Origin of the sequence: Flavobacterium sp. (assembly GCF_044348915.1) — a bacterium.
In the GTDB taxonomy this organism is placed as follows: domain Bacteria; phylum Bacteroidota; class Bacteroidia; order Flavobacteriales; family Flavobacteriaceae; genus Flavobacterium.
On sequence record NZ_JBIKRX010000008.1, the window covers coordinates 1 to 57,671 of the forward strand.

Annotated in this window: 55 protein-coding genes; 12 read left to right on the top strand and 43 right to left on the bottom strand. The window is 35.9% G+C overall.

The features are described from left to right. Positions 1 to 152: 152 nt before the first annotated feature. Positions 153 to 611: an Lrp/AsnC family transcriptional regulator gene (locus ACIQ1E_RS02475; protein ID WP_315148408.1), complete on the bottom strand. Its 459-nt coding sequence runs from the start codon at positions 609 to 611 to the stop codon at positions 153 to 155. Between the two features lie 200 nt (positions 612 to 811). Between ACIQ1E_RS02475 and ald the strand changes: the two genes are divergently transcribed. Further along, entirely contained in the window at positions 812 to 1,927 is a 1,116-nt protein-coding gene (gene ald, locus ACIQ1E_RS02480) for an alanine dehydrogenase (protein ID WP_396168399.1), read from the top strand. A gap of 220 nt (positions 1,928 to 2,147) precedes the next feature. Here ald and ACIQ1E_RS02485 read toward each other — a convergent pair whose 3' ends face one another. Next, positions 2,148 to 3,554, bottom strand: a complete 1,407-nt coding sequence (locus tag ACIQ1E_RS02485) for an APC family permease (RefSeq protein WP_396168464.1) — start codon at positions 3,552 to 3,554, stop codon at positions 2,148 to 2,150. A 341-nt stretch (positions 3,555 to 3,895) separates the two neighbouring features. On the opposite strand from ACIQ1E_RS02485, the gene ACIQ1E_RS02490 reads away from it, so the two are divergent. Beyond that, positions 3,896 to 4,222, top strand: a complete 327-nt coding sequence (locus ACIQ1E_RS02490) for a hypothetical protein (protein ID WP_396168401.1) — start codon at positions 3,896 to 3,898, stop codon at positions 4,220 to 4,222. A 478-nt stretch (positions 4,223 to 4,700) separates the two neighbouring features. On the opposite strand, the gene katG is transcribed toward ACIQ1E_RS02490, so the two are convergent. The 6 genes from katG to ACIQ1E_RS02520 all read right to left on the bottom strand — a co-directional run bounded on the left by katG (position 4,701) and on the right by ACIQ1E_RS02520 (position 16,845). Continuing rightward, complete coding sequence (gene katG / locus ACIQ1E_RS02495) at positions 4,701 to 6,911, bottom strand: catalase/peroxidase HPI (RefSeq protein ID WP_396168403.1); 2,211 nt, start codon at positions 6,909 to 6,911, stop codon at positions 4,701 to 4,703. A 208-nt stretch (positions 6,912 to 7,119) separates the two neighbouring features. Beyond that, positions 7,120 to 8,871, bottom strand: coding sequence for a LysM peptidoglycan-binding domain-containing protein (locus ACIQ1E_RS02500; protein ID WP_396168404.1), 1,752 nt, complete (start codon positions 8,869 to 8,871; stop codon positions 7,120 to 7,122). 212 nt (positions 8,872 to 9,083) lie between these two features. Next, positions 9,084 to 11,063, bottom strand: a complete 1,980-nt coding sequence (locus ACIQ1E_RS02505) for a S9 family peptidase (protein WP_396168406.1) — start codon at positions 11,061 to 11,063, stop codon at positions 9,084 to 9,086. A gap of 199 nt (positions 11,064 to 11,262) precedes the next feature. Beyond that, positions 11,263 to 14,034, bottom strand: coding sequence for a bifunctional aconitate hydratase 2/2-methylisocitrate dehydratase (locus tag ACIQ1E_RS02510; RefSeq protein WP_396168408.1), 2,772 nt, complete (start codon positions 14,032 to 14,034; stop codon positions 11,263 to 11,265). 322 nt (positions 14,035 to 14,356) lie between these two features. Continuing rightward, entirely contained in the window at positions 14,357 to 15,310 is a 954-nt protein-coding gene (locus ACIQ1E_RS02515) for an AAA family ATPase (RefSeq protein WP_396168410.1), read from the bottom strand. A gap of 77 nt (positions 15,311 to 15,387) precedes the next feature. After that, positions 15,388 to 16,845 carry a peptidylprolyl isomerase gene (locus ACIQ1E_RS02520; RefSeq protein ID WP_396168412.1) on the bottom strand — a complete coding sequence of 486 codons (1,458 nt, stop codon included), beginning with the start codon at positions 16,843 to 16,845 and terminating at the stop codon, positions 15,388 to 15,390. A 231-nt stretch (positions 16,846 to 17,076) separates the two neighbouring features. On the opposite strand from ACIQ1E_RS02520, the gene ACIQ1E_RS02525 reads away from it, so the two are divergent. Next, a complete protein-coding gene (locus ACIQ1E_RS02525; protein WP_396168413.1) occupies positions 17,077 to 17,790 on the top strand; it encodes a hypothetical protein in 714 nt (237 codons plus the stop codon). A 51-nt stretch (positions 17,791 to 17,841) separates the two neighbouring features. Here ACIQ1E_RS02525 and carA read toward each other — a convergent pair whose 3' ends face one another. From carA to rpsL, 33 genes are all read right to left on the bottom strand, one after another. Next, positions 17,842 to 18,942: a glutamine-hydrolyzing carbamoyl-phosphate synthase small subunit gene (gene carA / locus ACIQ1E_RS02530; protein WP_396168415.1), complete on the bottom strand. Its 1,101-nt coding sequence runs from the start codon at positions 18,940 to 18,942 to the stop codon at positions 17,842 to 17,844. Positions 18,943 to 19,201: 259 nt separating this feature from the next. Further along, positions 19,202 to 19,747, bottom strand: a complete 546-nt coding sequence (gene rplQ / locus ACIQ1E_RS02535; protein ID WP_396168417.1) for a 50S ribosomal protein L17 — start codon at positions 19,745 to 19,747, stop codon at positions 19,202 to 19,204. 38 nt (positions 19,748 to 19,785) lie between these two features. Next, positions 19,786 to 20,778, bottom strand: a complete 993-nt coding sequence (locus ACIQ1E_RS02540) for a DNA-directed RNA polymerase subunit alpha (protein ID WP_133277491.1) — start codon at positions 20,776 to 20,778, stop codon at positions 19,786 to 19,788. 21 nt (positions 20,779 to 20,799) lie between these two features. Beyond that, positions 20,800 to 21,405 (bottom strand): 30S ribosomal protein S4, encoded by a 606-nt coding sequence (gene rpsD / locus ACIQ1E_RS02545; RefSeq protein ID WP_024981528.1) that lies wholly within the window; start codon positions 21,403 to 21,405, stop codon positions 20,800 to 20,802. 92 nt (positions 21,406 to 21,497) lie between these two features. Continuing rightward, positions 21,498 to 21,881 (bottom strand): 30S ribosomal protein S11, encoded by a 384-nt coding sequence (gene rpsK / locus ACIQ1E_RS02550; protein WP_024981527.1) that lies wholly within the window; start codon positions 21,879 to 21,881, stop codon positions 21,498 to 21,500. Between the two features lie 8 nt (positions 21,882 to 21,889). Continuing rightward, the gene (gene rpsM / locus ACIQ1E_RS02555; RefSeq protein ID WP_194312428.1) at positions 21,890 to 22,264 is read right to left on the bottom strand and encodes a 30S ribosomal protein S13; all 375 of its coding nucleotides are present in this window, start codon (positions 22,262 to 22,264) and stop codon (positions 21,890 to 21,892) included. A 2-nt stretch (positions 22,265 to 22,266) separates the two neighbouring features. Then, on the bottom strand, positions 22,267 to 22,383 hold the full coding sequence (ykgO, locus tag ACIQ1E_RS02560) for a type B 50S ribosomal protein L36 (protein ID WP_073370549.1): 117 nt from the start codon (positions 22,381 to 22,383) through the stop codon (positions 22,267 to 22,269). 11 nt (positions 22,384 to 22,394) lie between these two features. Beyond that, positions 22,395 to 22,610: a translation initiation factor IF-1 gene (gene infA, locus ACIQ1E_RS02565; RefSeq protein WP_007136545.1), complete on the bottom strand. Its 216-nt coding sequence runs from the start codon at positions 22,608 to 22,610 to the stop codon at positions 22,395 to 22,397. 4 nt (positions 22,611 to 22,614) lie between these two features. After that, positions 22,615 to 23,961, bottom strand: coding sequence for a preprotein translocase subunit SecY (secY, locus tag ACIQ1E_RS02570; RefSeq protein ID WP_396168421.1), 1,347 nt, complete (start codon positions 23,959 to 23,961; stop codon positions 22,615 to 22,617). 13 nt (positions 23,962 to 23,974) lie between these two features. Continuing rightward, on the bottom strand, positions 23,975 to 24,427 hold the full coding sequence (rplO, locus tag ACIQ1E_RS02575) for a 50S ribosomal protein L15 (protein WP_133277488.1): 453 nt from the start codon (positions 24,425 to 24,427) through the stop codon (positions 23,975 to 23,977). 10 nt (positions 24,428 to 24,437) lie between these two features. Next, a complete protein-coding gene (rpmD, locus tag ACIQ1E_RS02580; protein WP_027310825.1) occupies positions 24,438 to 24,620 on the bottom strand; it encodes a 50S ribosomal protein L30 in 183 nt (60 codons plus the stop codon). A gap of 12 nt (positions 24,621 to 24,632) precedes the next feature. Next, positions 24,633 to 25,160 (bottom strand): 30S ribosomal protein S5, encoded by a 528-nt coding sequence (rpsE, locus tag ACIQ1E_RS02585; RefSeq protein ID WP_035668102.1) that lies wholly within the window; start codon positions 25,158 to 25,160, stop codon positions 24,633 to 24,635. A 6-nt stretch (positions 25,161 to 25,166) separates the two neighbouring features. Further along, complete coding sequence (gene rplR / locus ACIQ1E_RS02590; RefSeq protein WP_133277486.1) at positions 25,167 to 25,517, bottom strand: 50S ribosomal protein L18; 351 nt, start codon at positions 25,515 to 25,517, stop codon at positions 25,167 to 25,169. A gap of 11 nt (positions 25,518 to 25,528) precedes the next feature. Then, positions 25,529 to 26,071, bottom strand: coding sequence for a 50S ribosomal protein L6 (gene rplF / locus ACIQ1E_RS02595; RefSeq protein ID WP_396168424.1), 543 nt, complete (start codon positions 26,069 to 26,071; stop codon positions 25,529 to 25,531). An 18-nt stretch (positions 26,072 to 26,089) separates the two neighbouring features. Beyond that, positions 26,090 to 26,488, bottom strand: coding sequence for a 30S ribosomal protein S8 (gene rpsH / locus ACIQ1E_RS02600; protein WP_396168426.1), 399 nt, complete (start codon positions 26,486 to 26,488; stop codon positions 26,090 to 26,092). Positions 26,489 to 26,561: 73 nt separating this feature from the next. Beyond that, positions 26,562 to 26,831 (bottom strand): 30S ribosomal protein S14, encoded by a 270-nt coding sequence (gene rpsN / locus ACIQ1E_RS02605; RefSeq protein WP_073370557.1) that lies wholly within the window; start codon positions 26,829 to 26,831, stop codon positions 26,562 to 26,564. Positions 26,832 to 26,834: 3 nt separating this feature from the next. Further along, positions 26,835 to 27,386, bottom strand: a complete 552-nt coding sequence (gene rplE / locus ACIQ1E_RS02610) for a 50S ribosomal protein L5 (RefSeq protein ID WP_133277482.1) — start codon at positions 27,384 to 27,386, stop codon at positions 26,835 to 26,837. 2 nt (positions 27,387 to 27,388) lie between these two features. Continuing rightward, positions 27,389 to 27,703, bottom strand: coding sequence for a 50S ribosomal protein L24 (gene rplX, locus ACIQ1E_RS02615; RefSeq protein ID WP_396168428.1), 315 nt, complete (start codon positions 27,701 to 27,703; stop codon positions 27,389 to 27,391). A 10-nt stretch (positions 27,704 to 27,713) separates the two neighbouring features. Continuing rightward, on the bottom strand, positions 27,714 to 28,082 hold the full coding sequence (gene rplN / locus ACIQ1E_RS02620; protein ID WP_100843387.1) for a 50S ribosomal protein L14: 369 nt from the start codon (positions 28,080 to 28,082) through the stop codon (positions 27,714 to 27,716). A 2-nt stretch (positions 28,083 to 28,084) separates the two neighbouring features. After that, positions 28,085 to 28,345 carry a 30S ribosomal protein S17 gene (gene rpsQ, locus ACIQ1E_RS02625; RefSeq protein WP_396168430.1) on the bottom strand — a complete coding sequence of 87 codons (261 nt, stop codon included), beginning with the start codon at positions 28,343 to 28,345 and terminating at the stop codon, positions 28,085 to 28,087. 8 nt (positions 28,346 to 28,353) lie between these two features. Continuing rightward, positions 28,354 to 28,545, bottom strand: coding sequence for a 50S ribosomal protein L29 (gene rpmC, locus ACIQ1E_RS02630; protein ID WP_396168432.1), 192 nt, complete (start codon positions 28,543 to 28,545; stop codon positions 28,354 to 28,356). Between the two features lie 13 nt (positions 28,546 to 28,558). Continuing rightward, on the bottom strand, positions 28,559 to 28,984 hold the full coding sequence (gene rplP, locus ACIQ1E_RS02635; RefSeq protein WP_133277478.1) for a 50S ribosomal protein L16: 426 nt from the start codon (positions 28,982 to 28,984) through the stop codon (positions 28,559 to 28,561). A gap of 19 nt (positions 28,985 to 29,003) precedes the next feature. Further along, positions 29,004 to 29,765: a 30S ribosomal protein S3 gene (gene rpsC / locus ACIQ1E_RS02640; protein WP_103804349.1), complete on the bottom strand. Its 762-nt coding sequence runs from the start codon at positions 29,763 to 29,765 to the stop codon at positions 29,004 to 29,006. Positions 29,766 to 29,770: 5 nt separating this feature from the next. Continuing rightward, entirely contained in the window at positions 29,771 to 30,184 is a 414-nt protein-coding gene (gene rplV / locus ACIQ1E_RS02645) for a 50S ribosomal protein L22 (RefSeq protein WP_396168434.1), read from the bottom strand. 6 nt (positions 30,185 to 30,190) lie between these two features. Continuing rightward, positions 30,191 to 30,469: a 30S ribosomal protein S19 gene (gene rpsS / locus ACIQ1E_RS02650; protein WP_132006277.1), complete on the bottom strand. Its 279-nt coding sequence runs from the start codon at positions 30,467 to 30,469 to the stop codon at positions 30,191 to 30,193. A gap of 6 nt (positions 30,470 to 30,475) precedes the next feature. Continuing rightward, positions 30,476 to 31,300 (bottom strand): 50S ribosomal protein L2, encoded by an 825-nt coding sequence (gene rplB / locus ACIQ1E_RS02655; protein WP_143391051.1) that lies wholly within the window; start codon positions 31,298 to 31,300, stop codon positions 30,476 to 30,478. Between the two features lie 9 nt (positions 31,301 to 31,309). Further along, the gene (gene rplW, locus ACIQ1E_RS02660) at positions 31,310 to 31,600 is read right to left on the bottom strand and encodes a 50S ribosomal protein L23 (protein WP_133277475.1); all 291 of its coding nucleotides are present in this window, start codon (positions 31,598 to 31,600) and stop codon (positions 31,310 to 31,312) included. A 6-nt stretch (positions 31,601 to 31,606) separates the two neighbouring features. Further along, on the bottom strand, positions 31,607 to 32,236 hold the full coding sequence (gene rplD, locus ACIQ1E_RS02665; RefSeq protein ID WP_396168436.1) for a 50S ribosomal protein L4: 630 nt from the start codon (positions 32,234 to 32,236) through the stop codon (positions 31,607 to 31,609). After that, positions 32,236 to 32,853: a 50S ribosomal protein L3 gene (rplC, locus tag ACIQ1E_RS02670; RefSeq protein WP_396168438.1), complete on the bottom strand. Its 618-nt coding sequence runs from the start codon at positions 32,851 to 32,853 to the stop codon at positions 32,236 to 32,238. Before rplC ends, rplD begins: the two co-directional genes overlap by 1 nt. A 154-nt stretch (positions 32,854 to 33,007) precedes the next feature. After that, positions 33,008 to 33,313: a 30S ribosomal protein S10 gene (gene rpsJ / locus ACIQ1E_RS02675; RefSeq protein ID WP_040473603.1), complete on the bottom strand. Its 306-nt coding sequence runs from the start codon at positions 33,311 to 33,313 to the stop codon at positions 33,008 to 33,010. Positions 33,314 to 33,324: 11 nt separating this feature from the next. Further along, positions 33,325 to 35,481, bottom strand: a complete 2,157-nt coding sequence (gene fusA / locus ACIQ1E_RS02680) for an elongation factor G (RefSeq protein ID WP_396168440.1) — start codon at positions 35,479 to 35,481, stop codon at positions 33,325 to 33,327. A gap of 11 nt (positions 35,482 to 35,492) precedes the next feature. Continuing rightward, positions 35,493 to 35,969 carry a 30S ribosomal protein S7 gene (gene rpsG, locus ACIQ1E_RS02685; protein WP_133277471.1) on the bottom strand — a complete coding sequence of 159 codons (477 nt, stop codon included), beginning with the start codon at positions 35,967 to 35,969 and terminating at the stop codon, positions 35,493 to 35,495. Positions 35,970 to 35,994: 25 nt separating this feature from the next. Next, positions 35,995 to 36,378 (bottom strand): 30S ribosomal protein S12, encoded by a 384-nt coding sequence (gene rpsL / locus ACIQ1E_RS02690; protein ID WP_007136570.1) that lies wholly within the window; start codon positions 36,376 to 36,378, stop codon positions 35,995 to 35,997. A gap of 471 nt (positions 36,379 to 36,849) precedes the next feature. Here rpsL and ACIQ1E_RS02695 point away from each other — a divergent pair, with 471 nt between their 5' ends. The 8 genes from ACIQ1E_RS02695 (at position 36,850) to rlmB (ending at position 54,658) form a co-directional block, all read left to right on the top strand. Next, positions 36,850 to 38,547 (top strand): ShlB/FhaC/HecB family hemolysin secretion/activation protein, encoded by a 1,698-nt coding sequence (locus ACIQ1E_RS02695; RefSeq protein WP_396168443.1) that lies wholly within the window; start codon positions 36,850 to 36,852, stop codon positions 38,545 to 38,547. A gap of 135 nt (positions 38,548 to 38,682) precedes the next feature. After that, a complete protein-coding gene (locus tag ACIQ1E_RS02700; RefSeq protein WP_396168444.1) occupies positions 38,683 to 41,799 on the top strand; it encodes a SusC/RagA family TonB-linked outer membrane protein in 3,117 nt (1,038 codons plus the stop codon). A 12-nt stretch (positions 41,800 to 41,811) separates the two neighbouring features. Further along, positions 41,812 to 43,242, top strand: coding sequence for a RagB/SusD family nutrient uptake outer membrane protein (locus tag ACIQ1E_RS02705; protein ID WP_396168446.1), 1,431 nt, complete (start codon positions 41,812 to 41,814; stop codon positions 43,240 to 43,242). Positions 43,243 to 43,458: 216 nt separating this feature from the next. After that, positions 43,459 to 46,566 carry a SusC/RagA family TonB-linked outer membrane protein gene (locus ACIQ1E_RS02710; protein ID WP_396168448.1) on the top strand — a complete coding sequence of 1,036 codons (3,108 nt, stop codon included), beginning with the start codon at positions 43,459 to 43,461 and terminating at the stop codon, positions 46,564 to 46,566. A gap of 5 nt (positions 46,567 to 46,571) precedes the next feature. Further along, a complete protein-coding gene (locus tag ACIQ1E_RS02715) occupies positions 46,572 to 48,131 on the top strand; it encodes a RagB/SusD family nutrient uptake outer membrane protein (protein ID WP_396168450.1) in 1,560 nt (519 codons plus the stop codon). A 763-nt stretch (positions 48,132 to 48,894) separates the two neighbouring features. Further along, the gene (locus tag ACIQ1E_RS02720; RefSeq protein WP_396168452.1) at positions 48,895 to 52,083 is read left to right on the top strand and encodes a SusC/RagA family TonB-linked outer membrane protein; all 3,189 of its coding nucleotides are present in this window, start codon (positions 48,895 to 48,897) and stop codon (positions 52,081 to 52,083) included. A 21-nt stretch (positions 52,084 to 52,104) separates the two neighbouring features. Next, the gene (locus ACIQ1E_RS02725; RefSeq protein WP_396168454.1) at positions 52,105 to 53,664 is read left to right on the top strand and encodes a SusD/RagB family nutrient-binding outer membrane lipoprotein; all 1,560 of its coding nucleotides are present in this window, start codon (positions 52,105 to 52,107) and stop codon (positions 53,662 to 53,664) included. 259 nt (positions 53,665 to 53,923) lie between these two features. Continuing rightward, entirely contained in the window at positions 53,924 to 54,658 is a 735-nt protein-coding gene (gene rlmB, locus ACIQ1E_RS02730) for a 23S rRNA (guanosine(2251)-2'-O)-methyltransferase RlmB (protein ID WP_396168456.1), read from the top strand. A 30-nt stretch (positions 54,659 to 54,688) separates the two neighbouring features. Here rlmB and ACIQ1E_RS02735 read toward each other — a convergent pair whose 3' ends face one another. Together ACIQ1E_RS02735 and ACIQ1E_RS02740 are read right to left on the bottom strand one after the other, a co-directional pair. Further along, the gene (locus tag ACIQ1E_RS02735; protein ID WP_396168458.1) at positions 54,689 to 55,288 is read right to left on the bottom strand and encodes a Uma2 family endonuclease; all 600 of its coding nucleotides are present in this window, start codon (positions 55,286 to 55,288) and stop codon (positions 54,689 to 54,691) included. A 36-nt stretch (positions 55,289 to 55,324) separates the two neighbouring features. Next, positions 55,325 to 56,035 (bottom strand): rhomboid family intramembrane serine protease, encoded by a 711-nt coding sequence (locus ACIQ1E_RS02740; protein ID WP_396168460.1) that lies wholly within the window; start codon positions 56,033 to 56,035, stop codon positions 55,325 to 55,327. A gap of 241 nt (positions 56,036 to 56,276) precedes the next feature. Here ACIQ1E_RS02740 and ACIQ1E_RS02745 point away from each other — a divergent pair, with 241 nt between their 5' ends. Further along, positions 56,277 to 57,554, top strand: a complete 1,278-nt coding sequence (locus ACIQ1E_RS02745; protein ID WP_396168462.1) for a replication-associated recombination protein A — start codon at positions 56,277 to 56,279, stop codon at positions 57,552 to 57,554. Positions 57,555 to 57,671 lie beyond the last annotated feature (117 nt).

Below are 57,671 nucleotides of genomic sequence, written 5' to 3' on the forward strand. Positions count from 1 at the left end.
AGATACAATAGAAGGTCAAATATGGGGACAATCTTCGATGTGTTAATGAAAAAGATGGTGAAATTTGAATAAATATCAATAAAATCAATAGATAACAAGGGTGCTCTAAGCGCCTATACCTATAAAAAATCTTTGAATCTGCGGTTCTCTTTTTATATAGGCAAAACGGTCGTGCTCTTGACTTCGGATATAATAAAAAAACTGTTAATCAAAGAAACCTCGGGCAAAACCGATAATTTTTTTTGATGAAAATGATGGTAACTTTCCATATCGGGTAAGACTACTTTTAGTAAATAATCGAAATTTCCCGAAACAAAATTACATTCTAAAACCTCAGGCATATTCATAATCGACTGATTAAAACCTTCCGAAATATCGTGTGTTTGCTTGATAAGAGTCACTTGACAATAAATAATTAGGTTTTGCCCCAATTTTTTTTTGTTCAAAATCGTCACATACTTTTCGATAACGCCTTCTTTTTCCAAACGTTTCATTCTGTCGTGCACTGGCGTTAGCGAAAGATTAATTTTACCCGCAATATCTTTCAACGTCAAATGAGCATCTTCTTGAAGAAGTCTCAATATTTTTTTGTCGGTTTCGTCTAAAATCATACTATTTAATTGTTTTCAAACATTTTTAAAACTAGTTAATTTTTCGCTTTGGAAATAAAAAAAATACTCTATTAAGAAATATTTTATTCAAATATAGTAAATAAAATAAATATTTTCTAAGTTTGACTTGCACAACTGCGTGTATTTACTTTAATAGTAACTTTGCAACACTATTCACTAACATTTAAATCTTCACAATTATGATTATTGGAATCCCAAAAGAAATCAAGAACAACGAAAATCGTGTTGCACTGACACCAGCAGGTGTTGCTGAGTTCAAAAAACATGGACATACTGTTTACGTTCAAAAAGGAGCTGGAGAAAATAGCGGTCTTTCTGACGAAGAATATGTTGGAGCTGGAGCTGAAATACTACCTACCATAGAAGCCGTATACGAAATTGCCGAGATGATTATCAAGGTAAAAGAACCTATCGCATCTGAATATCCATTAATCAAAAAAGATCAATTACTTTTCACATACTTCCATTTTGCCTCTTGCGAACCATTGACTCACGCAATGATCGAACAAAAAGCAATTTGTTTGGCATACGAAACAGTAGAAAAATCAGACCGCAGTTTGCCTTTATTAGTACCAATGTCTGAAGTTGCAGGAAGAATGGCCATTCAAGAAGGAGCAAAATATCTTGAAAAACCAATGAAAGGAAAAGGAATCCTTCTCGGAGGTGTTCCCGGAGTTCCACCAGCAAAAGTTTTGGTATTAGGAGGAGGCATTGTAGGTACTCAAGCAGCAAAAATGGCTGCCGGTTTTGGAGCCAGAGTTGTGATTATGGATGTAAGCTTACCTCGTTTACGCCATTTGGCCGATATTATGCCTGCCAATGTAACTACTGTTATGTCTAATCATTATAATATTCGTGAAGCTATAGCCGAAGCTGATTTGATTGTTGGAGCTGTATTAATCCCAGGAGCCAAAGCACCGCATTTGATTACTCGCGATATGCTAAAATTAATGCATCCAGGAACTGTGGTAGTTGACGTTGCTGTTGACCAAGGTGGTTGCATCGAAACTTGCACACCTACAACTCACGAACATCCAACATTCATTATCGATGATATTGTACACTACTGTGTTGCCAATATGCCTGGAGCCGTTCCTTATACTTCTACTTTGGCGTTGACCAATGCCACTTTGCCTTACGCTTTGCAATTGGCCAACAAAGGATGGAAAAAAGCTTGTGCTGAAAATGAAGAATTGAAAAAAGGACTCAATGTAGCCAACGGAAAAGTTGTTTATGAAGGAGTTGCCCAAGCTTGGGGATTGCCATTCGAAAATGTAGAAACTGTCTTAAACTAGAACTAAAATTCAGCTTAAAAAAAGAGTATATTTATAATTCAGTTTACATAAATATCAAATCTGTCAAGTTATAAAACTTGACAGATTTTTTTATTTTGGAGCTATTCAGCTTCGCTGAATCTTCGATGTCCTGCTGTACGTTTTATATTTTGCGCCGAGCACCGGCACAAAATGATGCCACTTCCATCAGGGCTAAAAACCGATTACTGCAACCTGTACACTACTCCTTCTGTTTTGACCAATAATAAATCGGGATACCTATCAACATTATAAAAACGCCCCAACCACAAGTACTAGGTTTGGTGTACAACAAAGCAATTCCAATCGCGCTGGCAATAACAATATAAAGTGCTGGTAAAAACGGATAACCAAAAGCTTTATAAGGTCTTTCGGCATCAGGCATTTTTCTGCGAAGAATGAAAATTCCGTAAATCGTCAGGATATAAAATACCAAAACGATAATTACAACGAAGTCCAATAAATCGCCATATTTTCCCGTCAAACACAAAGCCGAAGCCCAAAAACATTGCGCCCACAATGCCCAAGCCGGAACACTTGCCTTATTCAAATGGGAAGCTTTTTTGAAAAACAAACCGTCTTGCGCCATCGTATAATACACTCTTGCACCTGCCATAATCAATCCATTATTGCAGGCAAAAGTCGAAATCATAATCATCAAGGCGATAATTAACGTTCCAATACTTCCAAAAATGTTTTGCGAAGCCACAACCGCTACTCTATCCGATTCTGCTGTAGCGATGTCTTGCAAAGGAACCACCGCCAAATACATCACATTGGCCAAAATATAAATACAACTTACAATCAAAGTGCCCAGAAACAAACTCAATCCTACATTTCGTTTTGGATTTTTGATTTCGCCAGCGATAAAAGTCACGCCTTCCCAAGCCACGCTCGAAAACAACGAACCAACCATTGCCGCGGACATAGCCGAAATCAAAGCCACACCGCTAATCGGAAGCCAAGAACCTGTATCAACATCCAAAGATTGCGAAGTCCAAGCATTCGCCCAGTTGGCATCCCAAACTTCGGCTTTGGCTTCAACGAATCCGAAAATAATCAATCCGAAAATAGAAGCCACTTTAATAACCGTCAAGACCGTTTGCAAAATCTTACTGTTTTTTACTCCTCGACTGTTGATATAACTCAATAAAATAATGGTGATTATCGAAACAATTTGAGCCGCATGCAATTGGAAATCGCCTAACTCAAAAATTATATTTTTCTCACTCACTGGTGGATATATATAAGCGGCGAATTTAGAAAAAGCCACGCCCACAGCGGCAATGGTACCCGTTTGAATGACGGCAAAAAAGCTCCAACCGTACAAAAAACCAATCAGTTTTCCGCAAGCTTCCTTGATATACACATATTGTCCGCCCGCTTTAGGAAACATCGCACTCAATTCGCCATAACTCACGGCGGCAATCACGGTAATAAATCCTGTGAGCACCCACATCGCAATGAGCCAGCCGGCAGAACCTAATTGGCGCACCATATCCGAGCTAACAATAAATATTCCAGAACCAATCATCGAGCCCACTACGAGCATGGTTCCGTCTAGTAATCCGAGTTCTCTTTTGAAATGTTCTTGGTCGTTGTCTTGCATCATATTTTGGTTGTTTTGGTTGGCTAAAGATATACTTTTTTTGGAAATTTTATAAAATAGATGAAAAAGTAGTTTTATTTTGGCGTGTCCCTACGGGTCGGGCTGTCCGCTGTATCTTTCATTCCGCTATCGCTTCATAAAAGGATGCCGCTTCCATCCCTCACGCGAATAAGAACGTCAATGACAACACAATATTTACAGAAAATTTGTAAGAAAAAATTAATCTATTTGAGGGAAATTTATTTAAAAACAAACTTTCGTTAACTTCTGCATTTGAGATGAATAGGTGTTATGGAAAAGCGATTATAAAGGATTTAACAGGAAGCTTAAAATAAACCTACATGGAAAAAAATAAGATTACAGATTCTATCAGAAATGAGAAACTTCAGTTAGAAATGTTCGAAAAATTTATATACTTGAAAGTTCCAGCTTTATGTTTTTTCATTAGTGTTATGTGCCTAACTAAAGGCTTTCAGAATTTTACTTTTTTAGATTATAATGAAACATCTTCAAAAATCGGTTTTTTATTTATAGGTTTAGGAACAATTTCATTAATAATAAAAATTATTCGTTTGAAATTAATTTCTGTAGATAACACAAATCTAAATGTCAAAGAAAATATTCTAAATGTAGCCGAAAAAAGAAAATGGAAAAACCGAACTGAATAGCGAAAAGACTATAATCTTTATAACTGTTCCTGTTAAAGGTTATGATGATTACATTGATTATAATAAGCATGCGGGAGAAAGAATTTATATTTTCTTTGACCATAAAAAAGTCTTATTACGTAGTATAGATAACTTCGATAGTTTTAGTTTTAAAATTCAGAATGGTGAAAATTCAGCAAATGAAAAAACTACAATTAATGCTATAAAGCTAGCTGCCAACAGCCATTTTGAGATAGCTGGAATTTAGTGGAATTATCGTTTTGCATCATTAAGTTAAGCTTTATTTGTCATTCTGACGAAGGAAGAATCTCATGTTAGTTGCTCTCGTTTGTTGAGATTCTTCCTTCGTCAGAATGACAAAATCATCAACAAAACCCTAACTCAATGTCATTGCGCTCGCTCTAGCTTAAAATGATAAAACACAACCAAAAAAACTCCCAAGTCGCCTTGAGAGTTTTTAGTTTTATAGAAGAAAGAATTACACCAAATCAAAACGATCTAGATTCATTACTTTGTTCCAAGCTTTCACAAAATCTTTTACAAATTGCTCTTGAGAATCGGCACATCCATAAACTTCTGCTAAAGCTCTAAGCTCTGAATTCGAACCAAAGATTAAATCGACACGAGTCGCTTTCCATTTCAAATCGCCAGTTTTGCGATTTCGACCTTCATAAACATCTTTAGATTCTGAAGCCGCTTTCCAAGTGGTGCCAAAATCCAGTAAATTCACAAAGAAATCATTCGTCAATGTTTCAGGACGACTGGTGAATACGCCATTTACAGCATAATCAAAATTGGTATTCAACACACGCAAACCACCAACCAAAACCGTCATTTCAGGCGCAGTCAAGGTGAGTAATTGTGCTTTGTCAAGCAACATTTCCTCAGCCGAAACGGTGTATTTTGTTTTCATATAATTGCGGAAACCATCGGCTTCTGGTTCAAGCACTGCAAAAGATTCCACATCGGTTTGTTCTTGTGAAGCATCGCCTCTTCCGGGTGTAAAAGGAACGGTAACCGCTTGACCTGCATTTTTGGCTGCTTTCTCAATTCCAACACATCCAGCCAAAACAATTAAATCGGCAATTGACACTTGTTTTCCGTTAGATTGACTAGTATTAAATGTTGATTGAATTCCTTCAAGTATTCCTAAAACTTTCGACAATTGCGAAGGATTATTCACTTCCCAATCCTTTTGTGGAGCCAGACGAACGCGTGCTCCATTCGCTCCACCTCGTTTATCCGAACCTCTAAAAGTCGATGCCGAAGCCCAAGCTGTAGCAACCAATTCAGACACAGGCAATCCTGAATCTAGTATTTTAGATTTTAAAGCAGCTATATCATTCTCATCAATCAATGGATGTTTTACAGCAGGAATTGGGTCTTGCCAAATTAGTTCTTCTTTCGGAACTTCTGGTCCAAGATATCGTGCAATAGGCCCCATATCGCGGTGGGTCAATTTGAACCACGCACGAGCGAAAGCATCTTCAAAAGCAGCTGGATTTTCGAGGAAATGTCTTGAAATTTTTTCATAAATACGATCAAATCTCAAAGCTAAGTCAGCCGTAAGCATTATTGGAGCGTGACTTTTTGATGGATTGTGTGCATCTGGAACGGTTCCTGCTCCTGCACCATTTTTGGGTTTCCATTGGTGGGCACCCGCTGGACTTTTGGTCAACTCCCATTCGAATCCGAAAAGATTTTCTAAATAATTGTGACTCCATTTTGCAGGTGTCGTTGTCCAAGCTCCTTCTAGACCGCTACTAATTGTGAATTCTCCAGTTCCAGTTCCAAAAGTATTATTCCAACCCAAACCTTGCTCTTCGATACTTGCAGCGGCAGGTTCTGGCCCAACATATTGATTTGGATCGGCAGCACCGTGAGTTTTTCCAAATGTGTGTCCGCCAGCAATAAGAGCTACCGTTTCTTCATCGTTCATTGCCATACGAGCAAACGTTTCCCGAATATCAATTGCTGACGCCAATGGATCAGGATTGCCGTTAGGTCCTTCTGGATTTACATAAATCAATCCCATTTGAACGGCAGCCAAAGGATTTTCTAATTCACGGTCGCCTGTATAACGTTGATCATCCAACCATTTTCCTTCGGAACCCCAATAAATATCTTCGGCAGGTTCCCAAACATCTTCACGTCCGCCAGCGAAACCAAAAGTTTTGAAACCCATCGATTCGAGTGCACAATTTCCTGTAAGAATCATCAAATCTGCCCAAGAAATTTTCTTGCCGTATTTTTGTTTGATAGGCCACAAAAGCAAACGAGCTTTGTCTAAATTCACATTGTCAGGCCAACTGTTTAGCGGAGCAAATCGTTGCGTTCCCATACCAGCGCCACCTCGACCATCAGCAATACGATACGTTCCCGCACTATGCCACGCCATTCTAATAAAAAACGGACCATAGTGACCATAATCGGCTGGCCACCAATCTTGAGAATCGGTCATAAGCTTAAAAATATCTTGCTTAATTGCATTCAAATCCAAGCTTTTGAAAGCTGCTGCATAATCAAACTCTTCGCCCATTGGATTGGATAAAGAAGAGTGTTGCCGGAGAATGTTTAAGTTTAATTGATTTGGCCACCAATCACTGTTACGAGTACCCATGCTTTGTTTTACGGCACTTCCTGAAAAAGGACATTTTCCTCCTTCATCAACTTTAGTCTTATTTTCCATAATGAATTGATTTTAAAAAACTTCCCTACGAATTTACCAAAAAAATATCTAATTTAAATCGTTTTCTAATAGATAAAAACTATACCACTAAATGAAAATTCTTCGTCCAAAAATCAAACTAAGTTCTTCGAAAAATATTAAAGCGACTATTATAAAAAAACTCCCAAGTTACCTTGAGAGTCTTTACAAAATATAATTACAAAAGTCTTTACAACACCCGATTCACTTGAACTAAATTCCTTTCGTAATAAGATTCTTTGGTCGAAGATATGATGACGCCTCCGTGCGTCGCAGAATGAATAAATTTTATTTCGCCATCCAATACTTCGACTACCATCCCAACATGATTGATTCTCTTGCTTCCTCGAGTACTAAAGAAAATCAAGTCGCCTTTTTGAGCATCTTGAGCTTCTATTCTTGAGCCATAAGCAGCCATCTCGGCAGAAGATCTTGGCAATTTAATATCCGTATTAGAAAAAGTATAACACATCAATCCCGAACAATCAAATCCTTCACTTGAGGTTCCACCAGAACGATAACGGGTACCTATGTTTTCTGAAGCTCTAGAAATCAATTGATCTACAAAAGCCTCGTCGTGAGCCATACTCACCACCTCTTTATTTTCAAACTTTTCTTTTACAAAAGCCCCCTCAAGAGCGATTGCCTTCTCAACCTCAAGAGCTTTCTCTACCACAACAGATGTGAAAATTTTCAACATTGAACCTACCAATAACTTTTTGACTACAGATGGATTCTGTTTTTCTAATTCAGCAACTGAAAGTCCGTATTTCTTGGCAATTCCATATTTGGTCTCCTTGGGTAAAACTTCATGTGTAATGACATTCTCGGCTTTATTTTCGGTTGATTCTTTTAGTTTCTCGACAACTATTGAATTTGCCTTTATCTCATTTTCCACTTTCTTTTCAGTAAGTTTCTCTTCAACTGGACTGGATTTTGCCGTGTCTTTTACAGGAATACTGATACTTTGTCCCGCTTTTAGAGACTTGTTTCCTAATTTTGGGTTGGCTTTTTGAATTTCTGCTACCGTTATACCGTATAGTTTAGCTATGGAATACAAGGATTCTTTTGGCAATACTACTCTATTTATAGTGTTTTCTGCACTGAGATTTTCAACAATCGGAACCTGTTGAGATGGAATAGCAACTTGTTTTGGCTGTGCAATTTTGGTTGGAATTTTTTCAGGTTTTACTTCTTTACTTTCTTCTGCAATCCCCTTTGGTTGTTCAGAAATAGTAACCGATTTTGAAGGTATGCTTATTTTTTGCCCCGCTTTTAAGGATGACTTTTCTAAATTTGGATTGGCTTTTTGTAAAGCAGTAACCGTAATTCCATACTTTTTTGAGATGGAATATAAAGACTCTTTAGGCAAAACTTCGTGAGTTATGTCACTATTTGAAGCCTCAGTTTTGTTATCTGCTTGAGAATTAATAACAACTTTATCTTTTGGCGCATTTTTTTCTAGCTCTTTTGGCGGCAAGTTTTCTGCGGCTTTAGGAGTTGATGGAACAGATACTAAATTATCAGCAGCAGTTTCAGGTATCTTGATGGTTTGTCCAATTTTAAGACCTTCTTTTTCTAAATCAGGATTAATAGCATATAATTCAGAAACACTAATATTGGACTGCTTTGCTATTCCATAAACCGTTTCCTTAGGCAGGACTTCGTGGTTTTTTAACGGCAGATCTTTAGCTACTTCAGCTTTGTTGTTTTTGGAGTTTTTATTTTTGGAAGAAGAGATCAACAAAACTGTCTTTGGTTTAATTCCATTAACAGCATCAGGATTCAGTTCATAAATAACTGAAGTTGAAACCTTGTATTTTTTTGCAATCTCACTAATAGTCTCTCCTTTAGTAACAGTGTGTCGAATGTATTTTTCTTGCGAAAAAACAGATAAACTGCTGACAAGCAATACAAATACAATCCACTTAAAACTCTTCATTCCAATTATTTAAATTACATCTAAAAGCTGACAATATCGTAAATTCGAGACGTAAAGAATCAATAATCACTAATCATCACACCAATAAACCTATGCTTTTTGAGGAATACAAAGATACCACTTTTGTTAGTTTTGAACACTAAAGAGCTCTTAAAAATGAATAAAATCAAAAATTTTTACTACAAATCATACCAAAAAATATAGTTTTATCATTATTTTTTCATCAAATAGGTATTAAACCAAGACAAATAACGTTCAAAACGGTCTTTTTGAAAACTAGGCTTCGTGATGCCATGAAACTGCCCAGGATAGATAATAAGTTCGGTTGGTATTCCAATAGATTTAAACGCCTGATACATTTGCTCGCTACCTACAGCAGGCACATTATAATCACTTTCGCCCACCATAAATTGAGTAGGTGTCTTTATTTTGTTCGCTTTCAAAAAAGGATAGGAAAGCGCAATATATTTATCAAAATTCTTCCAAGGTTGTCCAATTTCATTATCATATTGCAAGATATATTGATCTACTCCATACATTGATGACACCATTGCAACTCCTGCTCCACTTGCAGCCGCTTTGAAACGATTATCTGATGCGATAGTATAATCGGTCAAAATACCACCATAACTCCAACCTCCAATTCCCAATTTGTCGGGATCTGCAATGCCTTTTTTCACTACATAATCTGCGGCTCCTAATATATCTAAAACTTCCTTGTTACCCCAATCACCTGAAATCACTTTGCAAAAATCCAAACCGCGACCATTAGAACCTCTGTAATTAACTCCTACAACTGCGTACCCTCCTGCAGCCAACATTTGTCGTGTGAGATCAAAACTATAATCATCTTGCGAAACAGGACCACCGTGAATATAGAAAATGGTTGGCAATTTTTTTCCATTTGAAGCATTCGCTGGACGATAAAGCAAATTGGAAACCAACATGCCGTCCTTACTTTTTGAGGTAAATCCCTCGACAGTGGCAAGTTGCAATTTTTCTAAAAATGCGTCTTGATGTTTGGTCAACCGTCGAACATCACCTCCTTCGAGGGCATAAATTTCTGCCGGAGTCTGTGAATCACTCATCGTGGCGAGAAAACTACCTGAAGGATGGCGTTCTAAATTGGAAAAACTCCGATTGCCACCTGCAATTTTATTCATTTTACCATCTGAAACCGAAAATTCAGCAACATATTTTGTTCGATCATCTGTTACCAAAGCCATTACCGCAGTTCCATTCTGCGTCCATCTTGGGCTTCCAACAGGTCTATCGAGAGACTTTGACAATACTTTTGGTTCTCCACCATTCGAAGAAACAACACACAATATATTCTGGTCGTACATTATATAATCATCAGGCGAAGTCGATCGTAAATAAGCAATTTGCTTACCATCAGGACTCCACTGCAGCGATGTATCCGATCCTGTCCAAGTTGTTATTTGTTTGATTGCGGAATCCTTCTTGGCATCAATCACCCAAATATCCGTATTTTCATTTCTATCGGGATCAGCGGTACGATTACTCAAAAAAGCGATTTTTGCCCCATCGGGCGACCATTTAGGCTCCTTTTCATCAAAATTCCCTTTGGTGAGCGTATCCATTTTTTTAGTTGCAACGTCATAAAGATAAAGATGGGTTGGTTTTCGAATTCGATACCCTTCGATGTCTTGTTTGAAATGATAACGATCTATGACAATTGGCTTTGGAGTTTTTACTTTTGCTGTATCCAATTGGGTTTTGATTACCAAAGCTATTTTCGTACCATCGGGAGACCACTCATAATCCTCTAAATCCCCTTTTTTTATATCTGTCAATTGTTTGGCCTCTCCGCCACGTCTATCCATAATCCATATTTGACTGTCTTTGAGTCCGTTTCTTGAAGACACAAATGACAAATACTTACCATCGGGACTCCAATTGGGTTGCGATTCACCTTCTGGGCTATTTGTAAGTTGGATAGATTCTTTGCCATCCCAAGAAACCATCCATATATCTGAGTTTCTTTTATTCTTTACAGAATCAACGGTCGAAAGTGTGTAAGCTATCCAACTCCCATCTGGGGAAACACGGGGATCACTTAAGTTTTGCAAACGGTAAACATCTGAAGGTTTTAAAGCACGTTTTGTAGCGGTTTGAGCAAAAGTGTGTCCAAGGAAAATCAACGAAAATAGAAGAATAACTGATTTCATATTAAGCTTAGTTTATAAAATTGGCATTTGAATATTTTCTGTGTCTAAATATAGGATTTCTTTTTCAACTAGCCATCTAGTTTTTTATCATCGAATTAATTATAAACTTTTATAAAAGTTCATTTCGTAAAATTGATTTGTAAAATCAACAAAAAACTCCCAAGCTTCCTTGAGAGTTTTTAGCATTTAAATTACTTAATTATTTAGCTAAAAGTTTATGAGGCGGAGCAAACTTTGTTAGATTGATCCCTTTTACAGCTGCAATATATTCATCTAAAGTCGGAGTTCTACCGAGAACTGTCGATAGTACCACAACTGGTGTAGAAGAAAGTAAAGACTCTCCTTTTTTGCCCTCTTTATCTTCTACAACTCTTCCTTGGAAAAGACGCGTAGAGGTAGCCATTACTGTATCACCCTTCGATGCTTTTTCCTGATTACCCATACAAAGATTACATCCTGGACGCTCTAGATAAAGCATTTTTTCATATTCTGTTCTTGCCTCACCTTTAGGATTATTATCATCGAATTCGAAACCTGAGTACTTTTGCAAAACTGCCCAATCTCCTTCGGCTTTCAATTCATCGACGATGTTATAAGTTGGTGGCGCAACAACAAGAGGTGCTTTAAATTCAACTTTTCCATTTTGCTCTTCAATGTTTTTTAACATCTGAGCAAGAATTTTCATATCTCCTTTATGCACCATACAAGAACCAATAAATCCAAGATCAACCGTTTTCACTCCACCATAAAAAGATAGTGGTCTTATAGTATCGTGAGTATATCGTTTTGAAACATCAGCGTTATTCACATCTGGATCGGCAATCATTGGCTCAGTAATTTGATCTAAATCAACTACCACTTCTGCGTAGTATTTCGCATTAGCATCGGGAGTTAAAGCAGGTTTTTCGCCCGATTTGATTTCTGCGATTCTCTTGTCAGCTATAGCAACTAATCCTTTCAATACGTGTATGTGATTGTCCATACCTTTATCGATCATAATTTGGATTCTTGATTTAGAAATCTCAAGTGATTCAATTAGTGTGTCATCTTCAGAAATACAGATCGAAGCTTTTGCTTTCATTTCAGCTGTCCAGTCAGTAAACGTAAATGCTTGGTCGGCAGTAAGAGTTCCAAGATGTACCTCAATGATTTTTCCTTGAAATACGTTTTCTCCACCAAACTGTTTTAGCATTTGTGATTGGGTTGCGTGAACTACATCACGGAAATCCATATAAGGTTTCATTTCTCCTTTGAAAGTCACTTTTACCGATTCTGGAATTGGCATTGAAGCCTCACCGGTTGCTAATGCAAGAGCTACTGTCCCCGAGTCTGCACCAAAAGCAACTCCTTTTGACATTCTAGTATGCGAGTCCCCACCAATAATAATAGACCACTCATCTACAGTAATATCATTCAACACTTTATGAATAACATCGGTCATGGCGTGATAAACTCCTTTCGGGTCACGAGCCGTGATTAATCCGAAATCGTTCATAAACTTCATCAACTTTGGAATGTTAGTCTGCGCTTTTTTGTCCCAAACCGAAGCAGTATGACAACCTGATTGGTATGCACCGTCAACAATTGGTGAAATTATAGTAGCCGCCATAGACTCCAACTCTTGAGCAGTCATAAGACCTGTCGTATCTTGCGAACCTACAATATTTACCTCGACACGAACATCAGAACCCGCGTGTAAAACTTTACCCGGCGTGGTACCCACTGCATTTTTATTGAATATTTTTTCTACTGCTGTAAGACCTTGTCCTTCGTGTGAAATTTCTTTTGATGGAGCATACACAAGAGGAGCTTCGATGCCTAAAGTTTTAGCAGCGAATGTTTGTAATTTTTTACCAAACACAATAGCATAAGAACCACCAGCTTTGATGAATTCCATTTTTTGAGGAGTAAAAGCTTTCGAAATATCGATTAACTCCTTATCTCCATTGTATAATTTCTTTTCCTTAATATTAATGGTCAAAACAGTTCCAGTAGCAACAGAATACGCTTCCTCAAGAATTGGATCGCCACTTTCATTACGAATTGGATTTCCATTTTCATCCAATTTTTTAACCCAGTTTTTAAGGTCAAGCCCTATACCTCCTGTTACATCAACAGTGGTAAGGAAAATTGGAGAAATACCATTTGTTCCTGCAACAATTGGTGCAAAATTTACAAATGGAACATAAGGACTTGCTTGTTTACCTGTCCAAAGAGCGACATTGTTTACACCAGACATCCTTGAAGAACCAACACCCATAGTTCCTTTTTCAGCAATTAACATCACACTTTTATCAGGATGTTGTGTTTGTAATGCTTTAATTTCATCTTGTGCTTGAGGAGTAATCATACATTTACCGTGCAATTCACGATCTGAACGCGAGTGCGCTTGGTTTCCTGGCGAAAGTAAATCTGTTGAAATATCTCCTTCACCAGCAATAAAAGTCACTACTTTAATTTCTTCTGCAATTTCAGGTAATTTAGTAAAGAACTCAGCCTTAGCATAGCTTTCTAAAATATCAGCTGCAATTTCGTTGCCATTTTTGAAAGCTGCGGCTAAACGATCTGTATCTGCTTCGTAAAGAAAAACTTGTGTTTTTAAAACTTCTGCAGCGTCTTTCGCAATAGCTATATCATCACCTAAAGCTAAATCTAACAAAACGGCTATCGAGGTTCCTCCTTTCATATGAGATAATAACTCTAAAGCAAAAGCAGGCGTAATTTCAACAACAACTGATTGACCCAAAACTATTTCCTTTAAAAACTTCGCTTTCAAATTGGCAGCAGGTGTAGTCCCTGGAACAACGTTATAAATAAAAAATTTAAGCGAATCTTCGCGATTTTCATTATCTATATCTTTTATTTGCGCGATGATTTCGCTTAGCAATTCTGCTCCATCAATTGGTTTTGGATGAAGCCCTTGACTTTTTCTTTCTTCGATTTCTTGAATGTAATCGCTGTAAGTTTTCATGTGTGAAATATTTGTGGTGTTAAAGGCCGATTTTTTTTGATTACTTCAAAATAATAAGCCATAGAAAGTATGTTTTTATTATTGTACGCAAATTTAATAATTAAAGATGAGAATTAAAAAAAATTTAATAGAAGTCCCGATTTTAAAAATTATTATTACTAAATATTCAAAATACACGAATAATAATAAAAAATTACCTAAAAATCGACGTAATATTAATAAATTCTCAATTTAACAACTTTTTAAAATTGAAAAACTAAATCGATTGATATTTTTTGAATAGAAACGGTTATAAATAGACTAAATAGTAATCCCTATTTAACTACATCAATTTTGAAATAATTAATTCTTCGGAAATCCCTTCAGCATCAGCTTTATAATTTTTAATAATTCTATGACGAAGAATTCCAGTAGCTACCGCTTTTACGTCTTCAATATCTGGAGAAAATTTTCCATTGAAAGCAGCATTGGCCTTGGCAGCCAAAATTAAATTTTGTGAAGCTCTCGGCCCAGCTCCCCAATCGAGATAATTTTTGACATACTCATTCGACAAAGCATTATCAGGACGCGTCTTGCTAACCAGAGTTACCGCATATTCAATCACATTATCAGCCACTGGAATTCTACGAATCAGCTGCTGAAAATCGATAATTTCTTGAGCAGTAAATAATGGATTAATAGTAGAATGCGCATCGGATGTAGTGCGTTTTACCACTTGAACTTCCTCTTCGAACGATGGATAATTGAGTTTAATCGCAAACATAAAACGATCTAATTGCGCTTCAGGCAAAGGGTAAGTCCCTTCTTGTTCAATTGGGTTTTGAGTTGCCAATACAAAATATGGCAGTGCTAATTTATAGTTTTGACCAGCAATCGTAACCGAACGCTCTTGCATGGCTTCCAGCAAAGCTGCTTGTGTTTTTGGCGGCGTTCTATTGATTTCGTCTGCTAGAATAATATTAGAAAAAATAGGCCCTTTTATAAATTTAAATTGACGATTTTCATCCAAAATTTCACTTCCCAAAATATCCGAAGGCATCAAATCTGGGGTAAATTGTATTCTTTTAAAATCCAGCCCCAAGGCTTGTGCCAACGTATTAACCATCAATGTTTTGGCCAATCCGGGAACCCCAACCAATAGTGCATGTCCGCCAGAAAATATACAGAGCAAAATCTGGTCAACAACTGCATCTTGACCCACAATAATCTTTGCTATCTCGGCTTTTAATTCGTTCCTTTTTTGGACTAAGTTATGAATTGCGGTTACGTCTGACATAGTTGAAGTTAGAAGTTAGAAGTTGGAAGTTGGAAGTTAGAAGTAGAATCTGCAAACTAATTACTGAATACTGAACACTATTTCTTAAGCCAATTGTTTGTAAAAACACATTCTCTGTATTCTCCGTTTATTTTGATATAAGTGTCTTTTATTTTATCATCGAACCATTTCCCGATGGCCTTGATTTGTTTTTCTTTTAAAGCTAATTCTTTAATTTTAATGTAATCTTTGGCATAATCAGCAGTGTGCTCATTAATTCTATTAGTTACCGTAATCAATTTGTACTTTTTCTTTCCTGATTGATCTTCATCCAACAATGGTTGCGAAATATCATTGTCTTTTAAATTGGAAACCTGACTGTACAAGGCGGGGTCCATTTTTGTCAACTCGAAACGAGTATCTTGCGTCTTTGGATTGACCAGTGTACCTCCATTAGTCCTTGTTTCTTTTTCGTCAGACATTGTTTTAGCAGCTTGGTCAAAAGTAATTTCCTTATCGATAATCCGTTTTCTGATTAAAGTGATTTTCTCTTTGGCTACTTTTAAATCATCGGGAGTTACAGCTGGAATCAATAGAATATGTCGCAATTCTACATCTTGCCCTTTTATTTTTTCGACATAAATAATGTGATACCCAAAATCGGTTTCAAAAGGCTCTGAAATCTCACCTTGTTGAAGACTAAAAGCCACCTCTTTGAATTCCTTGACAAATTGAGTCTTTTTATTCATTTTATAATAACCTCCCGATGCCCTAGAGCCTGGATCTTGAGAATACAAAACTGCTTTTGTGGCAAAACTAGATTCTCCGGCTAATACTTCTTTTCTGAATTCATTCAATTTATCAATAACTTTCTGCTTTTCAGCTTCTGAAACTTTTGGAGTTACAACAATCTGAGCTACCTCCATCTCTGCACCAAAAACAGGTAAATCAGCGGTAGGTATTTTTTTGAAAAAACTACGAACTTCTTCAGGGGTAATTTCAACGCCATCAATAATTTTCTTTTGCATTTCAGAAGTCAATTTTTGTTCTTTCAAAATATCAAAGAAATAGGTTCTAAACTCTTCTTCAGAACTTTTTTTGTAGTACTTAACGACCTTATCCATAGACCCAATCTGCTCTACCATATAGTTTAACCTTTCGTCCATCATCTGTTTTACTTCAGAATCAGTAACTTTTACACTATCAATAACGGCTTGGTGCGCATATAATTTATCTTCCATTATTTTACCTAAAACCTGGCACCTTGAAATGTCCTTTATTGAACCACCTGCTCCTGCAATTTCTAGATAAGATTTGTCAATATCTGAATCCAAAATAATGTAGTCGCCCACCTTCGCAATTACTCCGTCGATTTTTTGTTTTTTTACAGTATTGACTTTTTTAATGGTGTCAACAGCATTTTCTTTGATAATCTCCTGAGCCATTGTCATTCCGCAAGAAAATAGAACAACAAAAAAAGTTAGAGCAATTGTATTATTAATGAATTTCATTGGTTTTAATTTGTAAGTATTATTCGAAATTATGTTGTAATTCATTTTTGAAACAGATGGAGAAAAGTGATCTATTACGCTTAAAAATGTATCAAAAAAAAACGACTCAAATATACGCTTTAAGAATTAAGAAATGGAATTTTTTTACCTTAAACAAAAATAAGAATTCAATTATATAATACAAGTTAAGTCAGTAGTATTAACAAAACTTTATAGAGATATTCTGATTTATTTTTGAATGATGTCGATACTTTTACAATCAACTAATGCGAATTAATGAACGCAAAACTACTCTTTACCACTCTAGTGTTTTCTGTTAGCTTTTGCTTTTCACAAACCAACAAACCCAAAAAAGGCAAAGTCCTTTGCGAGAACTTCCCATTACAGGGTATTGAAGTCCTTAACTTAAATTCTAAAAGAACTACAAAAACCGATACAAATGGAGAGTTCAGCATTGCAGTTGAAGTCAAAGACTCCCTGATGTTTATTTCAAAAAATTATCATTACAAAAAAATCTGCATAAAAAAAGAAGATTTGAGAAATAACAATCTAGTAATTAACCTGACACGGAAACCAGAAGAATTGGAGGAAGTAGTTGTGATTAAGAAAAAAGCTTTCCCAAAAGTGGGGTTTGATAAAAATATTGCAAACCAGTTAACTATTGAAAAAGCAGCAAAAAACCCAAAACCATATGGAGTTTACGATGGAACAATAGAAAATGGAATGGGTCTAGCAATACCAATAGGTGGCAGTAGAAAAAAAATCCATCAAATTGATTTTAAAGAACTGGTAAAAAAGAATACCGACGAAAAATATTATTCCGAGATATTGAACTTAAAACCAGAAGAAATTGGTCTGTTTTTAGAATTTTGCGATGCCGATCCAAAATCAAAAGAGGTATTAAACAACACGAATCCATTAAAATTGATGAATTTTTTACTTGAAAAAAATATTGCTTTCAAAAAGTTAGCTAGACAAGAAACTAAATAAAAAAGCCGTCCAAATGGACAGCTCTTTTGAAAATATACTTTACTTATGATTCTAGTTTTTTAAATTCTCAACAAACTGATCAAATAAATAAGATGAATCGTGAGGACCTGGACTAGCTTCAGGATGATATTGAACGGAGAAACAATTTTTGTTTTTCATTCTCATACCCGCCACAGTTCCATCATTGAGATGCAAATGCGTGATTTCCATATCGGGGTGAGCGTCTAATTCTTCTTTATTCACAGCAAAACCGTGATTTTGAGAAGTAATTTCTCCTTTTCCGGTAATCATATTTTTTACTGGATGATTTATTCCACGGTGTCCGTTGAACATTTTATAAGTAGAAATTCCGTTGGCCAAAGCGATTACTTGATGACCTAAACAAATTCCAAACAAAGGTTTGTCATTGGCCAGAATTTCCTTGGCTACCTCGATAGCGCTGAAAAGCGGGTCTGGATCACCAGGACCGTTCGACAAGAAATAACCATCAGGATTGAAAGCTGCCAAATCAGCAAACTTAGAATCGTACGGAAATACTTTGATGTAACAATCTCTTTTGGCAAGGTTGCGAAGAATATTGGTTTTGATTCCTAAGTCTAAAGCTGCAATTTTATATTTTGCAGTTTCATCTCCGAAGAAATACGGTTCTTTTGTAGAAACTTTAGAAGCCAATTCCAATCCTTTCATATCTGGAACCTTCGCCAAAGCCGCTTTCAATTCTTCAATTGGAGTATCATCAGTACAAATAACAGAATTCATCGCTCCGTGATCACGAATGTAACTTACCAACCCTCGGGTATCAACATCAGAAATGCAGATTAGGTTTTGTTTTTTAAAATAATCTTCTAAACTCCCCTTGGCATCCTCACGAGAGTAATTGAAACTGAAATTTTTACAAACCAATCCTGCAATTTTAATGCTATCGGATTCAATTTCCTTATCATTAACTCCATAGTTTCCAATGTGAGCATTGGTTGCCACCATAATTTGCCCAAAATAAGATGGGTCTGTAAAAATTTCTTGATAACCTGTCATTCCAGTATTAAAACAAACTTCACCAAAAGTAGTTCCAGAAATTCCGATAGATTTTCCGTGAAATATGGTTCCGTCACTTAATAATAGAATAGCGCTTTTTCGTGTTGTGTATTTCATTCGTCGTAGTTAATGTTATTTATTGGTCTCATGGAACTTCGCTCTGCTTCGTTTCATTTGTCGTAGCTATTGCTTTTTGTTGATCTATTGGAACTTCGCTGGGCATCATTTCCTATTTAGTATTTGATGTGCAAATTTAATTTTTTACTACAAAGGTTGCAACGTTTCCTCAAAGAATTGCAAATTTACTTTGGGCAAAAAAAAAGGACAAACTAATAAAAGTTTATCCTTGATTATTATTGAATGATTATCTTCATAATTATTCAGCAGCCTCTTTTGGAGCCTCATCATCAGTAGCCGGAGCTTCTGTTTCAGTAGCTGGAGCTTCTGCTACTGGAGCCGCAACTTCAGCAACTGGAGCTGCAACAGCTTCATCTGCTTTCTTAGCTTTCCCACCACGACGGCTTTTCGCTTTTTTAACTTCTTTTTTACCTCCATTGTAAAGTTCATTGAAATCTACCAATTCGATCATTGCCATATCAGCATTATCTCCTAAACGATTTCCAACTTTAATGATACGAGTGTATCCACCTGGACGGTCACCTACCTTAGCAGCTACGTCTCTGAACAAGTCAGTAACAGCATACTTGCTACGTAAGTATCCAAAAACGATACGACGGTTATGAGTCGTGTCAGATTTAGATTTTGTTATTAATGGCTCAACAAATTGTTTAAGCGCTTTTGCTTTTGCAACAGTAGTATTAATACGTTTGTGCTCGATAAGAGAACAAGCCATATTAGACAACATAGAACTTCTATGTGCAGTCTGTCTGCTTAAGTGATTGAATTTTTTTCCGTGTCTCATTGCTATTTTAAATTTAATCTCGCCGCAGGCGGATTAGATTATTCTTTATCTAATTTGTATTTTGCTAAATCCATACCGAAGTTCAAATTTTTAATTGCCACTAGTTCATCTAGTTCAGTCAAAGATTTTTTACCGAAATTACGGAATTTCATTAGGTCATTTTTATTGAAAGATACTAAATCTCCAAGTGTGTCAACTTCTGCCGCTTTCAAGCAATTTAATGCTCTTACAGAAAGATCCATATCAACAAGCTTAGTTTTAAGCAATTGTCTCATATGCAATGACTCTTCGTCATACGATTCTGTTTGTGCAATTTCGTCAGCCTCAAGTGTAATTCTTTCGTCAGAAAACAACATGAAATGGTGAATTAAAACTTTCGCAGCTTCGGTAAGGGCATCTTTTGGATTGATAGAACCGTCAGTTTTAATTTCGAAAACTAATTTTTCATAATCTGTTTTTTGCTCTACACGGAAGTTTTCGATAGCATACTTAACATTTTTTACCGGAGTAAAAATAGAGTCAGTAAATATAGTTCCAATTGCAGCATTTTGTTTTTTGTTCTCTTCAGCAGGAACATATCCTCTACCTTTTTCGATTGTTAAGTCGAAATGTAGTTTGATTTTAGGATCTAAATTACAGATAACAAGTTCTGGGTTCAAAACTTGGAAACCTGAAATAAATTTCTGAAAATCCCCAGCTGTTAATTGATCTTTACCAGTTACAGAAATAGTTACCGACTCATTGTCAGTATCTTCAATCTGACGTTTGAAACGTACTTGCTTAAGATTTAGAATAATTTCGGTAACGTCTTCAACAACTCCTGAGATAGTAGAAAACTCATGATCTACACCTTCGATGCGAACCGATGTGATTGCATAACCTTCTAATGCTGAAAGCAAAACTCTTCTAAGTGCGTTACCAACTGTCAATCCGTAACCAGGTTCTAAAGGTCTAAACTCAAATTTACCTTCAAAATCGGTTGAATCGATCATGATAACTTTATCGGGCTTCTGAAAATTAAATATTGCCATAAATTTCGACTAAGTCAATTATTATTTGTTGTACAACTCTACGATTAATTGTTCTTTAATGTTTTCTGGAATTTGAAGTCTAGCTGGTACAGAAACAAAAGTACCTTCTTTTAAATCGTTATTCCAAGTAATCCATTCATAAACGTGACTTGAATTTGATAATGAACGCTCGATAGCTTCTAATGATTTAGATTTTTCACGAACGGCAACTTTATCACCAGGTTTAAGGTGGTAAGAAGGAATATTAACTACTTCACCATTTACAGTAATGTGTCTGTGAGATACGATTTGACGAGCACCTCTTCTAGAAGGAGCAATACCCATTCTGAAAACTACGTTGTCTAATCTTGCTTCACATAATTGTAATAAAACTTCACCAGTAACTCCTTTAGTAGCTGATGCTTTTTCGAATAAATTTCTGAATTGTTTTTCTAAAATTCCATAAGAATATTTAGCTTTTTGCTTTTCCATTAACTGAACAGCATACTCAGATTTTTTTCCTCTTTTTTTTGCCATCCCGTGTTGTCCAGGAGGGTAATTTCTCTTTTCGAATGCTTTATCGTCTCCGAAAATTGCTTCGCCGAATTTACGTGCGATTCTTGTACTTGGACCAGTATATCTTGCCATTTTAAATTGTTTAAGATTGAGATTATGAATTCAGGTCTTATCCTTCGATAATCGTTATTCAATCTAGTTATACTATAATTAAATTTTGAGTATTAAACTCTACGTCTTTTAGGAGGACGACATCCGTTGTGAGGCATTGGAGTAACGTCGATAATCTCAGTAACTTCAATTCCACCATTATGCAAAGAACGAATTGCAGACTCACGTCCGTTTCCTGGTCCTTTTACATATACTTTTACTTTTTTAAGTCCAGCTTCTAACGCTACTTTACTACAATCTTCTGCTGCCATTTGGGCTGCGTACGGAGTGTTCTTTTTAGAACCTCTGAAACCCATTTTACCAGCTGATGACCAAGATATAACTTCACCTTTTTTGTTTGTTAACGAAATGATGATGTTATTAAAAGTAGCAGAAATATGAGCTTCTCCCGTTGATTCAACGATAACTTTACGTTTTTTTGCAGTTGCTTTAGCCATATTACTTATTATTTAGTTGCTTTTTTCTTGTTGGCAACAGTTTTTCTTTTTCCTTTTCTTGTTCTAGAGTTGTTCTTAGTTCTTTGTCCTCTTAATGGAAGACCAGATCTATGACGGATACCTCTATAACATCCAATATCCATTAAACGTTTGATGTTTAAAGAAACTTCTGAACGTAGTTCACCTTCAATTTTGAAGAACGATACAGCATCACGAATTGCGTGAATCTCGTCGTCATTCCAATCTTGAACTTTTGTATCTTGGCTAACTTGAGCTTTTTCTAAAATCTCAACTGCTCTACTTTTACCAATACCGAAGATATAGGTTAAAGCGATAACTCCTCTTTTGTTTTTTGGGATGTCTACCCCTGCTATTCTTGCCATAACTATCCTTGTCTTTGTTTAAATCTAGGATTCTTTTTGTTGATTACGTATAATCTGCCTTTTCTTCGTACAATCTTGCACTCGGCACTTCTCTTTTTAACTGATGCTCTTACTTTCATTTTGAATATCTTTAATATCTATAAGTAATTCTTGCTTTTGACAAATCGTAAGGGCTCATTTCTAGTTTCACTTTATCACCAGGTAATAACTTGATGTAATGCATTCGCATTTTTCCAGATATATGAGCAATTACTATATGTCCATTTTCTAACTCAACACGGAACATTGCATTTGACAACGCTTCGATAATTGATCCGTCTTGTTCTATTGCTGATTGTTTTGCCATAATATTAAGCTACTGCTTTTCTATTTTTGCCACTTTTCATTAAACCATCATAATGCTTATTCAACAAGTATGAATTAATTTGTTGAATCGTGTCGATTGCGACACCAACCATAATTATCAATGATGTACCTCCAAAAAACATTGCCCAAGATTGTTGAACATCCATAAGACTTACAACAATTGCTGGGAACACAGCGATCAAGGCAAGAAATAATGAACCAGGGAAGGTTATTAAAGACATCACTTTGTCAAGAAAGTCTGCAGTTTCAACTCCCGGTCTAACACCTGGAATAAAACCACCACTTCTTTTCAAATCGTCCGACATTTTGTTGGTAGGAACAGTAATAGCAGTATAAAAGAAAGTAAATACAACTATCAAAGTCACAAATACAAAATTATACCAAAAACCGAACATATCACTAAACGTACTAACGATAGATTGCGAAGCATCTGATTTTGACAATCCTGCTACAGCAGCAGGAATAAACATAATTGCTTGCGCAAAAATGATTGGCATAACACCAGCTGCATTCAATTTCAATGGAATCCATTGTCTGTTACCACCCATCATATCTTTTTCGAAATCACCGGATGTTGTGCGACGCGCGTACTGAACAGGGATTTTTCTAATTGCCATTACTAACAATATACAAGAGATGATTACTAACAACCAAACAATAATTTCAACCACCAATAACATTGGACCACCGTTATTATTAGTAACTCTGGCAGCAAATTCTTGTATAAAAGCTTGTGGTAATCTAGCCAAAATACCTACCATAATCAATAGTGATATTCCGTTTCCGATACCTTTATCGGTGATTTTCTCACCTAACCACATTGCAAATATAGTTCCTGTAGTCAAAATAATTACTGAAGAAAACACAAATTCAATAGAATTAAATCCTAATAAAAATGCACTACTTGGCAATTGTTGGTACAGATTATAAATGTAACTAGGTCCTTGAATTAATGAAATACCAATTGTTAACCAACGGGTAATTTGATTAATTTTCTTTCTACCGCTTTCTCCATCGCTTTGTAATTTTTGCAAATAAGGAATCGCAATTCCCATAAGCTGAACAACAATCGAAGCAGAAATATAAGGCATAATACCCAAGGCAAAAACAGAAGCTTTAGAAAAAGCACCACCAGAGAACATGTCAATGATCGAACCTAAACCACTTTTTGTTTGCCCAGCTAAACCTGTCAATTGCGTAGCATCAATACCTGGAAGTGTAACGTGAGCTCCAAAACGATAAACTAAAAGGATTCCTAATGTTAATAGGATTCTATTTTTAAGTTCCTCGATTTTCCAGATATTAACTAATGATTCAATAAATTTCTTCATTTTTATCGAAAAATTAAAGGGTTACAGCTTCTCCTCCAGCAGCTTCGATAGCAGCTTTTGCAGTAGCAGTAAATTTGTGAGCAGTTACTGTAAGTTTCGCTTTCAATTCTCCTCTTCCTAAAATCTTAACGCTTTCGTTTTTAGTAGCCAAACGGTTAGCAACAAAAACAGTCATATCAACTGTATCAGTTACGATACCATTATCAACTAATAACTGTAATGTATCAAGATTCACACCTTCGTATTCTTTACGGTTGATGTTTGTGAAACCAAACTTAGGTACACGTCTTTGAAGTGGCATTTGTCCACCTTCAAAACCAATCTTTTTAGAATAACCAGAACGAGATTTTGCTCCTTTGTGACCACGTGACGCAGTACCACCTTTACCAGAACCTTCACCTCTACCTAATCTTTTGTTTTGATTGTGCGTTGACCCTTCAGCAGGTTGTAAGTTACTTAAATTCATAACGTATTTGTTATTTAGCTTCTTCTACAGAAACTAAGTGTTTAACTTTATTTATCATTCCAAGGATAGTTGGATTTGAATCGTGTTCTACAACTTGACCCATTTTACGAAGACCTAAAGCTTCTAATCCTCTTTTTTGAGTTAGAGGACAGTTGATTTTGCTTCTTACTTGTTTTACTAATAATTTAGCCATAATTTCCTTGAATTAACCTTTAAAAACTTTTTCTAAAGAAACGCCTCTTTGTTTTGCAACAGTATACGCACTTCTCATTTGTAATAAAGCATCAAAAGTTGCTTTTACTACGTTGTGAGGATTTGATGATCCTTGAGATTTTGATAATACATCGTGTATACCAACTGACTCAAGTACTGAACGAACAGCACCACCTGCAATAACTCCTGTACCGTGTGAGGCAGGAATTAAAAATACACGTGCTCCACCAAACTTACCTTTTTGTTCGTGAGGAACAGATTGACCGTTCAAAGGAATTTTCACAAGATTTTTCTTTGCATCTTCTACTGCTTTCGCAATTGCTTCAGAAACGTCTTTTGATTTTCCTAATCCGTGACCTACTACTCCGTTTTCATCACCTACCACTACAATAGCAGAAAAACCAAATGCTCTACCACCTTTTGTAACTTTAGTAACACGATTTACACTTACCAAACGATCTTTCAATTCAAGACCACTTGGTTTTACTAGCTCTACATTCTTGTATTTACTATTAGACATACTATATTAGAATTTAAGTCCAGCCGCTCTCGCGCCTTCCGCTAATGATTTAATACGACCGTGATATAAATAACCTCCTCTGTCGAAAGTTACTGTTTCTATCCCAGCTTTTAACGCTTTTTCTGCAACTAGTTTTCCAACTGCTGTTGCAACTTCTACGTTTGTACCTTTTTCTATTTCTTTTTCTCTTGAAGAAGCAGCTAATAAAGTAACTCCGTTTACGTCATCAATAAGTTGAGCATAAATTTCTTTGTTACTTCTAAATACAGAAAGTCTTGGGTTAGTAGCTGTACCACTAACTGTTTTTCTAATTCTGAATCTGATTCTCTGTCTTCTTTCAGGTTTTGATAATGACATAATGTTATTTTTTACGCTGATTTACCTGCTTTTCTTCTTAATACTTCACCTACAAATTTAACACCTTTTCCTTTGTATGGTTCTGGTTTGCGGAAACCTCTGATTTTCGCAGCAACCTGACCTAAAAGTTGTTTGTCAAATGATGTTAATTTCACAATTGGATTTTTACCTTTTTCAGATACAGTCTCCACTTTAACTTCTGGAGCTATTTCTAAAACTATATTGTGAGAAAATCCAAGAGCTAAATCTAATTTTTGTCCTTGATTTGAAGCTCTATAACCTACTCCAACCAATTCTAATTCTTTAGTAAAACCATCAGTTACACCAACAATCATATTGTTGATTAACGATCTGTATAAACCGTGTTTTGCTCTTTGGTCTTTGTGATCAGATGATCTGTCCACTTGAACTTGATCTCCTTCAACTGTAACAGTCACATCTGAATATTCCTGTGTAAGTTGACCATTTTTTCCTTTTACTGTAATAATACCATTAGCAACTTCTAAAGTTACTCCGGCAGGGATTACAACGGGATTTTTACCTATTCTTGACATCTCTTATAAGTCTTTTAATTAGTATACGTAACAAATTACTTCACCACCTACATTCAATTGCTTAGCTTGTTTCCCAGTCATAAGACCTTTTGAAGTTGAAACAATCGCAATTCCTAATCCGTTAAGGATTCTTGGGATGTTTGAAGAACCTGAATACTTACGTAAACCTGGTTTACTAATTCTTTGGATATCTTTGATTACTGACTCTTTAGTATCTTTATCATACTTCAAAGCGATTTTGATCGAACCCTGTACGGTGTTGTTCTCAAATTTGTAACTTAAGATATATCCTTGATCAAATAAGATCTTAGTTATTTCTTTTTTTAGATTAGAAGCCGGGATTTCGACAACTTTGTGGTTTGCAGCCACAGCGTTTCTAACTCTCGTCAAATAATCTGCAATAGGATCTGTATACATATGTATTAATTTGCGGCAACGGTTTTCAAAAGAACTATTCTCTTGAACCTGAAACCAATTTATAAATGTTTGATTACCAAGAAGCTTTTTTAACTCCTGGAATTAATCCGTTGTTAGCCATTTCACGGAATGTTACACGTGAAATACCAAATTGACGAATATATCCTCTTGGTCTACCTGTCAATTTGCAACGATTGTGCAAACGTACTGGTGAAGCATTCTTTGGTAATTTTTGCAAACCTACTGAATCTCCAGCTTCTTTCAAAGCTTTTCTTTTCTCAGCATATTTAGCTACCGTTTTTTCTCTCTTCACCTCGCGGGCTTTCATTGATTCTTTAGCCATGTCTTAATTCTTTTTAAAAGGTAAACCTAATTCAGCCAATAACGATTTTGCTTCTTTGTCTGTAGCAGCAGAAGTTACAAAAGTAATGTCCATTCCAGATATTTTATTTACTTTGTCAATATCAATTTCAGGGAAAATGATTTGCTCTAAAACACCAAGATTGTAATTTCCTCTTCCGTCAAAACCAGTAGCTTTAATTCCACTGAAATCTCTAACACGTGGTAAAGCTGAAGTAACAAGTCTATCTAAAAACTCATACATTCTTTCTCCACGCAAAGTAACTTTTGCACCGATAGGCATCCCTTTTCTCAATTTGAATGACGCAACGTCTTTCTTTGAAATGGTAGAAACTGCTTTCTGTCCAGTGATCTTTGTCAACTCATCAACTGCATAGTCAATTAGTTTTTTATCAGATACAGCTGCACCAACTCCTTTACTCAAAACGATTTTTTCCAATTTTGGAACTTGCATTACGTTTGTGTATCCGAATTCCTCTTTAAGAGCAGAGATTACTCTGTTCTTATACTCTTCTTTTAGTCTAGGTATATATGCCATTACTATAGTACTTGATTAGATTTTTTTGAAAATCTCACTTTCTTATCTCCTTCTACTCTAATACCTACTCTTGTTGTTTCCTTAGTTTTAGGATCAATTAGAGCTATATTAGATATTTGTATAGAAGCTTCTTTTTTTACAATACCACCTTGAGGGCTTTTTGCACTAGGTTTCGTGTGTTTTGAAACCATGTTTACACCTTCAACAATTGCTTTATTTTTCTCACGGTAAACACGTAATACTTTACCTTCTTCACCTTTGTGATCACCAGCAATTACTCTTACGATATCTCCTGATTTTATTTTTAGCTTTATCATCTTAAAATAATTAAAGCACTTCTGGTGCTAATGATACAATTTTCATGAATTGTTTTTCACGAAGTTCTCTTGCTACTGGACCAAAAACACGAGTTCCTCTCATTTCCCCTGCAGCATTCAAAAGAACACAAGCATTGTCATCGAAACGGATATAAGAACCATCGGCTCTTCTCACTTCTTTTTTGGTACGTACAACAACTGCAGTTGAAACAGCTCCTTTTTTTACGTTTCCGTTTGGAGCAGCATCTTTGATAGAAACTACAATCTTGTCACCAACAGAGGCATACCTTCTTTTGGTACCTCCTAAAACACGGATAGTTAAAACTTCTTTTGCTCCCGTATTATCTGCTACTTTTAGTCTTGATTCTTGTTGTACCATAATTATTTAGCTCTTTCAATGATTTCAACTAACCTCCAACATTTAGTTTTACTCAAAGGACGCGTTTCGCTAATCCTTACAGTATCTCCAACGTTACAGTCGTTATTTTCGTCGTGTGCGTGAAACTTTTTAGTTTTCAACACGAACTTACCGTATAGTGGGTGTTTTACTCTAGTTACTTGTGCAACAACAATGGATTTATCCATTTTGTCTGAAGTAACAACCCCAACTCTTTCTTTTCTTAAATTTCTTTTTTCTTCCATCGTTAGAATTATTGTAATTCTCTTTTAGTAAGTTCTGTAGCTAATCTGGCAACTGTTCTTCTCACGGTTCTAATTTGAAGCGGATTTTCAATTGGAGAGATAGCGTGAGCCATTTTTAAGTCAGCATATGCTTTCTTAGTTTGGTTCAATTTTTCTTGCAACTCTGCTGCAGAAAGATTTTTTATTTCTGATTGTTTCATAATATATTATTAATTATGCTTCGAAATCTCTAGCAACGATGAATTTAGTTTTTACTGGAAGTTTTTGAGCTGCAAGACGTAACGCCTCTTTAGCAACTGACAAAGGAACTCCACCAACTTCAAACATAATTCTTCCGGGTCTAACAACGGCCGCCCAATACTCGACTGCACCTTTACCTTTACCCATACGTACCTCAAGAGGTTTCTTTGTGATAGGTTTGTCTGGAAATATTTTGATCCATAATTGTCCTTCTCTTTTCATATAACGAGTTGCAGCGATACGCGCAGCTTCGATTTGACGTGAGGTTAAGAACATTCCATCTTCATGAACAGATTTAATACCAAACATTCCATTAGAAAGTTCGTGCCCTCTTTGAGAGTTTCCTTTCATTTTACCCTTTTGTACCTTACGGTATTTTGTTCTTTTAGGCTGTAACATTTTTCTTTAATTTAAAAATTTACTTTCTCTTACGAGCGTCTGGTTTTCCACCTTTATTAAAAGGTTTTCTGTCTCCTCTCGGAGAATCGCCACCTTTACCACCACCAGTTCCAGATTGTTTTTTATCCATTCCTGCAAGTGGAGAAAGATCTCTCTTTCCATAAACTTCACCTTTCATAATCCATACTTTGATCCCCATTCTACCATAAGTAGTGTGAGCTTCAGCAAGAGCATAATCGATGTCGGCTCTGAAAGTTGATAGAGGAATTCTTCCTTCTTTGAAACCTTCTGAACGTGCCATCTCTGCACCATTCAAACGACCAGAAATCAAAACTTTGATACCTTCTGCGTTCATACGCATTGTAGCAGCAATAGCCATTTTGATTGCACGTCTGTAAGAAATACGGCTTTCGATTTGACGACAGATGCTTGTAGCAACTAGATACGCGTCAAGTTCAGGTCTTTTTATTTCAAAGATGTTGATTTGAACCTCTTTGTCAGTAACTTTCTTAAGTTCTTCTTTCAACTTGTCTACCTCTTGGCCACCTTTTCCGATAATAATACCAGGTCTAGCAGTAGTGATAGTAACGGTTACAAGTTTCAAAGTTCTCTCGATGATTACTTTTGATACACTAGCTTTTGATAAACGAGCATGGATGTACTTTCTGATTTTATAATCTTCGGCTAATTTATCACCGTAATCATTTCCACCATACCAGTTAGAGTCCCATCCTCTGATGATACCAAGTCTATTTCCAATTGGATTTGTCTTTTGTCCCATCTTAATTAAATTGCTTGTGTGTTATTATTAATTGTCCCCAACACGATTGTCACGTGGTTTGAACGTTTTCTTATTCTGTGTGCGCGACCTTGTGGAGCTGGACGAAGTCTTTTCAACATCATACCACCATCTACTCGTATCTCTTTAACAAATAAACCAGCTTCTTCCATATTAGCGTCAGGGTTTTTTGCTTGCCAGTTGGCAATTACAGATAAAACCAATTTCTCTAATTTTCTTGAAGCTTCTTTAGAACTGAATCTTAAAATGTTAAGTGCTCTTTCTACCTTCTGACCTCTTACTAGATCTGCTACTAAGCGCATTTTTCTAGGTGAAGTAGGGCAGTTATTCAATTTTGCAAAAGCCAATGACTTGTTAGCCTCTTTTCTTGCATCTGCTGTTTCTCTTTTACGAACTCCCATTGCTTCTTATTTTTTACCTTTATTTTTTGCTCCAGCATGACCTCTAAAAGATCGAGTTGGTGAAAACTCTCCTAATTTGTGACCTACCATGTTTTCTGTTACGTAAACCGGTACAAATTGACGACCGTTATGAACTGCGATTGTTTGACCAACGAAGTCTGGTGTAATCATAGAAGCTCTAGACCAAGTCTTTACTACTCCTTTGTTTCCTTTTTCGATGTTTTCTTCAACCTTTTTCTCTAACTTATAATGAACGAAAGGTCCTTTTTTTAATGAACGTGCCATATCTTATTATTTCTTTCTACGTTCTACAATATACTTGTTACTCGGGTTTTTCTTAGAACGTGTTCTATAACCTTTAGCAGGTATACCGTTTCTAGATCTTGGATGTCCTCCAGAAGAACGTCCTTCACCACCACCCATTGGGTGATCGACAGGGTTCATTGCTACTGGTCTTGTTCTAGGTCTTCTTCCTAACCATCTTGTTCTACCTGCTTTACCAGATACAACTAATTGGTGATCAGAATTAGAAACTGCTCCAATTGTAGCCGAACAAGTCAACAAGATTAATCTTGTTTCACCAGATGGCATTTTGATTGTTGCATATTTTCCGTCTCTCGCCATTAATTGTGCGAATGTACCAGCTGAACGAGCGATTACAGCTCCTTGTCCTGGTCTTAATTCGATACAAGAAATTACAGTTCCTAATGGAATTCTGCTTAATGGTAAAGTATTACCTATTTCAGGTTGAGATTCTGGTCCAGAAACTAATTTCTGACCTACTTTCAATCCGTTTTGAGCAATAATGTATGTTTTCTCACCATCAGCATAAGCTAACAATGCGATAAACGCAGTACGATTTGGATCATATTCGATTGATTTCACTGTAGCTGGAATTCCTTCTTTTGTACGTTTGAAATCAATAATACGATATCTCTGCTTGTGACCACCACCCGTATAACGCATGGTCATCTTTCCTTGACTATTTCTACCTCCAGAGTTTTTTATCGGCGCTATCAAAGAGCGTTCCGGCTTATCAGTTGTAATGGCGTCATAACCATTCACAACTCTAAATCGCTGACCTGGGGTAATAGGTTTTAATTTTCTTACTGACATTTTTCTATCTTAGATATTGTTGTAAAAATCAATTGTTTCTCCTTCTTGTACTTGTACAATTGCTTTTTTGATTGCATTTGTCTTTCCACTGATAAGACCACTTTTAGTGTATTTTGTAGTTCTATCCGGTCTTACGTTCATCGTGTTAACACTAACAATAGTTACTCCATAAGCAGCTTCAACAGCTTTCTTAATTTGTACTTTGTTTGCTTTTTTGTCAACAACGAATCCGAAGCGGTTTAAAACTTCACTTTCTTTGGTTACTTTTTCTGTTACTATAGGTTTAATTATGATGCTCATATCCTATTATTTGCTTAAATTTTCTTCAATTACCTCTAAAGAACCCTCTAAAAGCACCAAACTATTAGCGTTAAGAATATCGTAAGTGCTTAATTCTGAACTAGTTATAACTTTAGACGCCTTTAAATTGCGTGACGACAAATATACATTTTTATTCGATTCGCCCAACACAAATAAAGATTTTTTATTTTCCAACTCTAAAGCTTTCAAAACGTTAATGAAATTCTTAGTGTTTGGTGTTTCAAAATTGAAGTCTTCAAGAACAATTATATTTGTTTCTTTAGCTTTAATTGAGAAAGCCGATTTTCTTGCCAAACGTTTCAAGTTTTTATTCAATTTGAATGAATAACTTCTTGGTCTAGGTCCGAAAACTGTTCCACCACCTTTAAACAATGGATTCTTTGCACTACCCGCACGAGCAGTACCAGTTCCTTTTTGTTTTTTAATTTTACGAGTACTTCCGGCAACTTCAGCTCTTTCTTTAGCTTTGTGCGTTCCTTGACGTTGGTTAGCAAGATATTGCTTAACATCAAGATATACTGCGTGATTGTTTGGTTCTATACCGAATACTGAATCAGAAAGTTGCACTTTTCTCCCAGTATCTTTTCCGTTGAAATCTAATACTTTTGCTTCCATTACTTCTGAATGATTAAATAAGAGTTGTTATGACCAGGAACACATCCTTTAATAACAAGTAGGTTCTTATCAGCCACTACTTTTAAAACTCTAAGGTTTTGAACTTTTACATTGTCTCCTCCCATTCTTCCAGCCATACGCATTCCTTTGAATACTCTAGATGGATAAGAAGAAGCTCCTACAGAACCTGGCGCTCTTAAACGGTTGTGTTGACCGTGAGTCGCTTGTCCAACACCACCAAAACCGTGACGTTTCACAACCCCTTGAAAACCTTTACCTTTAGATACACCTTGTACATCTACAAACTCTCCTTCTTCAAAAATAGATACGTTGATCACGTCACCTAATTTTTGTTCTGTTGCAAAATCTTGGAATTCAACGACTTTTTTCTTAGCTACAGTTCCTGCTTTCGCAAAGTGACCAACGGCCGCTTTTGTGGAATGTTTCTCGTTTTTGTCATCGAAACCTAGTTGCAACGCTTCATACCCGTCAACACCTTTGGTTCTGACTTGGGTAACTACACATGGTCCAGCTTCAATAACAGTACAAGGAATGTTTTTCCCGTTCTCGTCAAAGATGCTTGTCATGCCAATTTTTCTTCCGATTAACCCAGACATAAATATTAATTATTAATTATTAAATACAAATATAGAACGCAGCTTTTAAGCGAATCCTAATTTTTAAGTGGGTGCAAAAGTATAAAATATTTCTACACGAACCTAATACTATTTTTCGTTTAAAAACAGCGTTCTTTTTCTTACTAGAAAGCTATTAAACTTTGATCTCTACTTCAACTCCGCTAGGCAATTCAAGTTTCATCAAGGCATCAATTGTTTTTGATGAAGATGAATAAATGTCGATCAATCTTTTGTATGACATTACTTCAAATTGCTCTCTCGCTTTTTTGTTAACGTGTGGAGAACGTAGCACTGTAAAAAGTTTTTTGTGAGTTGGCAAAGGAATTGGTCCTGTTACTACTGCTCCAGTGCTTTTTACTGTTTTTACGATTTTCTCAGCAGACTTATCTACCAACATATAATCGTAAGATTTCAATTTTATTCTGATTTTTTGACTCATTTTCTTAAAGATTAAGCGTTTCCTTTTGCTTTTTTGATAACTGCTTCCGAAATATTGGAAGGCGTTTCTGCGTAGTGTGAAAATTCCATTGTAGATGTAGCTCTACCAGATGAAAGTGTTCTTAATGTTGTAACATATCCGAACATTTCTGATAATGGCACATCAGCTTTGATGGTTTTAGCACCTGCTCTATCACCCATGTCATTTACTTGACCTCTACGACGGTTAATATCACCTACGATATCTCCCATGTTTTCTTCAGGTGTAATCACTTCCATTTTCATAATTGGCTCAAGAATAATTGCACCAGCAGCTTTTGCTACTTCTCTGTAACCCATTCTTGCAGCAAGTTCAAAAGAAAGTGCATCAGAATCGACAGGGTGAAAAGATCCGTCCAATAAAGTAACTTTCAAACTATCAACTTGGTAACCAGCAAGCGGTCCAGTTTTCATAGCTTCGCGGAAACCTTTTTCTACAGATGGGATATATTCTTTAGGAACATTACCTCCTTTTACTGAATTTATAAATTGTAATCCAACTGGAACTTTACCGTCAACTTCGTCAGCAGGCTCCAACAAAAATACGATATCCCCAAATTTACCACGACCACCAGATTGTTTCTTATATGTTTCTCTGTGTTGTGCTTTTTTAGTAAATGCCTCTTTGTATTCTACTTGAGGCTCACCTTGGTTTACTTCAACTTTGAATTCACGACGCATTCTATCAACAAGGATATCTAAGTGAAGCTCACCCATACCTGAAATAATAGTTTGTCCTGAAGCTTCATCAGTTCTAACTGTAAATGTAGGATCTTCTTCAGCTAACTTAGCCAAAGCCATCCCCATTTTATCAACGTCAGCTTTAGTTTTAGGCTCAATAGCAATACCAATTACCGGTGCTGGGAACTTCATTGACTCAAGAATGATTGGGTGCTTTTCATCACACAATGTATCTCCAGTTTTGATATCTTTAAATCCAACAGCAGCTCCAATATCTCCAGCCTCAATATATTCGATTGGATTTTGTTTGTTAGCGTGCATTTGGTAGATACGAGAAATTCTTTCTTTGTTACCAGAACGAGTATTCAAAACGTATGAACCAGCATCCAATCTTCCTGAATAAGCACGGAAGAAAGCCAAACGACCTACGAATGGGTCAGTTGCAATCTTAAATGCTAATGCAGCGAAAGGCTCTTTTACATCTGGCTTACGCAAGATTTTAGTTTGGTCTTCTTCAAGCAATTCAGCATCATCAGGATGAATACCTGTAATACCTTCTTTATCCATTGGAGATGGCAAATATTTACATACTGCATCTAACATGAATTGAACTCCTTTGTTTTTGAACGAAGAACCAGCAATCATAGGAATGATTGCCATATCCATAACAGCAGCTCTCAAAGCTATGTTGATCTCTTCCTCAGTAATTGAGTCCGGATCTTCCATATATTTGTCTAGTAAATTCTCATCATAATCAGCAACTGCTTCGATAAGAATATCTCTGTATTCTTTAACTTCGTCTAACATATCTGCAGGAATATCTACTACTTCATAAGTAGTACCCATTCCAGCATCATCCCAAACAATAGCTTGGTTTCTAACTAAATCCACAACACCCCTGAAATCATTTTCCTCACCAATAGGCAAAGTGATCGCAACAGCGTTTGATTTCAACATATCTCTCACTTGTTGACAAACCATCAAAAAGTTAGAACCTTGACGGTCCATTTTATTAACGAAACCAATACGTGGCACTCTGTACTGATCTGCAAGTCTCCAGTTAGTCTCTGACTGTGGCTCTACACCATCAACAGCACTAAATAAGAAAACCAAACCATCAAGTACACGCAAAGAACGGTTTACTTCAACTGTAAAGTCAACGTGTCCAGGTGTATCGATAATATTAAAGTGATATGGTAATGTCTCAGGTAATATTTTACCTTGAGTAGTTGGAAAATTCCATTCACAAGTGGTAGCAGCAGATGTAATAGTAATACCTCTTTCTTGCTCTTGTGCCATCCAGTCCATTGTTGCAGCACCATCGTGTACTTCACCAATTTTGTGTGATTTTCCTGTATAGAATAAAATACGCTCTGTCGTTGTTGTTTTACCAGCATCAATGTGAGCAGCAATCCCTATGTTTCTCGTATATTTTAAGTCTCTAGCCATTTCTTACAGCATTAAAATCTAAAGTGAGAGAAAGCTTTGTTAGCTTCTGCCATTTTGTGAGTATCCATTCTTTTCTTAACAGCAGCCCCTTCTTCTTTAGCCGCAGCTAAACATTCTGAAGCCAATCTTTGTGCCATTGATTTTTCGTTTCTTCTTCTTGAATAAAGAATTAACCATTTCATAGCCATAGAAATTTTTCTGTCTGGTCTAATTTGCATTGGAATTTGGAATGTAGCTCCACCCACTCTACGACTACGTACTTCTACGTGAGGCATAACGTTTGTTAAAGCATCTTTCCAGATTTCTAATGATGTTTTGTCGTCATTTTGCTTTTTTGTTTCAATGATGTCAATTGCATCATAAAACACTTTAAAAGCTGTTGATTTCTTACCGTCCCACATTAAGTTGTTTACAAAACGTGTTACCAATTGGTCATTAAACCTTGGATCTGGTAAAAGTGGTCTTTTTTTCGCCGCTCTTTTTCTCATTTCTTTTCTTTTTGAGTTTTAAAAATTACTTTTTCGCCTCTTTTGGACGTTTTGCACCATACTTAGATCTACGTTGCGTTCTTCCTGCTACACCTGAGGTATCAAGCGCACCACGAACGATGTGGTATCTAACTCCTGGTAAATCTTTTACTCTTCCGCCTCGCACTAATACTATCGAGTGCTCTTGTAGATTGTGTCCTTCACCAGGGATGTAGGCATTTACTTCATTTCCATTTGTCAAACGTACACGCGCTACTTTACGCATTGCAGAGTTTGGTTTTTTTGGAGTAGTAGTGTAAACACGCGTACAAACCCCTCTTCTTTGAGGACAAGAATCTAAAGCAACCGATTTACTCTTCTTAGTGATTTGAGTTCTTCCTGTTCTTACTAATTGTTGAATAGTTGGCATAATTAAATACTAAAAATTACTTGTTTATAAAATTCCCGCTTTTTACGGGGTTGCAAATGTAGTAATTATTTTTTTCTAAACAAACCATAATTCATTAAATTTCCATATTAGTAATTATTTGTGAATTAATGAAATAGCGAAATGCCGATAAAATATCCATTCTACCACAATTTCCTAACTATTGCATCAACTCCGAGCTACCATTTAATTGCTCCATTTCCGTTTATTTCAACCTATCTTAATAACTTTAATGCTAAAAAGTCATTGAGACTTCTACCAAAAGCGCCAAAAAAGAAAATTAACCAATTAAAAAACGTGCGAAAATCAATATTTCACCTGATATTGATGGTTTATAATCACAAATTTAGATATTTGCGTTACAATTATTAAACACCGATTGTTTTGAAAATTCTATCTTTTACAATCCTATTGTTATGTTTTTGGGCAAACAGCTTTGCGCAAAATTTCCAATTGAAAATAATTGGAAACACCACCGCCGAAACTAAAGTAATTGATTCTATAAAATACAATTCCTTGCACGCTAATGCAAAAGCCATTGCCGACGAAGTAAACAGCTTATCAGAAAGACTCTCCAAATTAGGTTATATCGAGAATCAAGTATTTGAAAACACTAAGAAAAACGACTCGACGTATAGCGCAAAATTTAACTTGGGAGCACAAATCAAATCGATACATATATATATAGGTAGAAAATCTAGTTCTAGACCCGATATTTATCAGGATTCAAAAGTAGTTGCAACTCAAACAGAAATTAACAATAATGACATCATAAAAGATTTACTTGGCTTAGACAAATCAAAAGACAGCCTAATTCTTCCGTACACAGAAATAGAATCTTTTTTAAACAACTCATTACAAAAACTAGAGCAAAATGGATATGCTTTGGCCAAACTAAAATTGATCAACATCCAAAAGAAAAAAAATCTGCTGTTGGCAGAATTACAATTTAATTCTGGCCGCCAACGGGATTTGGATGAAATTGTAGTGCAATTTGCCGAAAGCAGCAAAAACAGTAGTTTTCCAAAGGGACATTTAAAACAAATGAACCGCAAGTACCAAAACACTTTTTTAAATCAAGAAACTGTTCGAAGAGTTCAAAATGATTTTGAAAAATTTGGTTTCGTAAGTCAAATTAAAAATCCTGAAATATTATTCACTCCAGATACTACCAAAGTTTATGTTTATCTTGAAAAAAGAAAGTCCAATAATTTTGACGGGTTTATCGGCTTTACTAATAATGAAAGCGGCAAACTAACCTTCAATGGCTATCTCGATTTAGCATTAGAAAATACTATTAAAGCTGGAGAGCAATTTGCACTCTATTGGAAAAGTGACGGAAACAACCAAAGAACATTCAAAGCCAGCATCGATTTACCTTACATTTTCAGAAGCCCAATCGGGTTGAAAGCGCAAATTCACATTTTCAAACAAGACAGCATCTTTCAAAACACCAAAACAGCCATCGACTTAGGCTACTTTATTGATTACAAAACCAGAATCTATTTGGGTTACCAAGCTACAGAATCTAGCGACATTCAGAACACAAACAGCAGCACCATCAGTGATTACAACAATACTTTTCTAACTGCAAATTTAGACTATTCAAAATTGGACCTCGTCAACTCCATTTTTCCTAAAAAAACAAACATCTCGATTATGATGGGACTCGGAAGCCGAGTAACATCTGACCTAACAGAAACTGCAGGAACCACCAAGCAGACTTTCATTACAATCAATGCGATGCATAATTTCTATTTGAACCCAAAAAACTGTTTTAACATAAATTATCAAAATTATTTCTTAAAAAGCGATACTTATATCATTAACGAATTATATCGTTTTGGAGGAACAAAATCCATTCGGGGTTTTGCCGAAAATAGTTTACAAGCCAATTTTATGACGGCACTTATCACAGAATACCGCTATATTGTATCGCCAGACTTATACCTCCACTCTATTTTAGACTATGGATACTACGAAGATAAAACTTCCAATTATAAAGCCAATCTACTCGGATTTGGCATAGGCGTAGGCCTGCGAACCAAAAATGGCGTTCTCAAATTGAATTTTTCCAACGGAAGCAATGACGGCCAAAAGATTTTATTCTCCAATACTATAGTAACCTTAAATTACAACATCGAATTCTAAGCAAAAAAAAAAAATCAAAATTTACCAGCTTCCACGAACGTTAAAACTTGTATGAAGTATAAAAAAAAAATGAAAATGTTAGGAATTTTAACAAATTATTATCATTTTTGTTGAACTAATTCAAAATTTTTTAAAATGAAACTAAATTACAAATGGATTTTTACGCTTTTAGTAGCGTTGTTTTTACAGTTTTCTTTTGCCCAAGAGAGAACTATTACTGGTAAAGTTTCGGATCTTACAGGTCCATTACCAGGGGTAAATGTTTCTGTGAAAGGCTCGCCTAAGGGAGTCCAGACAGATTTTGATGGAAAATATACTATCAAAGCAAAAACGGGAGAGTTTTTGAATTTTTCATTTATAGGTATGGCAGACAAATCTGTAAAAGTTGGTTCTTCTTCTTCTATTAATGTAATTCTAGAATCCGAATCAAAAACACTCGAAGAAGTGGTGGTGGTAGCTTATGGTACTCAAAAATCGAAAGCTATTGTTGGTTCTGTAGCCGTATTAGGCAAAGAAGTATTAGAAAAACAAGTTGCTACCAGTGTGCTAACGAGCTTGCAAGGAAGTGTAGCTGGGGTAAACATTATTGCTGCCGGTGGTCAGCCGGGGGACAATCCTACGATTAGAATTAGAGGTATAGGCTCTATTAATGCTGCAGCAGATCCTTTAATTATATTAGATGGTTCTCCTTTTAATGGCAATTTGAATACCATCAGCCAAGACCAAATACAGACGATGAGTGTCTTGAAAGACGCTGCCTCTACAGCCTTATATGGGTCTAGAGGTTCTAATGGAGTAATCGTAATCACCACCAAGAGAGGAAAACTCGATACTGCACCAAAAGTGAATTTTTCTACTATGGTAGGATTTTCGAGCAATGCGGTTGATTTACACAAATTAGTTGACTCTGACAACTATATGAAATACAGTTGGGAAGCTATTAGAAACAACAATCAGTACGTAAGCAATCAAACTCCTGCTACTGCGGGCCTAAACGCTTCAAACAATTTAATTTCAACCCTTGGCTACAATCCTTACACCGCCACAACACCCGTAGACGCGAATGGAAATCTTGTAACTACTAACAAAAAATGGGATACCGATTGGGAAGATTTAATGTTGAATGACGCAGCCCTAAGAACAGAATATACATTTGGAGTATCTGGAGGAAGTGAAAATACCACCTATGCTTTTTCAACAAATTTCTTATCACAAGAAGGAAATGTAGTTACCTCAAATTTTGATCGTGCCACCACAAGATTAAGTATAGATTCTAAAATCAACAATTGGCTTACGGCGGGAATAACTACTTTTTATTCCACTTCAAAGCAAAACTACCCAACTCAAAGTGGTACTAACTTCCAAAGTGCGATTCAATGGATCTATACCATACCTTCTATTTATCCAGAGTACAGAAGAGATGTTCAAGGAAATTTAGTAAAAGATGGTAATGGACAAAATATTTTCGATTATGGAGCAACTCCCGGACAGCCATTGAATGCGACTCGTCCTCAATTGCAAAATGAGAATGCTTACGGTTCATTGTATAATTATAAAATTAAGTATAAAAGAGACAATTTTACCGCCAACGCCTATTTATTGTTCAACATCACAAAAGATTTAACTTTCAAAACAAATCTTGCTTACGATAAATACTTATTTGATGATTATAACTATGCCAGTAACGAAGTGGGTTATGCTTCAAGTGTAGGCGGAAGGGTAACACAAAATCGAGATATCACTACCTCTAGCAACTTTATCAATACTTTGAGCTACAGAAAATCATTTGGAAAACATAATATAGGAGCTGATTTAATTCAAGAAGCCTACAAATATGAAATTGATGCCTTGGGCGCACAAGGAGAAGGATTTTTACCAGGCGTTTATGTACTTGACGGCAGTACTACTCCATCAAGCGTTTCAGGTTCTGTGACGGAAGAAAGAATTTCCAGCTACCTTGGACGTGCCACCTACAATTACGATGAAAAATACTTTATTGAAGGATCCTACCGTAAAGACGGTACTTCACGTTTCAACAGTGACGTGAGATGGGGCGATTTTTATGCCGTAGGAGGTTCTTGGTTGGTTTCACAAGAGAACTTTTTGAAAGACAATAATACTATTAGTGAATTGAAATTAAGAGCCTCTTATGGAGAACTAGGCAACAACAGACTAACTTCATACTTTCCTTATATACAACAATTTGCCACTGGATGGAATGAATTAGACAATACCGGTGTAGTATTAGGCGGTGTTGTTGATAACAATCTTACTTGGGAGAAAACGGCATCAACCGACTTTGGTATGGATATTGGATTGTTGAAAAACAGAATATTCCTAACCGTTGATTATTACAACAAAGAGTCTGTTGACTTAATTTACAACAAACCACTGCCAGGTTCTACTGGTAATACAGGAATAACTACAAATGTTGGTTCTCTTAGAAATTATGGTTGGGAATTTTCATTAAACACTAGAAATATCGCAAATACTAATTTCTTGTGGACATCGAGTTTAGTTTTCTCTTTGGATAAAAATGAAATCACTGAACTAACACAAGAAAGTTTTACAAACGGTAATAAAAAATGGGAAGTTGGACGTTCATTGTATGAATTTTTTGTTCAGGAATGGGCTGGCGTCGATCCTGCAACTGGATACGGAACCTGGTATAAAGATGTTTTAGGAACAGACGGAAAACCCACTGGTGAAAGAGTAACTACTAAAACCTATGCTGAAGCAACCCGATATTATGTTGACAAATCCTCTCTACCAGATGTTGTTGGAGGTTTTACCAACTACTTCAAATATAAAAATATAGATTTGAACATCTTATTCAACTTTAGCTACGGTTCTTATGTTTACGATAGTACTTATGCCAGTTTGGTTGACGGAGGTAAAAATCCTGGAAGAACGATGCATCAAGATTTAGCAGACCGCTGGCAAAAACCCGGTGACATTACAGATGTACCGCTATTGTTAGGAGGAAACAACGATTTCAACAATCAATCGACTCGTTTCTTATTCAAAAACGATTACATCAGATTGAAAGCACTAAATATTGGATACAATCTTCCTAAAGATTTAGTTAATAAAATGAACGTTTCAAGATTAAGATTGTTTTTACAAGGAGACAATTTATGGACTTACCAATCTCATGAAGGAATTGACCCTGAGCAAGATTTAAGCGGTGCTACCAATAGCAGATCATACAACCAAAGACTAGTTTCATTTGGTATTAATTTAGACTTTTAAAAAACAAATATTATGAAAAATAGATTTTCAAAAATTATAATAGCCTTCATAGCGGTAGGTATGATGGCAGGATGTAGCGAAGAGTTTCTTGATGAGCCAAAACCAACAGATGGAGTTACTTCAGAAGTGGTTTTTACATCACGAGAAGGTGTTGAAGCGTTCATTTCAGGTATAATGCGCCGTTTTAGGGGTCAGTTCACCAATGTGGACTCCGCAGGTGTAAATTCATTGTTCTATGCACGAACTGTAAAAGGAACGGACATTATGAATTCTCCGACTTGGTTTACTTTTGATTATGCCAACGATAACCGAGAACCAACCTATAGAAGAACCACTTTTAGTTGGAACTATTGTTTCTATATGGTCAACCAAGCCAATGCGTTGATTAAAGGTGTTGAAGGTAGTAGTTTACCAGCTTCAGATAAAAAAGAATTGGCGGCTTACGGATATGCCTTAAGAGGTTTTTTCTACCACCAATTGGTTATGGAATTCTGTCCAACTTACTCCTTTGACTTGAATTATCCAGCACCACCAATTTATACAGATTTATCGACTGAAGGAAAACCTATGTCAACCGTAAAAGATGTATATGCATTGATTGTAAGCGATTTGACAACTGCAGTTGCAGGATTAACAGAATCTCGTTTGGGTAAATCGTATATTAACAAAAGTGTTGCCAATGCATTATTGGCTCAAGTATATCAGGTAATGGGTAATTGGGCTGGAGCGGACATCGCTGCAAAAGCGGCTTACGGTGGAAATCCAACAGCTGTATTAAGCGCATCTACCTATCGCTCTGGTTTCAATGACTATAATAATATAGAGTGGCTTTGGGGAAGTGCGCAATCTGCAGACCAAAGTAACTACTATTGGGGATGGCCTCACGCTGGAACGGACCACTTGACCACTTCGTATTCTGCAACCTATATCAACACAGAATTTGTTAAGTTGTTTTCAGCAACAGATGTTAGAGCCATTTTTCAAAGAAAAAGTGCTTCTATTTCCAACACAAGCGACTACCGCTATTGGATCACTAACAAGTTTAAATTCACTTTTGATGCCGATCACCCAATCATTAGAACACCAGAAATGATTCTAATCGAAGCTGAAGCAAAATACAGACTTGGTAACAGTACAGATGCTCATAATCTATTGTACACTTTGCAAAAAAACAGAGATGTCAATGCTGTTAAATCTACTAACACAGGAAATGCATTACTCGAAGAAATCTTGGTTGAAAGAAGAAAAGAATTGTATGCTGAGATTGGGGTAGAATGGTTTGATGCCAAAAGACTTAGAAGAGGCATCACCAGAACCGGGAATCACAGAATTGGATCAGCTGCGAACCTAACAGCAGATGACAAAAAATTCTTCTTGAAAATTCCTATTTCAGAAATTGATGCTAATGATTTTATCGATGAATCAGTTAATGACAATAGATAAGCATCCGTTTAGGATTTAAATCTTTTAAAAAAGCCGTCTCAAAACATAATTTGAGGCGGCTTTTTTTAATGTGCATAAAATACATTTATTATAACAATAAACATTGTTTATGTTAAATGTTAAATTTTATATGCAAGCATAAAAAATCAATAAATACGTTAGGAATGTTAACAAATTATTAAGATGTTTGTTGCACTAATTCAAAAAAATTTAAAAATGAAACTAAAGTACAAATGGCTTTTTACGCTACTACTGGCGTTATCAATGCAATTTTCTTTTGCCCAAGAGAAAATAATTTCAGGTATTGTATCTGATGCTAATGGGCCGATTCCTGGAGCGAACGTAGTTATCAAAGGATCGAAAGTCGGGGTTCAAACCGACATTGATGGAAAATATTCTATCAAAGCGAAAGAAGGCGACGTTCTTGTGATTTCCTACACAGGAATGGTGAGTTCATCGACAAAAGTTGGCGCTAATAACGCTATTAATGTGAGAATTGAATCATCTTCTAACCAACTTGAAGAAGTTGTAGTTATTGGTTATGGTGTACAAAAAAAGAAAGAAGTTACAGGTTCTGTTTCTCAAATCAAAGGAGAAAGTCTGAAAGGCTTAATATCTCCTAGCTTTGAAGGATTACTAGCAGGGCGATCAAGTGGGGTTCAAGTAACTTCGTCTACTGGTATTGTAGGTCAAGCACCAACAGTTAGAATCAGGGGAGTTGCTTCAATTTCATCTGGAACACAACCTTTGTACGTGGTAGATGGTATGCCAATAATTTCTGTTGACACTGGAGGATATGCAGATGCAAGCGGACTTGGTGACATCAATCCAAATGACATTGAAACCTACGACGTTTTAAAAGATGGAGCCGCAACTGCAATTTATGGTTCTCGTGCTGCCAATGGTGTAATCCTTATTACAACCAAAAAAGGAAAAAAAGGGAATACAAAAGTAAGCTACAACAACGTCGTTGGGTTTGCATCTCCTATAAAAACATTTGATTTATTGAATACCCAACAGTTTTTAGTAATCGCCAATGAAAAAAGAACAAATGCGGTTCCAGCTCAACCTATTTGGGCAGTTGGAAATACTTACAACACTGATTGGCAAGGCGCCGTTTTAAGAGATAATGCACTACAGGTTGACCACAATTTATCTGTTAGTGGAGGTACTGATAAAACAAAATACTACTTATCACTAGGATATAATACACAAGAAGGTATTGCTAAATCTAACGAAATGTCTCGTTATAGTATTAGAACAAATATCGATCACAAAGTAAACGATTGGTTTTCGGTAGGCGCCAACCTAGGTGTAACCAAAACAGATTATGATGGTTTGAACACAGGACGAAATTCAATTTCTGGTAATATTTTCAGTGCCATCAGACAATTGCCAAATACGCCAATTTACGATGCTAATAATCCAACAGGATACAACATCAACCTTGCAACTGGTAACGTAGGACAATGGGACAACCTTCAACCAGTTGGACAAAACCTTTCAAACATTGTTTATGTTTTAGACAACAATAAACAACAATCAAAAATTCAAAGAACACTGTTAAATGCTTTTGCTTCTGCTGATATCACAAAAGATTTGAATTACAGATTCCAAGCTAGTACAGATAATTCTATAACTGAAGGATTCAGATATTGGGACCCAACTCACGGTGATGGTCGTGGAACAAACGGACGTTTGGAAAATTCTAATACTAATTTCTTGAGATGGAATCTTCAAAATATCCTTTCCTACAATAAAACTTTTGCTGAGGCTCATACAATTAATGTAACGGGAGTTGCCGAATATCAAAGTGAGACCAGAAAGTTTTTCGAAGGATCAGGAACAGATTTGGCTGATAAATTCTATAATAAAAATCTTGTAACAGGTGCTTATGCAGTACAAGCTGCTAGTGGTAGTGTATTCGAAAACTCAATTATGTCCTATGTAGGTCGTTTGTCTTACAACTACAAACAAAGATATTTCTTGCAAGGTTCGATCAGACGTGATGGTATTTCTAAACTAAGCCCAGAAACTAGATGGAGTAACTTCTTAGGATACTCTGCCGGATGGAACATTGCCAACGAAAGCTTTATGGCTGGCATCAAAGAACAAGTTTCTGAATTGAAATTAAGAGCGTCCTATTCTGAAGTAGGAAATACGGATATCGGTAGCTATCCTTATTTAGGATTAACTTCTGCTTCTCAATATGGTTCTGCAAATGGTATTGCATTTACTCAGTTTGGAAACAATGCTTTAAACTGGGAATCTAGTAAGAAAACAGATTTCGGTGTAGATTTGGGTATATTAAATGGAGCCGTTAGAATAACTGCTGATTACTTTAAAAATGATATCGATGGATTAATTCTTAATACACCTACACCTCCATCACTTGGGGTTCCTTCTAATACTATTGCAAAAAATATCGGTGCATTAGAAAATACAGGATATGAATTCGGTGTTGAAGCAGCTATCTTTAACAAGCCTGATTTCAAATGGAATGTAAATGCTAACATTACTTTTCAAGAAAGTGTTGTTAAGTCTTTACCACAGAACAATGCAGATATTGTAGGCGGTTCATCAACTGACATTAACATCAACCCAAATATCATTATTCGCGTAAACGAATCTCCAAATGCCCTTTATGGTTATGAATATTATGGTGTAAATGCAGCAAATGGAAATCCTATTTACGTAAAAGCAAATGGAGCACTGGTTCAAGGAAATATTCCTACTCAAACTTATGTAGCTTATGACCCTGCCAATCCAACAAATGTATCTACAGCTTCATCGCTTCTTAATTCAGACCGAAAAATATTAGGAAACACCTTGCCTACTTATTTTGGTGGATTTACATCAACCATGACCTATAAAGATTTTGATTTTGGTTTCTTAGTTCGTTTCAGTGGTGGAAATAAAGTTTTCAATTCGACAAGAAGAGATGGTGTAAACCAAGATTTGAATAACAATACCACAGAAATTTTAGGCAGATGGCAAAGTACCGCCAATCCTGGGGATGGTATTACACCTAGAATGTGGCAAGGCCGTGGTAATTTTATCAATTTAGCCAGTGCTGCAAGTACACGATTTGTTGAAGATGGAGATTTTATCAGTTTAGACAATGTTTCCATTGGATATAGCCTTCCTAAATCAGTAATCGAAAAAATAAAAGTAGACAAATTCCGTTTCTTTATTCAAGCGCAAAATTTACTAATAATAACTGATTACAAAGGAATCAATCCAGAAATGGAAACTTATGGAGTAGACTTAAATGGTACTCCTCGTGCAAAAATATGGTCAATGGGTGTTAACCTTAACTTATAATAATTATGAAAAAGTATATAAAACTAACAACTGTAATGGTTCTTGCATTTCTAATGCATTCTTGTAGTGAAGAAAAATTATTAGACTTGGAACCGATTAACAACATTTCAAACGATGCTTCCTATTCCTCACCATCGTTAATTGCCTTGTCCATTAATGGAATGTACAATGCCGCTCAAATTGGACAATTTAACAGCACAGCTCCAAATGGAGGAAGAGGATACGTATGGGGTGCAGCATTTGTACAACAAGGGGATAATAGAGGCGAAGATGTCGTAAATTTAGCTGCTTTTTACCAATTCACCTATCAAGCAACATACGATCCTAGCACAGCTAACAACGTTTACTATTGGGTTGACGGCTACCGCTTAATCAACCGTTGTAACTTGGTAATCGAAGGGGTTACTAAAGCTGTTTCGAACGGAGTTATCACTAAAGCTGTTGGAGATGACTATATTGCTCAAGCCAAATTCTTGAGAGCAATAACTCATTTCGAGTTATTAACTTATTTTTCAAGACCTTACAACTTTACTGCTAGTGCCAGTCATCCTGGGGTAGTTTACAGAGAAGTGGGTATCGATACACAAACTGAAGTAGATTCTGAACTTGCAAAAGGCAGAAACACGGTTGCAGAATGTTATACTAAAGTAATTGCAGATTTAGATGATGCAGAAACAAAAATAACGCAAACTGCTAATAAAAGTTTGGTAACTAAAAACGCTATCATTGCATTTAAGACTAGAGTGTATTTGCACCAAAGAAACTGGGCCAAAGTAATTACTGAAGGCACAAAACCAATGCCAGGTATAGCATTGACCGCAAGTCCAGAAATGCCGTTTGTACTAGCCAGTAACTTATCCAATTCAGAGTCCATCTTTTCGATAAGACACGGAGCAGTAACAGGTCAAAATCCCGGCGTAAATGCTGGATTAGCTTCACAATACAAAACCAGAAGATTGGTTTGTATCAGTCCAATAATCTGGAGAGACGCGAGCTGGTTGCAAGACGATAAACGTAGAACCGAAGGAACTTTGGTAGAAACTGTTTCAGGCATAAAATACACCAATAAATATAAAGATGGTGTAACCTATACTGATGCGGCACCAGTTATTCGTTATGCTGAAGTTGTTTTAAATATGGCGGAAGCTCAGGCTAGAAAAGCATCACCAGATTTAGCTACTGCTCTTACATTACTAAATTCAGTAAGAAATAGAGCTTTGGCCAATCCAGCTACGCAAGCATACACCTTGGCCACTTTGTCAACGCCAAAACTTATGGTTGAAGCCATTCTTAAAGAAAGAAGAATTGAGTTCTTAATGGAAGGTCGCAGATGGTCGGATATTCAACGTTTGCAAAATGACGACTTGGCTCCTATTGATGGAATTCCTGCAAAAGTAGGTAGTGGCGCTGCAACAGCTGCAATGTTCGTACCTACGACTCCATTCACAGGTCCTTTTGGTGAGGCTGCTATTCCTAGTTCGAATTTCAGAATTTTATGGCCAATTCCACTTTTGGAAACTAATAACAATCCAACCTTGTTAGCACAACAAAATCCAGGCTGGTAATCGTTATAAATTTCTAAAACAATAGTACAAAATACATTTGTTAAAAGCCGTCTCAGCAATGAGACGGCTTTTTTTATAATCACAACTCAACCAAACGAAGAAAATGATACCAATTGTAATTTTAAAATGGTCTAATCCATTTAAAAATTTTACAATGGTTTATGCCGATAGACAATATATTGAGTACAATTTATTGGACCCTTACATATTGCTAATCGGTATGACTTTATACTTCGTTAACTAAAATAAAAACACAGCAACTGCTCCTCAAAACAAAATAACTTCTGCTCGCATTTCTTACCTTGGCTACTCTCTCTTTTCCAAAGTAACTAAACAATCCATGATCAAAACTTACAAAATAAAAACTTAACTGGGATCTATCCCTCCAAAAAAAAACTAGTAGAGAACAATAGAATATACTAACTACTGGAACGTACTATTCATTATAAATTGATAAAATCAAAACACAGCTCCTTTTCCGACATAAAGAAATACAAACGGCTACTTAAATTTATGTAACTATGAAATACTATTTGAATTTGGAAACTAACATTTGCAAAAAACAGATTATACAGGCAAAATCGGGTATTTTTAAAAAAACACAATTCATAAATAATCTAACTAAAAAAAAAACAATAAAAAAACATTGCTTAGTATTGAAATAATAAAAATTATTAATAGATATTATAAATAAAGTTAATTAATATTAGGAATGTTAACAAATTATTAAGATTTTTGTCGCACTAATTCAAAATTTTTAAAAATGAAACTAAAGTTCAATGGAATCCTGGTACTACTATTAGTACTAGTGGCGCAAATTACATTTGCGCAAGAAAGAGTTGTTTCAGGTGTTGTTTCTGATAATACAGGAATGCCTTTACCAGGCGTGAGTGTATTAGTTAAAGGAACACAATCTGGAATACAAACAGATTTTGATGGAAAATATTCTATCAAAGCATCGTCAAGCCAAACCTTGATATTTAGCTTTGTGGGAATGAAAACCCAACAAGTAGCTGCTAGTTCGGCTAAAATTAATGTAAAAATGCAGGACGACTCACAAGTTCTTGAAGAAGTTGTAGTATCTGGAGCAGTAGGTATCAAGAAAAAGAAAGGGGCTGTAACGTCTTCTTATGCATCTATCAATAATCAAGAATTAACTGCGGCCTATAATCCAGATCCAGTACGATCTCTACAAGGTAAAGTTTCTGGTTTAACGATAAACGCGACTACAAACGGCGTAAGTGGACAAAACTCCATTAGAGTTCGTTCTATGTTGTCCTTTACAGGTAACACTGAGGCTCTTGTTGTTATAGACAACGTAATTTCGACAGCAGATGTACTTGCTACTCTACCTGCTGAAATCATCGAAAGTGTAACGGTACTAAAAGGTGCTCAAGGCGCTGCTCTATATGGATCACAAGGTAAACAAGGAGTTGTTTTGGTACAAACTAAAAAAGGTGCTAAAGCAGAACAAATGATTGTAACTTTTACTTCCGGTGTAGATATGGAAGAGATTAGTTTTATTCCTGAAAGACAAACAAAATATGGTCAAGGATGGTACGGTGCTCGTGACCCACAAGAAAACGGTGGTTGGGGTGAATTGTTTGACAATGCACCATACAATGTAGGTATTCCGGGTAGCCCACAAGGAAATGTAGAATCTACATATTCTTCTAAAGGCGAAGACAATATTAAAGAATTTTACCAACCAGGTACTATTTATCAAAACAACCTGAACATTAATGTTGGAGGTGCTGATTCATTTGTTAATTTCAATTTAGGAAATGTTACGAGAAACTTCGTCATAGAAGGAGATCACTTGAGCAGAAACAACTTTGTATTAACTGCACAAAAAAAATTAAACAAATTGACTTTGGGTGGTAATATGACTTTTACCAATTTAAACACCAAACAAGCCAACGTAAATGCGCAAACATCTCGAGCAGATTACACGCTTTTGACTAACTTACTTCAAGCAGGAACCACTATTCCAGTGAAGGCGTTTAGGGATAGAGAACTTTATGGATATAATGGTTATTATCAAAATCCTTTTTGGGCAAAAGACAACAATAGACTTAACGAGACAAAAAATTTCGTCAATTTTGGTATAAATGCAGCTTATGAAATAAATAAGCATATAAACTTATCCTACAATGGTTCTGTTCAATTAAGAAACAACAATCAAATTGCATATGCTAATGCAGGACAAGCTCCAGCAACTTCCGATGCAGATTTTTCTACGGGTTCTGAATTTTATCAATCTGCCTTTTCTAGCACTTACTATTATGGTGACATAATGGCTAACTTTAATTACGAATTGTCAGAAGAGATTGGGTTGAAATTTAACATTGGACAAAATACGCAGTACAATGCTTCCAAGAGAGTTTCACAAGGAGGAACCAATTTAGATATTCCTGGATTGTATAATATTGCCAATGTATTAAAACCAGCTAACCCTTCATCGCTTCAAAACGGAACTTTTGACAGCAGAATATCTGCTACATTCGCCAATGCCGATTTAAATTATAAAGACTACTTATTCTTGAATTTAACAGGAAGATATGAAGGAAATAGTGTGGCTGCTAAAGGAAACCAATACTATTTTTACCCATCAGCAGGTTTGTCATTTGTGGCTACAAAAGCATTTGAAGGATTAAGAAATCAAAAAACTTTAAGTAATTTGAAAGCGTATGCCAATTACACTGTAGTCGGCTCATTAGATCCAGTAACTGCTTATGAAATATTAAATACAGCAAATTACGCTACAGGCTTCCCAATGAATTCAGGTAATTCATACAACAACCAAACCACCATAACTGACCCAAACATCAAACCAGAAACATACACTACCTATGAAGGTGGTCTTAATTTTGGTTTCTTTAATGATGCTTTGACCATAGACGTCGCTGGTTATATGACTAAAACAACTGATTTGATTACTCAAGCTTCGCTAAGTACAACTACAGGTTTGGTTGGTAAAAAAACCAACTCAGGTGAATTAGAAGGAAAAGGATATGAAATTGATTTAGGTTTTAGAGCATTTAACACTCCTACTTTCAAATGGAACGGTCATTTAGGATATTCGCACGCTGACACTAAAGTAATAGATGCTGGAGAATCTACTAAGGTAGTATTGACTGATGCAGGGAATTCTCAAATTGTAGCCGATATATCGGCAGTAGAAGGGAAATCATTCCCATACATTACAGGCACAGACTGGACAAGAGATACAGCTGGAAATGTAATTGTTGATGCTCAGGGAAGACCTACTCCATCTGCAGTATTTAAAAATTTAGGAAAAGTTCAACCAGATTATGTTTTAGGTTTTACTAATAATTTTGAATACAAAGGAATTGGTTTGTCATTCACTTTAGATTACCGTAGTGGAGGTTACTTTATTTCACAAACGAAATACAATCTTACCTGGACTGGCCATATTGTTGAAACCGCTGAATTTGACAGAAATGTAGGTTTCCTTTATCCAGGTTCTGTAATAGACAATCCTGCAACTGCAACAGTAGGTGACTATATCCCTAACACAAGTGTACTAACGGGAGGTTTCAACACTTTAACAGGTGCAGCTAACAGAACTCAAGCTTATTTTGGACAAGCTTCAAATTTAGGTTCTTTCAACCTTATTGATGCAACACAATTTAAAGTAAGAGAAATTTCTTTAAGCTATTCATTGTCTAAAAAAGTGTTAGATAAAACAGGAATTGAATCTTTGAAATTCAGTATAAATGCAAGAAACCCATTTATCATTCTTGCTGACGGCAATAGAGGTTATGCTGATTCTGAAGTTTCGAGCCAGTACAATAACTCAACTTCATCTGCTGCTAAAAATCCAGCTGGAACTGTAGCCAATACATCAAGAAACGGTATTGGATTTATTGGAGATGCGCAATACCCATCAACTCGTACATTTGGTTTTACCATCAACACTACTTTTTAATAATTAAAAATAAATTATATTATGAAAAAAATATTATACAGTAGCATTATGATGTTACTTTTGTTTTCATCTTGCGAGAATTACCTTGATGTAAATGAAAAACAGACAAATAGACCCGATTTTGATGCTCTTACGCCAAGTCAAATGTTATCAGGAGCACTTACTAATTATACAAGTTATCAAGTAACTACTTTATCAACTTACGGAAACAGATTGGCTTACGTCTGGGGTTTAAATAGTGGCTTTACTTCTACTGATCCTGCTTATACCTATAAATACGACAGCAGCAGTTATACTGCCTGTTTTGAAAGCGCGTATTTGATTGGGGATAATTTTCAAGATATTCTAGACAAAAAAGCTAGTTTCCCTACTTATACCCTTCATTTTGGAGTTGCAAAAGTGATGAAAGTTATGTGTATGGATTATGTGACTGCTCTTTATGGCGATGCACCATATACAGAAGCCTTTAATAATGATATCATTGCTCCTAAATACGAGGATGATAAAAAAATTATCCCTGGACTTTTCAAAGAATTGGACGAAGCTAGAGCCTTCTTTGCTGCACCTGGTGCTGCACCAATGGGAGCTGAAGACTGTGTTTTTGCAGGTGATAAAGCAAAATGGCTTAAGTTTGTAAACACAATAGAATTAAAACTATTGTTGCGTTTGTCTAAAACTACAGATGCTACACTTGTCGCTTTAAGAACTGCTCGTTTCACAAAATTAAACGCAAATCAAGATTTCGTAACTCAAGATGTTACAGTAAATCCTGGATACAACAATGGAACACTTAACTCTAGAAACCCTATCTTTAGAGTTAACGGACAAAATGAATCATTTAGTGCAGCTACTTCTGCCAATGCAGCTAATGCAGCGGGTGATTATGCTGGAAGACTTGTAAACGGTACAATAAACGATGCGAATATTACATCTGGACTAGTTGACCCACGAAGAGCTAGAATGTTCACTCTTATAGGTGGAACGGTTGTTGGTAACGTACAAGGTATTTTCCCACTAACTGCAATTTCTAAATACGCATCATTCTATCATGGAAGAACAGGAGCCTCTGTCGACATAGCAAACAAAAACGGTGGTGAAAGAAATGCATTTTTAATGCAAGCTGCTGAAAGCTACTTTCTACAAGCTGAAGCGATGCAAAGAGGTTATTTGACTGGAACTGCTAAAACTGCTTTTGAGGATGGTGTAAAAGCTTCTTTCAATTTCTACAGTACAGGCTTTGGAACTATCGTGATTGCTACTCCACTTGATCCAGTAGCTTACTTAGCTGCGATCGATGCTAAAAACGGTTTGGGCTGGACAGGCTCTACTGACAAAATCAGCGCAATCATTACTCAAAAATATCTTGCTTTATCGCAATGGCATGGAATTGAACTTTACTTAGACCATTTGAGAACAGGTTATCCAGTATTACCTTTACCATTCGGTGTAACTGAAACAAAAAGACCTAATAGATTAATATATCCAAGTTCGGAATATTCTTCTAATAGCACGAATACTCCTGTAGTTTCAAATGGAGATTTATTTAGTGTAAACACAAAAACTCCTTATTATTTACAATAAAGACAACTGTTTAAATGTAAAACCATCAGCGCAAGCTGGTGGTTTTTTTTTATTGAAATCATTTAATACATCACTCTAGTGCAGTCAAAAACTATTAATTTCAATAACAAGAGCTAATCTTGATTGCGACCGAAAAACACAAAACACAAGCAGATAACATATTAAAAAAGATATCAGACAACTGAATACCAACATTGCTATTTGTAATAAATTAAAAAACAACTATCAAAAAAGAGAAGATATTACATACCTTTGCCAAATGGAAAAAGAACATTTAATATTCGGGATAAGAGCCATTATTGAAGCAATTCAAGCAGGCAAAGAAGTCGATAAAGTATTTATACAAAAAGAAATTTCAGGCGAATTGATGAAAGACTTGATGAAGGTAATGAAACGTGCAAACGTGAATTTCTCTTATGTTCCTGTCGAAAAACTGAATCGATTAACACCAAACAATCATCAAGGAGCTGTAGCTTCGATATCGCCGATCGGTTTTATTGAACTAGAACATCTTGTTGATGCAACAGTTTCATCTGGAAAATTGCCTTTGTTTTTAATTTTAGATCAAATATCGGATGCGCGGAATTTTGGGGCTATTATCCGAACGGCAGAATGTACTGGTGTAAACGGAATTATTGTTCAAAAAGCAGGATCAGCTCCCGTAAATGGCGATACTGTAAAAACATCTGCAGGAGCGGTCTTTAATGTGCCTATTTGCAAAGTAGAACATATCAAAGATGCCATTTTCTACTTGCAAGGCTCAGGCATCAAAACCGTTGCCGCCACCGAAAAAACCGACCAAAACATTTATGACATCGACCTGAAAGAAGGAGTTGCTATCATTATGGGTTCCGAAGATAGAGGAATCAACCCCTCAGTGCTAAAAATCGTCGACGAGAAAGCAAAACTACCTATGTTCGGAACCATTGGCTCGCTAAACGTTTCTGTAGCTTGTGGCGCCTTTTTATATGAGGCAGTGAGGCAGAGAAGTTAGAAGTGAGAAGTGGGAAGTGGGAAGTTTGCACTACTGTTTAAAAATGTTTTTTACGCTAAATTTTAAACTCGGAAATGTGGGACTTTCCAATTTACCGCTTTCAATAATTGGCTTTAATCCGATGAATTTATTGTCTTTAAGCACATAAATTAAAATTGTTTTCTCAGATTGATTCACAATCCAATATTCTTTTACACCATTCTCTTCATACAAATCAAATTTAATGGTCATTTCTCGGTTTGAATTTCCTGGAGAAAGGATTTCAATGATCAAATCTGGAGCACCTATACACCCTCTATCGTCTAGTTTATCTTTATCACAAACAACACATAAATCGGGCTGAACCACTGAAGTTATTTGATTGTCTTTTGTACTGTCTTTGAAATTTATCAAACGAACATCAAAAGGAGCTACATAAAAATAACAAGAAGAATTTCTAAAACTTCGACTCAAAAAATAGGTTAATTCTCTTGAAACTTCCTGATGAGATCTACTTGGCGCTGGACTCATCTTAAAAATCTTTCCCTTTATTATTTCAACTCTTTCCTTAAAATTCCAAAGCAAATAATCGGCATAAGTATAACTACCTTTTAAATCGAGTTGTTTGAAATTTGTGATAATTGTGCTCATTTTAAAAACTTTAGGATTACAAAAATACAAAATAATTCAATTTGATTCTTTAAAATCAAAAATCTCATTATCTTCTACAATTGGAAGATTTACAAAATTTCCGCTTTCATCAAAGCGTTGCATAAACTTGTCATTCATAGGATTGTAATCGGGATGTTCCCAATCGTATTTGATGATTTTTATATACTCGGGAGTTTTGTACAACAAAGAAAGGACAAGGCCAGCAATTAATCCTGCCAAATGCCCCTCCCAAGAAATTTTCTCATCTACTTTTGGAAAAATATACCAAACCATACTGCCATAAACCAGAATTACAGTTAATGATAAGGCCACCAAACGATAATATTTAGTTTGAATACCTTTGAAAAAGATAAAACTCACCAAAACATAAATCAAACTGCTGGCACCAATGTGATAACTATCTCGACCAATCACCCAAGTAATAAATCCAGAAAATAAAATCCCATAACCAATAACTTCAAAAGTTTGTCTAGAATAAAAATACCGCAATGCAGCTAACAATATCAGTAGAGGAATCGAATTATTGTACAGATGTTCTAAATCGGAATGAATAAAAGGGCTAAAAAGAATGCCTTGTAAACCTGATACCGTTCTAGGATAAATTCCATTTTCGAAAAAATCAAAATCAAATCTGATTTGCAACCAATAGACAAACCAAAGCAACAACACAAAAAAAAATGGTAGCGCAATTACTGAATTGGAATATTTAAAATGGTTGTCGTTCATATTGACCGTTTGTTGTTTTGAGTTTATTGTTTATTGTTTATTGTTTTGTTAGCTGAATTTACACAAAAATGTATCCAAAAGCAATTTAGTGCTATTTTGTCATATTTTAAAGAGAATACAAAAAAGATGAAAGAATATAGACGCAGTAAGTAAGTTGAAATATCATTAGTTTTACTAAAAGCAAAATCCTAAATTTGTGATTGATTGATCCTCAATCTAAAATCTAAAATCTAAAATCATCTTGAAAGCTCCATTAGCAGAACGCATTCGTCCGCAAAAATTAGAAGATTACATCAGTCAATCGCATTTGGTTGGGCCGAATGGTTCGTTGACACAGCAAATCGCGAAAGGAATAATTCCTTCGTTGATATTTTGGGGACCTCCGGGAACTGGAAAAACAACCTTGGCACAAATTATTGCACAAGAATCGAAGCGTCCATTTTATATTTTGAGCGCCATCAATTCAGGAGTGAAGGATATTCGAGATGTGATTGAAAAAGCCAAACAAAGTGGCGGACTTTTCACTGCCAAAAATCCAATTTTATTTATAGACGAAATTCATCGTTTCAGCAAATCACAACAAGACTCCTTGTTGGCAGCCGTCGAAAAAGGTTGGATAACTTTGATTGGGGCCACAACCGAAAATCCAAGTTTTGAGGTCATTCCTGCATTATTATCTCGTTGCCAAGTGTATATTTTGAATGCATTTACAAAAAACGATTTGGAATCTTTATTAGATCGAGCCATAAAAACCGACACTTTTTTGACAACCAAAACTATAAAACTAACCGAAACAGAAGCGCTGCTGCGACTTTCAGGAGGCGATGGACGCAAACTATTGAATATTTTCGAATTGGTCGTAAATGCTGGTGATGACGACGAAATTGAAATTACAAATGACCGAGTATTTGAACTCGTGCAACAAAATACCGTTTTATATGATAAAAGTGGTGAACAACATTATGACATAGTATCCGCTTTTATCAAATCGATTCGCGGGAGTGATCCCAACGGAGCTGTATATTGGTTGGCAAGAATGATTGAAGGAGGCGAAGATGTAAAATTCATAGCGAGACGAATGCTCATTTTGTCGAGTGAAGATATTGGAAATGCGAACCCAACGGCTTTCATTATGGCTAATAATACTTTTCAGGCTGTGACCACCATTGGTTATCCCGAGAGCAGAATAATTTTAAGCCAATGCGCTATTTATTTAGCAACCTCGCCCAAAAGCAATGCTTCTTATTTGGCTATTGGAAGCGCACAGCAATTAGTGAAACAAACTGGAGATTTACCTGTTCCCATTCATTTGCGTAATGCACCAACAAAATTAATGAAGGAATTGGGCTATGGTGACGAGTATAAATATTCACACGATTATGCCAATAATTTTGCTGAACAGGAATTTCTACCCAAAGAAATTTCAGAAACGGTTTTATATAATCCTGGAAACAATGCAAGAGAAAATTCCACTAGAGAGTTTTTGAAAAACCGTTGGAAAGATAAGTATGGGTATTAGTGGAAGTTAAAAGTGGGACGTTAGCTAAATAATTAAATTTTTAATTTTCTGTATTCCTGCAAAGCCGAAAAGATGTCCAAAATATAGATTCTATTTTCTTCGATTCTATACACTATT

Bases quoted from the DNA above. Each gene is read 5' to 3' on its own strand.
- ACIQ1E_RS02475 (WP_315148408.1), bottom strand. From the start codon at position 611: ATGATTTTAGACGAAACCGACAAAAAAATATTGAGACTTCTTCAAGAA.
- ald (WP_396168399.1), top strand. From the start codon at position 812: ATGATTATTGGAATCCCAAAAGAAATCAAGAACAACGAAAATCGTGTT.
- ACIQ1E_RS02485 (WP_396168464.1), bottom strand. From the start codon at position 3,554: ATGCAAGACAACGACCAAGAACATTTCAAAAGAGAACTCGGATTACTA.
- ACIQ1E_RS02490 (WP_396168401.1), top strand. From the start codon at position 3,896: ATGGAAAAAAATAAGATTACAGATTCTATCAGAAATGAGAAACTTCAG.
- katG (WP_396168403.1), bottom strand. From the start codon at position 6,911: ATGGAAAATAAGACTAAAGTTGATGAAGGAGGAAAATGTCCTTTTTCA.
- ACIQ1E_RS02500 (WP_396168404.1), bottom strand. From the start codon at position 8,871: ATGAAGAGTTTTAAGTGGATTGTATTTGTATTGCTTGTCAGCAGTTTA.
- ACIQ1E_RS02505 (WP_396168406.1), bottom strand. From the start codon at position 11,063: ATGAAATCAGTTATTCTTCTATTTTCGTTGATTTTCCTTGGACACACT.
- ACIQ1E_RS02510 (WP_396168408.1), bottom strand. From the start codon at position 14,034: ATGAAAACTTACAGCGATTACATTCAAGAAATCGAAGAAAGAAAAAGT.
- ACIQ1E_RS02515 (WP_396168410.1), bottom strand. From the start codon at position 15,310: ATGTCAGACGTAACCGCAATTCATAACTTAGTCCAAAAAAGGAACGAA.
- ACIQ1E_RS02520 (WP_396168412.1), bottom strand. From the start codon at position 16,845: ATGAATTACAACATAATTTCGAATAATACTTACAAATTAAAACCAATG.
- ACIQ1E_RS02525 (WP_396168413.1), top strand. From the start codon at position 17,077: ATGAACGCAAAACTACTCTTTACCACTCTAGTGTTTTCTGTTAGCTTT.
- carA (WP_396168415.1), bottom strand. From the start codon at position 18,942: ATGAAATACACAACACGAAAAAGCGCTATTCTATTATTAAGTGACGGA.
- rplQ (WP_396168417.1), bottom strand. From the start codon at position 19,747: ATGAGACACGGAAAAAAATTCAATCACTTAAGCAGACAGACTGCACAT.
- ACIQ1E_RS02540 (WP_133277491.1), bottom strand. From the start codon at position 20,778: ATGGCAATATTTAATTTTCAGAAGCCCGATAAAGTTATCATGATCGAT.
- rpsD (WP_024981528.1), bottom strand. From the start codon at position 21,405: ATGGCAAGATATACTGGTCCAAGTACAAGAATCGCACGTAAATTCGGC.
- rpsK (WP_024981527.1), bottom strand. From the start codon at position 21,881: ATGGCTAAAGCAACTGCAAAAAAACGTAAAGTTATCGTTGAATCAACG.
- rpsM (WP_194312428.1), bottom strand. From the start codon at position 22,264: ATGGCAAGAATAGCAGGGGTAGACATCCCAAAAAACAAAAGAGGAGTT.
- ykgO (WP_073370549.1), bottom strand. From the start codon at position 22,383: ATGAAAGTAAGAGCATCAGTTAAAAAGAGAAGTGCCGAGTGCAAGATT.
- infA (WP_007136545.1), bottom strand. From the start codon at position 22,610: ATGGCAAAACAATCAGCAATAGAACAAGACGGATCAATTATCGAAGCG.
- secY (WP_396168421.1), bottom strand. From the start codon at position 23,961: ATGAAGAAATTTATTGAATCATTAGTTAATATCTGGAAAATCGAGGAA.
- rplO (WP_133277488.1), bottom strand. From the start codon at position 24,427: ATGAATTTAAGTAACTTACAACCTGCTGAAGGGTCAACGCACAATCAA.
- rpmD (WP_027310825.1), bottom strand. From the start codon at position 24,620: ATGGCTAAATTATTAGTAAAACAAGTAAGAAGCAAAATCAACTGTCCT.
- rpsE (WP_035668102.1), bottom strand. From the start codon at position 25,160: ATGTCTAATAGTAAATACAAGAATGTAGAGCTAGTAAAACCAAGTGGT.
- rplR (WP_133277486.1), bottom strand. From the start codon at position 25,517: ATGTCATTATCAAAACCTGAAAGAAGACAGAGAATCAGATTCAGAATT.
- rplF (WP_396168424.1), bottom strand. From the start codon at position 26,071: ATGTCAAGAATAGGTAAAAATCCCGTTGTAATCCCTGCCGGAGTAACT.
- rpsH (WP_396168426.1), bottom strand. From the start codon at position 26,488: ATGTATACAGATCCTATTGCAGATTATTTGACGAGAGTTAGAAACGCT.
- rpsN (WP_073370557.1), bottom strand. From the start codon at position 26,831: ATGGCTAAAGAATCAATGAAAGCCCGCGAGGTGAAGAGAGAAAAAACG.
- rplE (WP_133277482.1), bottom strand. From the start codon at position 27,386: ATGGCATATATACCTAGACTAAAAGAAGAGTATAAGAACAGAGTAATC.
- rplX (WP_396168428.1), bottom strand. From the start codon at position 27,703: ATGATAAAGCTAAAAATAAAATCAGGAGATATCGTAAGAGTAATTGCT.
- rplN (WP_100843387.1), bottom strand. From the start codon at position 28,082: ATGGTACAACAAGAATCAAGACTAAAAGTAGCAGATAATACGGGAGCA.
- rpsQ (WP_396168430.1), bottom strand. From the start codon at position 28,345: ATGGAAGAAAAAAGAAATTTAAGAAAAGAAAGAGTTGGGGTTGTTACT.
- rpmC (WP_396168432.1), bottom strand. From the start codon at position 28,545: ATGAAACAATCAGAAATAAAAAATCTTTCTGCAGCAGAGTTGCAAGAA.
- rplP (WP_133277478.1), bottom strand. From the start codon at position 28,984: ATGTTACAGCCTAAAAGAACAAAATACCGTAAGGTACAAAAGGGTAAA.
- rpsC (WP_103804349.1), bottom strand. From the start codon at position 29,765: ATGGGACAAAAGACAAATCCAATTGGAAATAGACTTGGTATCATCAGA.
- rplV (WP_396168434.1), bottom strand. From the start codon at position 30,184: ATGGGAGTTCGTAAAAGAGAAACAGCAGATGCAAGAAAAGAGGCTAAC.
- rpsS (WP_132006277.1), bottom strand. From the start codon at position 30,469: ATGGCACGTTCATTAAAAAAAGGACCTTTCGTTCATTATAAGTTAGAG.
- rplB (WP_143391051.1), bottom strand. From the start codon at position 31,300: ATGTCAGTAAGAAAATTAAAACCTATTACCCCAGGTCAGCGATTTAGA.
- rplW (WP_133277475.1), bottom strand. From the start codon at position 31,600: ATGAGCATCATAATTAAACCTATAGTAACAGAAAAAGTAACCAAAGAA.
- rplD (WP_396168436.1), bottom strand. From the start codon at position 32,236: ATGGAAGCAAAAGTATTAGATTTCAACGGAAAAGATACTGGGAGAAAA.
- rplC (WP_396168438.1), bottom strand. From the start codon at position 32,853: ATGTCTGGGTTAATCGGAAGAAAAATTGGCATGACAAGCATCTTTGAC.
- rpsJ (WP_040473603.1), bottom strand. From the start codon at position 33,313: ATGAGTCAAAAAATCAGAATAAAATTGAAATCTTACGATTATATGTTG.
- fusA (WP_396168440.1), bottom strand. From the start codon at position 35,481: ATGGCTAGAGACTTAAAATATACGAGAAACATAGGGATTGCTGCTCAC.
- rpsG (WP_133277471.1), bottom strand. From the start codon at position 35,969: ATGAGAAAAAGAGCGGCGAAAAAAAGACCACTTTTACCAGATCCAAGG.
- rpsL (WP_007136570.1), bottom strand. From the start codon at position 36,378: ATGCCAACTATTCAACAATTAGTAAGAACAGGAAGAACTCAAATCACT.
- ACIQ1E_RS02700 (WP_396168444.1), top strand. From the start codon at position 38,683: ATGAAACTAAATTACAAATGGATTTTTACGCTTTTAGTAGCGTTGTTT.
- ACIQ1E_RS02705 (WP_396168446.1), top strand. From the start codon at position 41,812: ATGAAAAATAGATTTTCAAAAATTATAATAGCCTTCATAGCGGTAGGT.
- ACIQ1E_RS02710 (WP_396168448.1), top strand. From the start codon at position 43,459: ATGAAACTAAAGTACAAATGGCTTTTTACGCTACTACTGGCGTTATCA.
- ACIQ1E_RS02715 (WP_396168450.1), top strand. From the start codon at position 46,572: ATGAAAAAGTATATAAAACTAACAACTGTAATGGTTCTTGCATTTCTA.
- ACIQ1E_RS02720 (WP_396168452.1), top strand. From the start codon at position 48,895: ATGAAACTAAAGTTCAATGGAATCCTGGTACTACTATTAGTACTAGTG.
- ACIQ1E_RS02725 (WP_396168454.1), top strand. From the start codon at position 52,105: ATGAAAAAAATATTATACAGTAGCATTATGATGTTACTTTTGTTTTCA.
- rlmB (WP_396168456.1), top strand. From the start codon at position 53,924: ATGGAAAAAGAACATTTAATATTCGGGATAAGAGCCATTATTGAAGCA.
- ACIQ1E_RS02735 (WP_396168458.1), bottom strand. From the start codon at position 55,288: ATGAGCACAATTATCACAAATTTCAAACAACTCGATTTAAAAGGTAGT.
- ACIQ1E_RS02740 (WP_396168460.1), bottom strand. From the start codon at position 56,035: ATGAACGACAACCATTTTAAATATTCCAATTCAGTAATTGCGCTACCA.